At 74.1% G+C, this 42,476-nt stretch carries 43 protein-coding genes and 1 riboswitch; of the genes, 6 read left to right on the top strand and 37 right to left on the bottom strand.

The window, feature by feature from the left end; all coding sequences use genetic code 11:
- The 6 genes from J7523_RS16575 to J7523_RS16550 form a co-directional block, all read right to left on the bottom strand.
- Positions 1-1,168 (bottom strand): methyl-accepting chemotaxis protein (locus J7523_RS16575; protein ID WP_291889067.1); only part of this gene is annotated, 1,168 nt, incomplete at its 3' end.
- Positions 1,169-1,613: 445 nt separating this feature from the next.
- Complete coding sequence (locus tag J7523_RS16570) at positions 1,614-1,952, bottom strand: VOC family protein (RefSeq protein WP_291889064.1); 339 nt, start codon at positions 1,950-1,952, stop codon at positions 1,614-1,616.
- Between the two features lie 41 nt (positions 1,953-1,993).
- On the bottom strand, positions 1,994-2,422 hold the full coding sequence (locus J7523_RS16565; RefSeq protein WP_291889061.1) for a DUF1801 domain-containing protein: 429 nt from the start codon (positions 2,420-2,422) through the stop codon (positions 1,994-1,996).
- A gap of 32 nt (positions 2,423-2,454) precedes the next feature.
- On the bottom strand, positions 2,455-4,845 hold the full coding sequence (locus J7523_RS16560) for an excinuclease ABC subunit UvrA (protein ID WP_291889058.1): 2,391 nt from the start codon (positions 4,843-4,845) through the stop codon (positions 2,455-2,457).
- Positions 4,846-5,006: 161 nt separating this feature from the next.
- A complete protein-coding gene (locus J7523_RS16555; protein ID WP_291889055.1) occupies positions 5,007-5,414 on the bottom strand; it encodes a VOC family protein in 408 nt (135 codons plus the stop codon).
- A gap of 5 nt (positions 5,415-5,419) precedes the next feature.
- A complete protein-coding gene (locus J7523_RS16550; RefSeq protein ID WP_291889052.1) occupies positions 5,420-5,869 on the bottom strand; it encodes a helix-turn-helix transcriptional regulator in 450 nt (149 codons plus the stop codon).
- A gap of 150 nt (positions 5,870-6,019) precedes the next feature.
- Here J7523_RS16550 and J7523_RS16545 point away from each other — a divergent pair, with 150 nt between their 5' ends.
- The 4 genes from J7523_RS16545 (at position 6,020) to J7523_RS16530 (ending at position 8,383) form a co-directional block, all read left to right on the top strand.
- Complete coding sequence (locus tag J7523_RS16545; protein WP_291889049.1) at positions 6,020-6,670, top strand: VOC family protein; 651 nt, start codon at positions 6,020-6,022, stop codon at positions 6,668-6,670.
- Positions 6,671-6,692: 22 nt separating this feature from the next.
- Positions 6,693-7,232 carry a DinB family protein gene (locus tag J7523_RS16540; protein WP_291889046.1) on the top strand — a complete coding sequence of 180 codons (540 nt, stop codon included), beginning with the start codon at positions 6,693-6,695 and terminating at the stop codon, positions 7,230-7,232.
- Positions 7,233-7,283: 51 nt separating this feature from the next.
- Positions 7,284-7,757, top strand: coding sequence for a heme-degrading domain-containing protein (locus J7523_RS16535; protein ID WP_291889044.1), 474 nt, complete (start codon positions 7,284-7,286; stop codon positions 7,755-7,757).
- Between the two features lie 95 nt (positions 7,758-7,852).
- Positions 7,853-8,383, top strand: a complete 531-nt coding sequence (locus tag J7523_RS16530) for a hypothetical protein (RefSeq protein ID WP_291889041.1) — start codon at positions 7,853-7,855, stop codon at positions 8,381-8,383.
- Positions 8,384-8,444: 61 nt separating this feature from the next.
- Here J7523_RS16530 and J7523_RS16525 read toward each other — a convergent pair whose 3' ends face one another.
- Entirely contained in the window at positions 8,445-9,395 is a 951-nt protein-coding gene (locus tag J7523_RS16525; RefSeq protein ID WP_291889073.1) for an aldo/keto reductase, read from the bottom strand.
- A 199-nt stretch (positions 9,396-9,594) separates the two neighbouring features.
- On the opposite strand from J7523_RS16525, the gene J7523_RS16520 reads away from it, so the two are divergent.
- The gene (locus J7523_RS16520; RefSeq protein WP_291889038.1) at positions 9,595-9,939 is read left to right on the top strand and encodes an RNA polymerase-binding protein RbpA; all 345 of its coding nucleotides are present in this window, start codon (positions 9,595-9,597) and stop codon (positions 9,937-9,939) included.
- A 20-nt stretch (positions 9,940-9,959) separates the two neighbouring features.
- Here the strand turns inward: J7523_RS16520 and J7523_RS16515 are convergent, their stop codons facing one another.
- From J7523_RS16515 to J7523_RS16470, 10 genes are all read right to left on the bottom strand, one after another.
- Entirely contained in the window at positions 9,960-10,730 is a 771-nt protein-coding gene (locus tag J7523_RS16515; RefSeq protein ID WP_291889035.1) for a polyprenol monophosphomannose synthase, read from the bottom strand.
- A complete protein-coding gene (lnt, locus tag J7523_RS16510; protein WP_291889033.1) occupies positions 10,727-12,292 on the bottom strand; it encodes an apolipoprotein N-acyltransferase in 1,566 nt (521 codons plus the stop codon). The genes J7523_RS16515 and lnt overlap by 4 nt, the downstream gene beginning before the upstream one ends.
- A 447-nt stretch (positions 12,293-12,739) precedes the next feature.
- The gene (locus J7523_RS16505) at positions 12,740-14,374 is read right to left on the bottom strand and encodes an amidohydrolase (RefSeq protein ID WP_291889030.1); all 1,635 of its coding nucleotides are present in this window, start codon (positions 14,372-14,374) and stop codon (positions 12,740-12,742) included.
- A 116-nt stretch (positions 14,375-14,490) separates the two neighbouring features.
- Positions 14,491-17,367: a DEAD/DEAH box helicase gene (locus J7523_RS16500; RefSeq protein ID WP_291889027.1), complete on the bottom strand. Its 2,877-nt coding sequence runs from the start codon at positions 17,365-17,367 to the stop codon at positions 14,491-14,493.
- Between the two features lie 154 nt (positions 17,368-17,521).
- On the bottom strand, positions 17,522-18,436 hold the full coding sequence (locus tag J7523_RS16495) for a diacylglycerol kinase family protein (protein WP_291889024.1): 915 nt from the start codon (positions 18,434-18,436) through the stop codon (positions 17,522-17,524).
- Entirely contained in the window at positions 18,433-19,236 is an 804-nt protein-coding gene (tatC, locus tag J7523_RS16490; RefSeq protein WP_291889070.1) for a twin-arginine translocase subunit TatC, read from the bottom strand. The genes J7523_RS16495 and tatC overlap by 4 nt, the downstream gene beginning before the upstream one ends.
- Positions 19,237-19,281: 45 nt before the next feature.
- Positions 19,282-19,506 (bottom strand): twin-arginine translocase TatA/TatE family subunit, encoded by a 225-nt coding sequence (tatA, locus tag J7523_RS16485; protein ID WP_291889022.1) that lies wholly within the window; start codon positions 19,504-19,506, stop codon positions 19,282-19,284.
- A gap of 91 nt (positions 19,507-19,597) precedes the next feature.
- Complete coding sequence (locus tag J7523_RS16480) at positions 19,598-19,921, bottom strand: hypothetical protein (protein ID WP_291889019.1); 324 nt, start codon at positions 19,919-19,921, stop codon at positions 19,598-19,600.
- A gap of 2 nt (positions 19,922-19,923) precedes the next feature.
- A complete protein-coding gene (locus J7523_RS16475) occupies positions 19,924-20,904 on the bottom strand; it encodes a WYL domain-containing protein (RefSeq protein WP_291889017.1) in 981 nt (326 codons plus the stop codon).
- Positions 20,897-21,922, bottom strand: coding sequence for a WYL domain-containing protein (locus J7523_RS16470; protein WP_291889014.1), 1,026 nt, complete (start codon positions 21,920-21,922; stop codon positions 20,897-20,899). Before J7523_RS16470 ends, J7523_RS16475 begins: the two co-directional genes overlap by 8 nt.
- Positions 21,923-21,957: 35 nt before the next feature.
- Here J7523_RS16470 and J7523_RS16465 point away from each other — a divergent pair, with 35 nt between their 5' ends.
- On the top strand, positions 21,958-23,097 hold the full coding sequence (locus J7523_RS16465) for a DUF3866 family protein (protein WP_291889011.1): 1,140 nt from the start codon (positions 21,958-21,960) through the stop codon (positions 23,095-23,097).
- A 28-nt stretch (positions 23,098-23,125) separates the two neighbouring features.
- On the opposite strand, the gene J7523_RS16460 is transcribed toward J7523_RS16465, so the two are convergent.
- The 20 genes from J7523_RS16460 to carB form a co-directional block, all read right to left on the bottom strand.
- The gene (locus J7523_RS16460) at positions 23,126-23,554 is read right to left on the bottom strand and encodes a PH domain-containing protein (protein ID WP_291889009.1); all 429 of its coding nucleotides are present in this window, start codon (positions 23,552-23,554) and stop codon (positions 23,126-23,128) included.
- Between the two features lie 17 nt (positions 23,555-23,571).
- Complete coding sequence (hisG, locus tag J7523_RS16455; protein WP_291889006.1) at positions 23,572-24,420, bottom strand: ATP phosphoribosyltransferase; 849 nt, start codon at positions 24,418-24,420, stop codon at positions 23,572-23,574.
- Between the two features lie 45 nt (positions 24,421-24,465).
- Positions 24,466-24,729, bottom strand: coding sequence for a phosphoribosyl-ATP diphosphatase (locus tag J7523_RS16450; RefSeq protein ID WP_291889003.1), 264 nt, complete (start codon positions 24,727-24,729; stop codon positions 24,466-24,468).
- A 55-nt stretch (positions 24,730-24,784) separates the two neighbouring features.
- Positions 24,785-25,489 carry a nicotinamide riboside transporter PnuC gene (pnuC, locus tag J7523_RS16445; RefSeq protein WP_291889000.1) on the bottom strand — a complete coding sequence of 235 codons (705 nt, stop codon included), beginning with the start codon at positions 25,487-25,489 and terminating at the stop codon, positions 24,785-24,787.
- Between the two features lies 1 nt (position 25,490).
- Positions 25,491-25,958 (bottom strand): 6,7-dimethyl-8-ribityllumazine synthase, encoded by a 468-nt coding sequence (gene ribH, locus J7523_RS16440; RefSeq protein ID WP_291888997.1) that lies wholly within the window; start codon positions 25,956-25,958, stop codon positions 25,491-25,493.
- A complete protein-coding gene (gene ribA, locus J7523_RS16435; protein ID WP_291888996.1) occupies positions 25,955-27,307 on the bottom strand; it encodes a GTP cyclohydrolase II in 1,353 nt (450 codons plus the stop codon). Before ribA ends, ribH begins: the two co-directional genes overlap by 4 nt.
- Positions 27,304-27,909 carry a riboflavin synthase gene (locus J7523_RS16430; RefSeq protein WP_291888993.1) on the bottom strand — a complete coding sequence of 202 codons (606 nt, stop codon included), beginning with the start codon at positions 27,907-27,909 and terminating at the stop codon, positions 27,304-27,306. Before J7523_RS16430 ends, ribA begins: the two co-directional genes overlap by 4 nt.
- Entirely contained in the window at positions 27,909-29,039 is a 1,131-nt protein-coding gene (ribD, locus tag J7523_RS16425) for a bifunctional diaminohydroxyphosphoribosylaminopyrimidine deaminase/5-amino-6-(5-phosphoribosylamino)uracil reductase RibD (RefSeq protein ID WP_291888990.1), read from the bottom strand. The genes J7523_RS16430 and ribD overlap by 1 nt, the downstream gene beginning before the upstream one ends.
- Before the next feature lie 84 nt (positions 29,040-29,123).
- Positions 29,124-29,259: riboswitch (FMN riboswitch) on the bottom strand.
- A gap of 89 nt (positions 29,260-29,348) precedes the next feature.
- The gene (gene rpe, locus J7523_RS16420; RefSeq protein WP_291888987.1) at positions 29,349-30,017 is read right to left on the bottom strand and encodes a ribulose-phosphate 3-epimerase; all 669 of its coding nucleotides are present in this window, start codon (positions 30,015-30,017) and stop codon (positions 29,349-29,351) included.
- A gap of 58 nt (positions 30,018-30,075) precedes the next feature.
- Complete coding sequence (locus tag J7523_RS16415) at positions 30,076-31,578, bottom strand: transcription antitermination factor NusB (protein ID WP_291888985.1); 1,503 nt, start codon at positions 31,576-31,578, stop codon at positions 30,076-30,078.
- Positions 31,571-32,512 (bottom strand): methionyl-tRNA formyltransferase, encoded by a 942-nt coding sequence (gene fmt, locus J7523_RS16410; protein WP_291888982.1) that lies wholly within the window; start codon positions 32,510-32,512, stop codon positions 31,571-31,573. Before fmt ends, J7523_RS16415 begins: the two co-directional genes overlap by 8 nt.
- Before the next feature lie 75 nt (positions 32,513-32,587).
- A complete protein-coding gene (locus J7523_RS16405) occupies positions 32,588-33,205 on the bottom strand; it encodes an HAD family phosphatase (RefSeq protein ID WP_291888979.1) in 618 nt (205 codons plus the stop codon).
- Positions 33,202-35,298: a primosomal protein N' gene (locus J7523_RS16400; protein WP_291888976.1), complete on the bottom strand. Its 2,097-nt coding sequence runs from the start codon at positions 35,296-35,298 to the stop codon at positions 33,202-33,204. Before J7523_RS16400 ends, J7523_RS16405 begins: the two co-directional genes overlap by 4 nt.
- 52 nt (positions 35,299-35,350) lie before the next feature.
- Positions 35,351-36,553 carry a methionine adenosyltransferase gene (metK, locus tag J7523_RS16395; RefSeq protein ID WP_291888974.1) on the bottom strand — a complete coding sequence of 401 codons (1,203 nt, stop codon included), beginning with the start codon at positions 36,551-36,553 and terminating at the stop codon, positions 35,351-35,353.
- A 43-nt stretch (positions 36,554-36,596) separates the two neighbouring features.
- A complete protein-coding gene (coaBC, locus tag J7523_RS16390) occupies positions 36,597-37,787 on the bottom strand; it encodes a bifunctional phosphopantothenoylcysteine decarboxylase/phosphopantothenate--cysteine ligase CoaBC (protein WP_291888971.1) in 1,191 nt (396 codons plus the stop codon).
- A gap of 10 nt (positions 37,788-37,797) precedes the next feature.
- Complete coding sequence (gene rpoZ, locus J7523_RS16385; RefSeq protein WP_291888968.1) at positions 37,798-38,061, bottom strand: DNA-directed RNA polymerase subunit omega; 264 nt, start codon at positions 38,059-38,061, stop codon at positions 37,798-37,800.
- A 55-nt stretch (positions 38,062-38,116) separates the two neighbouring features.
- Positions 38,117-38,686, bottom strand: a complete 570-nt coding sequence (gene gmk, locus J7523_RS16380; RefSeq protein ID WP_291888965.1) for a guanylate kinase — start codon at positions 38,684-38,686, stop codon at positions 38,117-38,119.
- A gap of 48 nt (positions 38,687-38,734) precedes the next feature.
- Positions 38,735-39,046 carry an integration host factor, actinobacterial type gene (mihF, locus tag J7523_RS16375; protein WP_291888962.1) on the bottom strand — a complete coding sequence of 104 codons (312 nt, stop codon included), beginning with the start codon at positions 39,044-39,046 and terminating at the stop codon, positions 38,735-38,737.
- A gap of 261 nt (positions 39,047-39,307) precedes the next feature.
- On the bottom strand, positions 39,308-40,162 hold the full coding sequence (gene pyrF / locus J7523_RS16370) for an orotidine-5'-phosphate decarboxylase (protein WP_291888959.1): 855 nt from the start codon (positions 40,160-40,162) through the stop codon (positions 39,308-39,310).
- Positions 40,159-42,476, bottom strand: a 2,318-nt coding sequence (carB, locus tag J7523_RS16365) for a carbamoyl-phosphate synthase large subunit (RefSeq protein ID WP_291888956.1), incomplete at its 5' end; no start/stop codon positions are given. The genes pyrF and carB, both read right to left, overlap by 4 nt.

Genomic DNA, 42,476 nt, shown 5'->3' with positions numbered 1-42,476 from the left:
CGTTGAGCGCGAGCAGGTTCGTCTGCTCCGCGATCGACGTGATGAGCTTGACGACGTTGCCGATCTCCTGGCTCGACGAGCCCAGGCGCGCGACGGAGTCGTTCGCGCTCGACGCGGCATCGGTCGCGTTCTGGGCGACCTTCGCTGCCTCGGTCGCGTTCTGGGCGATCTCCCGGATGGAGGCGCTCATCTGCTCCGCGCCGGCCGCGACGGACTGCACGCTTCGAGACACCTGCTCCGCCGCCGCGGCGACGACCCCGGCCTGCACGGAGGTCTCCTCGGAACCCGAGGCCACCTGGCTCGACGCGGCGGAGAGCGACTCGGACGAGACAGCGACCGCGGCAGCGGCCCGCACCACGCCCGACAGGGTGGCCCCCACGGCCTCCTGCGCCGTGTTCAGCGACGCCGCCATCTGGCCGAGCTCGTCCGACGACCGCACCTCGGCGCGAACGGTCAGGTCGCCGCGCGCCAGGGCATCGACGGCGACCTGGAGTGCCGCGACCGACCGTCGCAGCGACCTCGCGAGCCACAGACCCAGCACGACGAGCACCACGACGCCGACGCCGAGCGCGATGGCGATCAGGACGAGCTCACGGATCGCCGAGGCGTCGGCAGCGCGCGTCAGCGTGGTCAGGTCGGCCGCGACGCGCTCGTCGATCGCGTCGAGGTCCGCCAGCATCTTTCCGCCGACCGTCGCGAGACGTTCCCGCTGGGCCTGGTAGCCCTCGCGGTCGCCGGCGCGTGCGGCGACGACGAGCTTCTGCTCGACACCGGCGCGGTACTCGTCGAGCGACGCCTGGAAGTCGTCGAAGCCGGACGGCAGCGCCTCACCGCTCCCGGAGTAGTGGTCCGCGAGGTCGGCCATGGCGGCGTCGAGGGCCGCGCTCGCGTCGCCGTACGCGGTGATCTTCGACTCGACGTCTCCACCGACGTAGATGCCGATCACGGAGACCGCGTTGCGCATGGCCCACACCGAGTCCTTGAGGCCCGCCAGCGAGGACGACACCGACGTCTGCTCCTGTGCCATCTCCGCGGTCGTCGCGCGCAGTCGTGCGGCGCTCGACATCGCGAGAAGCCCGATCGCGATGGACACCACGATCCCCGCCGCGACGATGCCCAGCACCTTGGCACGAACGGAGAGCCGAGTGGTGAGCCGGGACTTCGACAAGGTCGCTCCTGTGGTTGCGTCTCGGGGTGTCACCTGGCGCGGGCAGAGTGCCGCTGACGCCCCGATCGGCCGCGGAGCCGAGTGTCTGACGGTCACATGCGTGGCGTGGATCACACCGGCGGCCGCGGGGGTGCTGGCACCGTCGAGAGCGCACTGGCGCCGCGGCGTCTCAGGACGCCTCGACAACGCGCTGACCTGCACGCTTACCCGCACGACAGCCGAGTCCACCGTGTCCTCGGGGCCGACTCCGCGTCCTTCGAGTCGCCTGCCGAGATGCCCGATTCACCCGGGACTTCCGACCCTTGCGCACCTCGCGACGATCGACGGGTCGCGCTGGCACGGCGGCGGACACTCCGACGGTTGGCACCCGCACCGGGCGCGCGCGGCGAGAACGCCGCGCGGCCCGGGACGGACGACGTCCCGGGCCGCGCGTCCACGGACGCCGTCAGTCGTCGTGCAGGAGCCCCAGCACGTTGCCGTCGGCGTCCGCGAACGTCGCGACCGAGCGGGTGCCCCCGACGGGGTGCGCCGGCTCCTTGACCGTCCCGCCCGCAGCGGTGATCTCGGCGAGCTTCGCCTCGATGTCGGCGACCTCCCAGTAGGCCACCGGCGCGGCCATGCCCTGCGCGGCGCCGCCGGGGACGAGCCCGATGTGCTGACCGTCGACGTCGTAGCCGACGTAGTACGCGGAGTCGGTCTGCGGCTCGATGCCGAGCAAGGCCGTGTAGACGGCCTTCGCGGCGGCGAGGTCGGACACGGGGTGCAGGACTGTCGTGATGGCCATGGTCTTCTCCCTCGGGTGGGTGTGGGACGGCGCCGACGGCCTCAGCCCGCGGCGCGCCGGACGAGCTCGGCGATGCGGGCCTCGTCGTCCGCGGTGAGCTCGGTGAGTGCGAACGCGGTCGGCCACATGGACCCGTCGTCGAGGGCGGCCGAGTCGTTGAAGCCGAGCGTCGAGTAGCGCGCCTTGAACTTTCCGGCGGGCTGGAAGAACACGACAGCCTTGCCCTTGCGGGCGTACGCCGGCATGCCGTACCAGAGCGTCGGGTCGAGGTCGGGCGCGGCCGCGGTGATGACCGCGTGCACCCTCTCGGCCATCGCGCGGTCGGCGTCGTTCATCTCGGCGATCTTCTCGAGCAGCTCGGGCTCGCCGTTGGCGTTCTTCGACGCGCGGCGCACCTCCTTGGAGCGCTCCTTCATGGCGGCCTTCTCCTCGTCGGTGAAGGCTCCGGATCCACGCTCGGTGGCGGTCATGGTGCGTCCTCTCGTCGTGCGGGATGGGCGGTTCAGCGGCCGACGTACGCCGCGAGGTGCTGTCCGGTCAGCGTGGAGCGGTCGGCGACGAGGTCCGCCGGGGTCCCCTCGAAGACGACCCGGCCGCCGTCGTGGCCCGCGCCCGGACCGAGGTCGATGATCCAGTCCGCGTGCGCCATCACGGCCTGGTGGTGCTCGATGACGATGACGGACTTGCCGGAGTCGACGAGCCGGTCGAGCAGGCCGAGCAGCTGCTCGACGTCGGCGAGGTGCAGGCCGGTGGTCGGCTCGTCGAGCACGTACACGCCGCCCGTGGTCGACATGTGCGTGGCGAGCTTGAGGCGCTGGCGTTCGCCGCCCGACAGCGTGGTGAGCGGCTGTCCGAGGCTGAGGTAGCCGAGCCCGACGTCCGCGAGCCGGTCGAGGACCGCGTGCGCCGCCGGTGTCCGGGCCTCCCCCGAGCCGAAGAACGTCTCCGCCTCGGTCACGGACATCGCGAGCACCTCGGCGATGTTCTTGCCACCCAGCCGGTACTCGAGCACGGACGCCTGGAAGCGCTTGCCGTCGCACTCCTCGCACGTCGACTCGACGGTCGCCATGATGCCGAGGTCGGTGTAGATGACGCCCGCACCGTTGCACGTCGGGCACGCACCCTCGGAGTTCGAGCTGAACAAGGCCGGCTTCACGCCGTTGGCCTTCGCGAAGGCCTTGCGGATCGGCTCGAGCAGCCCGGTGTAGGTCGCCGGGTTGCTGCGCCGCGAGCCGCGGATCGCCCCCTGGTCGATCGACACCACGTCGGCACCGGCCGGGATCGAACCGTGCACGAGCGAGCTCTTGCCGGACCCCGCGACGCCCGTGATGACGACGAGCGTGCCGAGCGGGATGTCGACGTCGACGTCGCGCAGGTTGTTGGCGTTCGCGCCGCGGATCTGCAGCGCCCCCTTCGGGCTGCGGACGGACTCCTTGAGCGTGGCCCGGTCGTCGAGGTGCCGGCCCGTGAGCGTCCCGCTGGCCCGCAGCCCCTCGAGCGAGCCCTCGTAGCAGACGGTCCCGCCGCTGGATCCGGCACCGGGTCCGAGGTCGACGACGTGGTCGGCGATCGCGATCGCCTCCGGCTTGTGCTCGACGACGAGCACGGTGTTGCCCTTGTCGCGCAGCTGCAGCAGCAGCTCGTTCATCCGCTGGATGTCGTGCGGGTGCAGACCGATCGTGGGCTCGTCGAACACGTACGTGACGTCCGTGAGCGACGACCCGAGGTGCCGGATCATCTTGGTCCGCTGCGCCTCTCCCCCGGACAGCGTCCCCGACGGCCGGTCGAGCGACAGGTAGCCGAGGCCGATCACCGTGAACGAGTCCAGCAGGTGCTGCAGGCCCTGGAGCAGCGGCGCGACCGACGGCGCGTCGAGCCCGCGCACCCACGCGGCGAGATCGCTGATCTGCATGCGGCACGCGTCCGCGATGCTCGTGCCGTCGATCTTCGAGGACCGGGCCTCGGGGCTGAGTCGTGTCCCCTCGCACTCGGGGCACGTGGTGAACGTGATGGCCCGCTCGACGAACGCGCGGATGTGCGGCTGCAGCGCGTCGACGTCCTTCGACAGGATCGACTTCTGGATCTTGGGGATCAGTCCCTCGTACGTGAGATTGATGCCCTCGACCTTGATCTTGGTCGGCTCCTTGTAGAGCAGGTCGTACGACTCCTTCTTCGTGTACTTCCCGATCGGCTTGTCGGGGTCGAAGAAGCCGCTCTGCCGGTAGATGCGGCCGTACCAGCCGTCCATCGAGTAGCCGGGAACCGTGATCGCACCCTCGTTGAGCGACTTGCTCTCGTCGTACAGCGCGGTCAGGTCGAAGTCGTTGACCGAGCCCATGCCCTCGCAGCGCGGGCACATGCCGCCGAGCTGGCTGAACGACGCCTTCTCGGTCTTCGTCCTCCCTTCGCCGCGCTCGATCGTGATCGCGCCGCTCCCCCGCACCGACGGGACGTTGAACGAGTAGGCGTTCGGTGAGCCGATGTGCGGCTGCCCGAGCCGGCTGAACAGGATCCGCAGCATCGCGTTGGCGTCCGTCGCGGTGCCGACCGTCGAGCGCGGGTTGGAGCCCATGCGCTCCTGGTCGACGATGATCGCGGTCGTCAGCCCGTCGAGGACGTCGACGTCCGGCCGCGCGAGCGTCGGCATGAACCCCTGCACGAACGCGCTGTACGTCTCGTTGATCATCCGCTGCGACTCGGCGGCTATCGTCGCGAACACGAGCGAGCTCTTGCCCGACCCCGAGACGCCCGTGAACACCGTGAGCCGACGCTTCGGCAGCTCGACGCTGATGTCCTTGAGGTTGTTGACCCGCGCACCCTGCACGCGGATCAGGTCGTGACTGTCGGCGGCGTGCGGCGCCTGCGGCGCGTCCGTCGTCGGGGCCGTGCTCATCGTGCCTCCAGGTGGGGTGCGGGCGGCCGGGGATGGTCGGCCCCGGGGCGGTCGGCGTCGACCGTCCCGGGCACCATCAGACCAGCATCGAGCAGCACGTCACAGGCGCGCGCGCCGGACGACGCCCGGTCCGTCGCGCCGCGCCGCGACCGGCCGGGCCGTCAGCGCTGCTGGATCCTGACCATGTTCCCGGCGGGGTCCCGGAACGCGCAGTCCCGGACGCCGTACGGCTGGTCGGTGGGTTCCTGCACGACCTCGGCGCCGGCCTCCTGGACGCGCTCGAACGTCGAGTCGACGTCGGGCGACGCGAGCAGGATCGAGCCGTAGCTGCCCTTCGCCATCATCTCGGCGATCGTCCGGCGCTCGTCGTCCGTGATCCCTGGCGCCGCCTGCGGCGGGAACAGGACGATCGACGTCTCCGGCTGGTCGGGCGGGCCCACCGTGATCCAGTGCATGCCGTTGTAGCCCACGTCGTTGCGGACCTCGAAGCCGAGGACGTCGCGGTAGAACGCCCGCGCCTCGTCGGGGTCCGCCAGCGGGAGGAAGCTCGAGTGAATCGTGATGTCCATGCGATTCACGCTAGCTGGGGCTCGGACGGCCGTGCTTCTCGATTCCTGACCGGTCTGGTGACCTGCTTCGCGACGCACGACGGCATCCCCTCGGTCGCCTCCGCCGCCTGCGTCCGGTACGTGCTCGGCGGCATGCCGACCAGCTCGGTGAACCGGGTGCTGAACGTGCCGAGCGACGAGCAGCCGACCTCGAAGCACACCTCGGTGACGCTGAGGTCGCCGCGGCGCAGCAACGCCATCGCCCGTTCGATCCGGCGGGTCATCAGGTAGGAGTACGGCGACTCGCCGAACGCGGCCTTGAACTCGCGGCTGAGGTGCCCCGACGACATGTTTGCGCCGCGCGCCAAGGCCTCGACGTCGAGGGGCTGGGCGTACTCGCGGTCGATCCGGTCGCGAACGCGACGCAGGCGCGCAAGGTCACGCAGGTGCTGCTCGTTCGCGGGTGTGCCGGCCACCGCACGATCGTGCCACGCGGCACGACGTGTGCGCAGCGTACGCACGGTTGCGGGGCCCCCCGACCGGTGCGACGGTGCTGCACGACGAGGTGCCGCACGCGCCGGTGCGACCGGCGCGCCGGCCGCAGCCCGACGAGGACGGTGCCGACGATGAGCGGACAGATCACGGCCGCGCAGTTCCACGACTCCGACGGCGTCGACGACTGGCGCGTCCTGTTCGGCGGCGCGCACGCACACTTCCGGACGGGCTCGTTCGCGACGGGGGTCGCGCTCGTCGACGCCATCGGCGAGCTGGCCGACGCCATGAACCACCACCCGGACGTCGACCTGCGCTACGGCGGCGTGACCGTCCGGCTGATCTCGCACGACGTCGGCGGGCTGAGCGACCGCGACGTGCGGCTCGCCCGGCAGATCTCGCAGGCCGCCCGCGAGCTGGACATCCCGACGGACCCGAGCGTGCCGCAGGCCGTGCAGGTCGCGGTCGACGCCCTGGTCTCCCGGGACGTCCTGCCCTTCTGGAAGGCCGTGCTCGGGTACCAGGAGGACGAGTCCGGGGACCTCGTCGACCCGTCGGGTCGCGGCCCGTCGTTCTGGTTCCAGCAGATGGACGCACCCCGTCCGCAGCGCAACCGGATCCACGTCGACGTGTCCGTGCCGCACGACCAGGCACAGGCCCGCGTCGCCGCAGCGCTCGCGGCCGGCGGCCACCTGGTCAGCGACGTGCACGCACCCGCGTGGTGGACGCTCGCGGACGCCGAGGGCAACGAGGTCGACGTCGCGACGTGGCAGGGTCGCGACTGAGCGCAGGCGGTACGGTCCTCGCGTGACCGACGTCGACGAGCAGGGCCGCACCGAACCACCGCTGACCGCCGACGAGCTCGGCACGCTCGTCGGGTTCCTCGACTACCAGCGACAGACGTTCCAGTGGAAGACCGACGGGCTCGACGGCCCGGGCCTCGCGGCGACGACCGCGGCGTCGACCATGACCTTGGGCGGCATGCTCAAGCACCTCGCGTACGTCGAGGACCACTGGTTCTCCCGCTCGCTGCTCGGGCGTGAGCCGGGCGCGCCGTGGGACGCGGTGGACTGGCAGGCCGACGAGGACTGGGACTGGCACTCGGCCGCGTCCGACTCCCCCGCCGATCTGCGCGCGCTGTGGCGCGAGTCCGTGGAGCGGTCACGCGCCTGCGTCGAGGAGGCGCTCGCGGACGGTGGCCTCGACCAGCTCGCCCGACGCCGGTGGCGCGACGGCCGGGCGCCCAGTCTGCGCTGGATCCTGTGCCACATGATCGAGGAGTACGCGCGGCACAACGGGCACGCGGACCTGCTGCGGGAGTCGATCGACGGCGCGACCGGCGAGTAGCCGCGCGCGCCGTGCTGCGCGACGGTCGGGCGCCTGCGCGAGGATGACGGCATGAGCACCGACGACGTCACCGCCCTGGTCACCCGCGTCGAGCAGGAGGAGCGCGAGCTCGTCTTCCGGACGTTCACGCACGACGACGCCTGGCAGCTCGGCTGCCTGCTCGTGGAGCTCGCGACCGAGCGTGCGCTGCCCGTGACGATCGACATCCAGCGCGGCGGGCAGCAGCTGTTCCATGCGGCCCGTGAGGGCACCACGCCCGACAACGACACGTGGGTCGCGCGCAAGGTGCGGGTCGTGAACCGGTTCGGCGCCTCGTCGTACCTGATCGGCCTGCGGGCGCGCGCGAAGGGCACCACGTTCGCCGAGCAGCAGGGACTGCCGCTGCAGGAGTACGCCGCGCACGGCGGCGCGTTCCCCGTCCGGGTCGAGGGCGTCGGCATCGTCGGGACCGTGACGGTGTCGGGGCTCCCCCAGGCCGACGACCACGCGCTCGTCGTGGAGGCGCTGCGCGCCTTCCTGGCCTGACACCGAGCCGCCCACAGCACCGCCGTTCGCTCGCCTCCCCACCGGTCTCGAGCGGTGGGTGACGAGCTCGGTCCATCCACCGCGAGCCTGTCCGCATGAGCGACCACGGGGACCACTGGTTCGAGCACGCGTACGACGACGCCACGGCCGACCCAGGCGGCGACTCGCCCGAGGACTGGGCGGACGAGCCCTGGATCGTCGACGTGCACGGGCCCGACGACGACCTGCCGCGGCTGCCCGTCGACGTGCTGCACGGCCACGGCGACGTCCTGGCGGTCCTGCTGCACCTCGTCGGTCCCGAGCGTGCAGGGCCCCCCGCGCTCTGGTTCCTGCTGCTCGACGACGAGGACCGCTGCCTCCCGCTCGTGCTCCCGGTCAACGACGTGCCTCTGCGGGCCGACGCCGGCGTCGCGGCGCAGGTCATGACGGGGCTGGCGTCGGTGCTCGAGCGGGAGGCGCCGGGCGGGTCGTTGGTCGTCGCGTGCGTGCGTGCCGGCGGCGGCGACCGTGGGGCGTTCGAGACGTCCTGGGCGGCAGCCCTGAGAGACGCCGCCCACGACCGCGGGGTGCGTGTCCGAGCCGTCGCCGCGCTCGGCGCGAACCGGGCCCGGATCCTCGAGTGGTGACGTCCGACCGGCCGGCCGCGCCGCCAGGAACGCCACCAGGCGCACGGCTGGCGCGCCGACGTCAGCCCAGCGGGCCCGGTGCGGCCTCGTCGATCGCGGCCAACTGTTCGAGGGTCGGCTCCCACGCGATCGACGCGACGTTCGCGCGCAGCTGCTCGGGCGTCCGGGCACCCGCGATGACGCTGCCGACCGCCGGCTGCGCGGCGAGCCCGCCGAGCGCGAGGGTGGGCAGGTCGATCTCCCACTGCTCCGCCAGCGCGGCGAGCGCGTCGATCCGGTCGAAGTCCGCACGAGCGAGCCGATCGGGCATCCGCGCGAGCCGCGACCCCTCGGGTGCCGGCTCGCCCTGCCGGTACTTGCCCGTGAGCAAGCCGGACGCGAGCGGGACGTACGGCAGGATCCCGACCCCGACGGTCTCGGCCGCGGGCACGAGCTCGGCCTCGGCCGACCGGTCGAGGAGGTTGTAGCGGTTCTGCGCCGACACGAACGGGGTCAGCGCGCCCGTGCGGGCCGTCCAGTCGGCCTCGACGACCTGCCACGCGGCGAAGTTGGACGACCCGAGGTAGCGCACCTTGCCCTCGACGACGAGCTCGTGGAGCGCCGCGAGCGTCTCCTCGACCGGCGTCGTCGGGTCGGGCACGTGCAGCTGGTACAGGTCGATCCAGTCGGTGCCGAGGCGCCGCAAGGACCCCTCGACGGCGCGACGCACGTACCGGCGTGACCCGCGCGCGCCCCAGTCGGGACCGTTGAGCCCGTGGGTGTCCGCGCCGAACTTCGTCGCCACGACCACGTCGTCACGGTGCCCGGCCAGCGCCGCGCCGAGCAGCTCCTCGCTCTGCCCCGGGACGCCGCCGTACACGTCAGCCGTGTCGAAGAACGTCACGCCCGCGTCGAGGGCTGCCGCGACCAGCGCGGGGACACCGTCGGGATGAAGCGTCGCCCCGAACGTGTTGCAGCCGAGGCCCGCGGTGGACACGGCGAGGCCGCTGTCCCCGAGCCGGCGAAAGGTCATGTCAGGTGTCGTGGTGCTCGTCACGTGTGCACCCTACGACCGCGAGGTGAGACGAGCCTCACCCGGGTTTCGCCCGCGCTGCGCGTACCGCGTTCACGAACCCTTCACGTGCGCCTGGAACACTGGGAGGGCGAACACCGTTGACAACGGTGGACGATCCCACACTCGAAGGCCGTCACCACGGCACGGAGGTTCCCTGATGGCAAACCGGTCCCTGCGCGGCATGCGCATCGGGTCCCACAGCATGGAGACGGACGAGGGCGTCGACTTCGCCCCGCGCCTCCAGGCCCACTACGACTGCCCCAACGGGCACACCATCATCCTGCCGTTCTCGGTCGAGGCCGACGTGCCGGTGGTGTGGGAGTGCCGCTGCGGCGCCGAGGCGCTCCTGCGTGACGCGTCGAAGCCCGAGGCGAAGGCCGGCAAGGCCCCTCGGACGCACTGGGACATGCTGCTCGAGCGCCGCACGATCGGCGAGCTCCAGGAGCTCCTCGACGAGCGCCTCGACCTGCTCCGCGCGGGGAAGCTGCGCCGCAGCGCCTGACCCTCAGCACGGCATCCCGGTCAACGAGACCGACGGAACGCTCCCGCCACCTGGCGGGAGCGTTCGTGCATCCCCCACCGGGTCACGTTGACGAGGGCCTCGACGATGATGTCGCGGCTCATCTTCGACTGCCCGAGCTCGCGCTCGACGAACGTGATCGGCACCTCGACGACGCGCGCGCCCGCCCGGACCGCGCGCCAGGCCATGTCGATCTGGAAGCAGTACCCCTGCGAGGCGACGTCACCGAAGGAGAGTCGGCGCAGCAGGTCGGCGCGGTACGCGCGAAAGCCGCCGGTCGCGTCGCCGAGCGGGATGCCCAGCATGATCCGCGTGTAGAGATTGGCACCGCGGGACAGCACCTCGCGGTGCAACGGCCAGTTGACCACCTTGCCGCCCCTGACCCAGCGGGAGCCGAGCACCAGGTCGGCACGGTCGAGCGCCCCGAGCAGCAGCGGCAGGTCCTGCGCACGGTGTGACCCGTCGGCGTCCATCTCGACGACGACGTCGTACCCGCGCTCGAGCGCCCATCCGAACCCCGCGACGTACGCGGTGCCGAGTCCCTGCTTCCCCGTGCGGTGGAGCACGCCGATCGACCGTGGTGAGCCCGACGAGCTCTCGCTCTCGGCGATCTTCTCCGCGAGCTCCCCGGTGCCGTCCGGCGAGCCGTCGTCCACCACGAGCACGTCGGCGGTGGGAACGTGCTCACGGAGCCGCTCCAGGGCGATCGGCAGGTTCTCGCGCTCGTCGTACGTGGGCACGACGACGAGGACGCGGGTGAGGCTGTCACTCATGCGGGCGGATCCGTTCGGTCGGTGCGGCGCAGGCGGTAGGCACCGGCAGCGCCGGCGACGACCGTGCACACCGCGAGAGCGTCGACGATCCAGGCGGGCCACGACCCGGACCGGTCTGCGGGCGTCAGCGACTGCCGCAGTGGCAACGTCGCGACCATCTGGTCCGCGGTGAACAGGTCGGTCTGCCGGCTGACGGCCCCGTTGGGCTGGATCACGGCGCTCACGCCGACGGTGGAGATCTGCACCGTCGCTCTGCCGTGCTCCACCGCCCGCAGCCGCGCCATCGCGAGCTGCTGCGTGGACTCGTCTGTCATGCCGAACGACGCGTTGTTCGTCTGCACGACAAGCACCTCTCCCCCGGCCCGCACCGCGTCCCGGACGAGGGCATCGTAGGCGACCTCGAAGCAGATGACGTCGCCCAGTCCCACAGTGCGGCCGAGGCGCTCCGAGGTCAGCGGCACGTAGCCCGGACCGACACCCGGGATCATGTCGCGGGTGACGAGGTCGACCGCGGACGAGAACGGCCGCACGAGCGAGCGCAGCGGGATGTACTCCGCGAACGGTGCCGGGTGCTGCTTGGTGTAGCTCGCGACGACGCCCTGGCCCGGCTCCCACAGCACGGCCGTGTTGTACCGGCCGCCACTGGGGGGGTACTGCACGGTGCCGACGAGCATGGGCGCGTCGACCGCCTGCGCCGCCGCGTCGATGAGGTCGGCGGCCGACTGGTCCGCCTGCGGGTCGATGTCGGTGCCGTTCTCGGGCCACAGGACGACGTCGAGCTCGCCGGGCTCCACCTGGTCGAGCAGGGCGTACGTGCCGGCGAGGTGGTTGTCGAGCACGGCCTCGCGCTGACCGAACGCGTCGAGCCCGCTGCCCGGCACGTTGCCCTGGACCGCACCGACCTCGAGCGTCCCGTGCTCCGCCCTGGTGTCGAGGGGCAGCGCGAACGCGACACCCGCGACGACGACGACCGCGGCGGCCGCCCCGACGAATCGCCGTACCTCGAGCCGTCGCGCCACGAGGTACGCGCGCGCCAGCACGACGCCGACGAGGGCCACGACGCCGCTCAGCAGCGGCGTGCCGCCGAGCCACATGAACGCTGCGAGCGGCGAGTCGGACTGCGAGAACGCCAGCCGCCCCCACGGGAAGCCGCCGAACGGCCACGCGGAGCGCAGCTCCTCCACGGCGACCCACAGCAACGTGAACACGAGCGCCTGCCAGCCGCCGCTGCGCCAGACGGCCTCGCCACGGCGCGCCCACGACCAGGCAGCGCCGAACAGTGCCACGCACAGCGCCTCGAGCGTGCTCAGCGCGAGCCACGGCACGAGCCCGACCGCCTCGTCGGCCCACGTGATGAGCGGGGCGAAACAGGCCAGGCCCCACGCGAGCCCGACGAGCGCGTTCCACCGGGCGCTGTCCCGACGCAGCGCCAGGTAGAGCAGCGCCATGCCGAGGAACGCGGTGCCCCACCACCCGGGCGACGGGAAGGCCAGACGGGTCAGGTAGCCGCCCGCGACGGCGAGCACGAGGGTCCACCAGCGGGCGGGTTCACGGGCGGACACCGCGCAAGGGTACGACGTCAGCCTGTCCGCCGACGTCAGCCTGTTCGCCGAGGTGAGGGGAACGGCCGGACCGACCGGCCCGCGTGTCCTTCGTACCGGTCGCGTGCTGCGCACGGACCGTTTTCTGTTGAACACGCGGGCCCGGTCGGAGCCCGACGTCCTCCGTCGTCCCGGAGAGCGAGCTCCCTGGGGATGGTCGGCCGACAGCAGCGTCGGACGACCGTGGCGGTGGATTTACCTTCGTGAACCTACCGAGATACGCGAACGTGTCAAGGCGCCGTCGGTGCAGGTCGCAGCCGTCCGTGCAGGTCGTGGCGGTGCCGATCATCCGATCCGTGCGGGTTGGTTCGGCGTGTCGCCGCGCGTGTCGCGACATGGCGTCGAACCGGTTGCGGAGCGGTGTCGTCGCCGCTCCAGAATTTCACCCGGAGCGGATGACCCTCGCTCTCACACGAGGGCGTCGAACACCACGACACCGTCGCGCACGGTACGCAGGCACACCGGGTCCGGAGCGTCCTCCGACAGGTCGGGCAGCAGCGGAGTGCCCGCGCGCGCGTCCGTGCTCCAGGTCGAGAGCCGGCCGTCGGGCGCCTGCACCGCGAGGTGCTCGGCCCGCCACACGGCGAGGTGGGCGGGCGCGCCGACGCGCAGCTCCCCCGCGCCCGTGTGGTCGAGCCCGGCAAGCCGCCAGCCGCCGCGCGTCGACGCCCGGAACGCCGCGCGGGCCGAGATCCGCTGCTCGACGGCCGTGTGGCGGATCGCCGCCCGCACCCCGGCCCACGGGTCGGCGGGCGTCACGGGCGCGTCCGAGCCGAACGCGAGCGGCACGCCGGCCGCCGCGAGGTCGGCCAGCGGGTTGAGCGCAGCGGCGCGCCCCGCGCCGAGCCGCGTCGCGTACATCGACTGCTCGCCACCCCAGGCGGCGTCGAACGCCGGCTGGACGCTGAGGCGGACGCCGAGCAGCACGAGCGCGGCGAGCGTGGGCGCATCGACCATCTCCGCGTGCTCGAGCCGGTGGCCGGCCCGGGCGATCGCCTCGACGCCCTCGACGTCGGCCGCGGCCCGCAGCCCGAGCAGCACCTCGTCCATGGCCCGGTCGCCGATCACGTGGAAGCCGCCGTGCACGCCCGCGCGCGTCACCGCGGTGATGTGGTTGCAGATCTCCTCAGCGGTCAGGTACAGCACTCCGTCGCTCGACGGGTCGTCCGCGTACGGGGCGCGCAGCGCTGCCGTGTGGGACCCCAGCGAGCCGTCGACGTTGAGGTCGCCGCCGATCCCGGTGAGCCCGGGGATCGCCGCGAGGACCGCGCGGGCGTCGTCCACCGTGACGCAGCGCTCGCCGCGGTACCCGACGAGGTGCGGCAGCCCGTCGGTGGCCGACGCGGTCATCGCGAGGAGCTCGGCGAGCCCCTCGCGGGTGTCGATGAACGGCGCGCTCTGCTCGTGCACCGACACGATCCCACGGGAGGCGACGTGCTGGAGCGCGCGCCGGTAGAGGGCCGTCCGACGGCCCGGCGACATGGTGCGGGCAGCCTCGCGCGCCGCATGGTGCGCGTCCCGCTCGACACGCCCGTCGTCGCTCCACCCAGGCAGCACGTCGAGGCCGGCTGACCGGGCAAGGGCGCTCGACACGACCGCCGAGTGCACGTCGACCCGGGCCAGGTACACGGGTGCGCCGCCGGCTGCCGCGTCGAGCTCCGCGCGCGTCGGTGCCCGCCCCTCGGGCCACTCGAGCTCGTCCCAGCCGAACCCCAGCAGCGGCACGTCGGACGCAGGTCGGCCGGCCGCGGCGCGGTGCACGGCGTCGAGCGCGTCGGCCAGGGACCGGACCCCGCCGGCCGCCGACAGGTCGACGCTCTCGAGCGCCAGGCCGGTCTCGAGCACGTGCACGTGCGCGTCGACGAAGCCGGGAGCCACCAGCGCGCCGTCGAGGTCCACCACCTCGTCCGCCCGGGACACCATGCCGTCGGCGGTGTCGTCCGCGCCGAGCCAGGCGACGACGCCGTCCTCGACGAGGAGGGCCTCAGCGAACGGGTCGGCCGGGGAGTGGATCACGCCGTGCCGGTAGAGGGTCGAGGTCACATCCGCTCACGATAGGGCAGGTCAGACGGATGAGCCCGGCCACCGCCCGACGGACTCGGAGCCCGAGCGGGGCACGTCGCCCGGCCTTCCCGCCGTGCACCGCTGCACGGGCCGGATCAGACCGACGAGTAGGCCACCACCCCGCGGCGCAGGGCGTCGACGGACCGCCGGGCCGTGGTCCGCAGACGCTCGTCCGGCGCCGCCTGACCGAGCTGGTCGAGCACGTCGATGACCTGCTTGCACCACCGCACGAAGTCGCCCGCGGACAGCTCGCCGCCCCGCAGCACCGCGTCCAGGCTCCTCCCCGACGCCCACCGGTGGACGGCCTCGACGAGCCCGAGGTCGAGCGGGACGATCGTCTCCAGCCGGTGCTCGGACTCGAGGTCCTCGAGCTCGGACCACGCCCGCACGGTGCCCTCGAGCGCGCGCCCCAGCCGCCCCGCGGGGCCGCCAGGCACCCGCGGTTCCGCCTGGTCCTCGTGGCGCGACCGGTAGACGAGGGTCGAGGTCACGGCCGCGAGGCCTGCCGCGTCGAGCTCGTCCCACGTGCCGCGGCGCAGGCACTCGGCGAGCAGCAGGTCGTTCTCCGCGTACAGGCGGCGCAGCCACCGGCCGTCCGACGTGACCGTGAGCGGCCCGTCGTCCGCCGACAGGTAGCCGAGCCGCACGAGCACGTCGCAGATGCGGTCGAACACGGCGGCGATCGAGCCGGTGCGCCCCGCGATCCGCGCGACCAGCGCGTCGTGCTCCGACTTGAGCCGTGCCCAGCGCTCCGCCCAGCGGGCGTGCTCCTCGCGGTCCGGGCACGAGTGGCACGGGTGCGCGCGCAGCCGGCGCCGCAGCGCGGCGAGGGCGGCGTCCTCGGTCGCGGCGGTCCGGTCGTGCCGCGCCTGGCGGCCGCCGGCCCTCACGCGTTCGCCGCCGCCGTCCGGGACCGCACCCCGCAGCGCGGCCGCCAGGTCGCGGCGGGCGGCCGGGACGCGCACGTTGAACGACTTCGGCACCCGCAGCCATCCGACGGTCCGGGCACCGGTGCCGACGTCCTGCACGGTCAGGCGTCGTACCTGACGGTCGACGGTCAGCACGGTCGGCCGCGGCCCGTCGAACCCCGGCTGGCCGCCCGGGTCGATGACCACCGCGTGGCCCGTCCGGCGGCCCACCGGGATCTCCAGGACGTCCCCGACGCGCAGCCCCTCGAGGGTGCGCGCGACCTCCGCGCGCCGGGCCGTCGCCGCCGCCCGGCTGGCGTCCTTCTCGAGCTGCGCGATCTGCCGGCGCAGCGACGCGTACTCCGCGAAGTCGCCCAGGTGGCACGTCATGGCCTTCGCGTAGCCGTCCAGCGCCTCCGTGTGCGCCTGCGCCTGACGCGCGAGCCCGACGACGCCACGGTCCGCCTGGAACTGCGCGAACGACGTCTCCAGGACCTCACGGGCACGCTCCGCGCCCACCTGCGCGACCAGGTTGACGGCCATGTTGTACGTCGGCCGGAAGCTCGACCGCAGCGGGTACAGCCGCTTGGACGCGAGACCCGCGAGCTGGACCGGGTCGAGACCTGGGTGCGCGACGACGACGGCGTGGCCCTCGGTGTCGATCCCCCGGCGCCCGGCGCGACCGGTGAGCTGCGTGTACTCCCCCGGCGTCACGTCGACGTGGCTCGACCCGTCCCACTTGACGAGCTTCTCCAGCACCACCGACCGCGCGGGCATGTTGATGCCGAGCGCGAGCGTCTCCGTGGCGAACACGACCTTGACCAGGCCGCGCGAGAACAGGTCCTCGACGGTCTCCTTGAACAGCGGCAGCATGCCGGCGTGGTGCGCAGCGATCCCCCGCGTGAGCGCCTCCGCGAGGTCCCAGTACCCCAGCACGTCGAGGTCCTCCGGCGGGATGGCCGCCGAGCGCTCCTCGACGACCCGCCGGATCTCGGCCTGCTCCGCCGGGTTCGTCAGGCGCACGCCCGCCGCGAGGCACTGCTGCACGGCGCCGTCGCACCCGGCCCGGGAGAAGATGAAGACGATCGCGGGCAGCAGACCGTCCTTGTCGAGCGCGTCGACGACTGCGAACCGCGGCGTCGGCCGGCCCCCGCTCGGCCGTCCGCCTCCCGGACGGCCACCTCCGGGACGGTGCCCGCCCCGCCCGCGGTAGCCGCGGTCGCCGGGGCCGTGCCCGTCCTGACGCTCGCGCCGCCGCAGCAGGTGCGTGAGGTCCGGGTTGATCGGTGGGTCGACGCCGGGGTCCGTCGGGTCGACGTGCCCGGCGTAGAGGTCGAGCAGGTCGTCCCGGACCATCACGTGCTGGCCGAGCGGGACCGGGCGGTGCTCGCTCACCACGACCGTCGTGTCGCCGCGCACGGTCGCGAGCCAGTCGCCGAACTCCTCCGCGTTCGAGACCGTGGCGGACAGCGACACCAGCTGCACGTCGTCGGGCAGGTGGATGATCACCTCCTCCCACACCGGTCCGCGGAACCGGTCGGCCAGGTAGTGCACCTCGTCCATCACCACGAACCCGAGACCGGCGAGCGTCGGCGAGCCCGCGTAGAGCATGTTGCGGAGCACCTCGGTCGTCATGACGACCACGGGTGCCTCGCCGTTGATCGTCGTGTCCCCCGTCAGGAGGCCGACCGACTGAGGGCCGTAGCGACGCACCAGGTCGGCGTACTTCTGGTTCGAGAGCGCCTTGATGGGCGTCGTGTAGAACGCCTTGCGGCCGCCGACGAGCGCCAGGTGCACCGCGAACTCCCCCACGACCGTCTTGCCCGCACCGGTCGGCGCCGCGACCAGCACGCCGCTGCCCCGCTCGAGCGCCTGGCAGGCGTCCACCTGGAACGGGTCGAGCGGGAACGACAGCAGCTCGCGGAAGCGGCCGAGCTCGCTGCGCTCGACCTCGGCGCGACGACGGGACGCCGCGTAGCGCTCGGCCGGCGAGGGTTCGGGGGACGGTTCGGGCGACTGCTGCGGCGACGGCGCGGGCGCGGACCTGCGGGGACGGGAGACCACACCGACACCCTAGGCACGTGCTCGTCGGACGCGCGGGCGCCGCGCTCCGTCAGGCCCCGCGCCGCGGCGGCTCTCGTCGGGTCTGCGCCACAGCGGCTCCGCCTCGCAACGAGCTCCGGCCCGAGGACGGGTGCCGTTCAGGCGGGTGCCCCGCTCAGGCCAGGACGGACACCGCGCCCGGGTCCACCTGCACCCGCAGCGGCAGCGTGCCGACGCGCTCCCCGTCGGCGAATGCCGCGGGCGGCGCCGCTCCGAGCGAGCCGACCGGCTCGATGAGCACCGACCGGGTCCGCACGACGCGGACGGACGGGTGCCGCACGTGGCGGCCGCGGTAGATCCCCGGGAAGATCTTGACGACGCCCGGCTTGGTGAACGGCCCGGCGAGGACCACGTCGAGCAGCCCGTCGTCCGGCTGCGCGTCGGGTGCGATCTTGAGCCCGCCGCCGATCCACGGCACGTTCGCGACCGCGACCAGCGTGCCGGCGGACTCCCAGACCTCGTCGTCGAGGGTCACGCGGTAGCCGAACGGGCGGAACGACGCGAGCTCGGGCACGAGGGCCCGGACGTAGCGACCCGAGCCCTTCGGCCAGGTCAGCTCGTTCGCGCGCGCGTTGATCGCGGCGTCGATCCCGCACGACAGCACGCCGACGAACCACTCGTGCGCGGCGTGCTGGGGCGACCCGACCCGCACCGCGTCGATGCGGCGCGGCCCGTCGTGGAGCGCACGCTCGACGACGTCGACGGATGCGGCGATGTCGCCCCGCGGCAGCCCGAGCGTGCGCGCGATGTCGTTGCCCGTCCCTGCGGCCACGATGCCGAGCGGCAGGGCGGTGCCGGCGACCACGTTGACGCCGAGGTGCGCCATCCCGTCACCGCCGACCACGACGACCGCGTCGAGCCCCTGTACGGCCGCGGCACGCGCCCGGTCGGTCGCCTGCGCGAGCGTCGGGGCGGACAGGTCCTGGACCTTGAAGCCTTTCGCCTCGAGCATCCCGTGAACCTGCCGTCCCGCGGACGCGCCGCGGCCCTTGCCCGCCGTCGGGTTGACGACGACTCCCACGTGCCTCATGCGGTGGCGCTCCCGGTGCTCGGATCCTCGCCGGGAAGGGTGCCGTCGAGCCGGGGCAGGCCGGCGGCGACCCGCCGACGGTCGACACGCCGGTCGTGCGCGGTGCAGATGACGAGCGCCGCGAAGTACAGCAGGCAGATGGGGACGGCCACGGCGATCATCGTGATCGCGTCGGGCGTCGGGGTCATGACCGCGGCGAACACGAACGCGATCAGCACGGCCCACCGCCAGCCCTTGCGCCAGGTGGCGGCCCGCCCGATGCCCGCGAAGTTGAGGGCGACCATGACGACGGGCAGCAGGAACGCCAGCCCGAACGCGAGGATCAGCCGCATGACGAAGCTCAGGTACGTCTGGGCGTCGATGAGGTTCGCCGACCCCTGTGGCGTGAACCCCGTGAGGAGCTCGACGGCGTTCGGCAGCGCCCACCACGCGAGCGCGGTGCCGGCGAGGAAGAGGGGCACGGCGGCGGCGAGGAAGCCGATCGCGTAGTGCCGCTCCTTGCGGGTCAGGCCCGGCGTGATGAACGCCCAGAGCTGGTAGATCCACCAGGGGCTCGACAGGATCACGCCGAGGAAGAACGACACCTTGAGCTTCATGTCGAACGACGTCGCGATCCCCGCGAAGTTGAGGGCGACGAGCTCGTCGTTGCCGCGCAGCTCCGCGACGTGCTGCAGCGGCATCTGCAGCGCCTCGAACACCGGGTCGTACAGCCACCACCCGACGGCGGCACCGACGACGAGCCCGAGCGCCGCGAAGAACACCCGGCGGCGCAGCTCGGCGAGGTGCGCCCGCAGGGGCATCCGGCCGCCGGGATCGTCCCCGCGGCGAGCAGCTTCCACGTGCGGTCAGACCTTCGGCGGCGTGGTGCCCTCGGTCGGCTCGTCGGTCGGCCGGTCCGCGGCAGGCTTCTTGTCGTCCGGTTCGCGCAGGTCCTTGACCTCGTCGCGGAAGATCTTCATGGACTGGCCGACGCTCTTCGCCAGACCGGGCAGACGGTTGGCACCGAAGAGCAGCACGACGAGCACCACGATGACGATGATGTGCCAGAACTGCAGGCCGTTCCTGAACATGGGTGCTCTCCTCAGTGGTGCGGGGCCTGTCGATACTAACCGTCCGGGAGTCGCGCTCCGGCCCGCTCTCGCGACCGGCCTCGTCCGGACCTCAGCGCCAGTACGCGCCCCACGACGCCCACGTGCGGCGGTGCCGCTCCACCCGCTCGGCCCGCCGCGCATGCCTGGCCGCGCGGACGGCGTCGTACCGGAGCCGGACCACTGCCGGGTCCGCGAGCAGCGTCGTCCCCGTGTCCCGAGGCTCCGCGGCCAGGCGCAGCTCCTCGACACGGTCGGCGAGCTGCTGCGCCGCAGCCGCGGCCCGGCCGAGCTCGGCGGCGAACGCCGTCGCCGACCGCCACAGGCGCCGACCGAGGAAGAACGCGCCCACGAGGGTCCCGACGACCAGCAGGGTCCACACGCCGAACCAGAGCATCGTCAGCCCCCCACCGCTGCGTCCGCGAGCGGCCCGTACGCGGCGAGCGCGGACCTGGCCGCCGCCGCGGCCTCGTCGCCCACGCGCACCGGCGTCGCACCGAGCATCTCGCCGGCCACCTGCAGCACCAGGTGCCGCAGCCACGCGGGCCGCACCACGCGCAGGTCCAGCTCGAACGACCCGTCGGGCTGGTTCCGCACCGCCTCGACCGGCACGCTCTCGGCCACCCAGCGCGCGGTGCTCGCGAGGTGCAGCGTCACGAGCTCCCCCTCGGGGCCGGGCGCGAACTCGCCGCTGCGGGCGCCGATGCCGTGGTCCTGCGCCGCCTCGTCGAGCAGGGTCGCCTCGAGGATCCGGTCCACCCGGAACAGCCTCTCGTCGTCGACCAGGAGGCACCAGCCGAGCAGGTACGAGCGCTCGTCGTCCGTCACGAGCCGCGCCGGGTCCACGTCGCGCTCGGTCGACACGTCGGCCGCGTTGACGTAGCGGATGTGCAGCCGGCGCCGCCGGCGCAGCGCCGTGGCGACGGTCGCGGCGACCTCCGGGGACGCATCCATGCCGAGCTGCACGTCGACGGCCGCCGCGGCGTCACCAGTCGCCGCGGTGAGCTTCGCGAGCGCGGACTCGAGCACCGCCGACCGCTCGGCGTCCAGGGCCGGGCCGAACGACGCCGACAGGGCACGCAGGGCCGCGACGAGCGCGACCGCCTCGCGCGTGCCGAGCCGCAGCGGCCGGGTCATCCCCCGCGACTCCGTGAGGCGCACGACGCCCTGCTCGTACGAGGCCGCGTCGAAGTCGATGAGGTCGTGCGGGAAGTAACCGGGCGTGCCCGTCACCCACAGCGTGTCGATGTCCTCGAGCACCTGGTCGGCGGACACCCCGAACTGCTGCGCGATGTCCTCGACGGGCACGCCCTCGTGCCGGTCGAGGTACGTGATCATGCCCAGCATCCGCAGCAGGCGGTCGCTCGCCCGCTCAGCCATGGGCCCTCACCCTCTCGTCGAGCGTCGCCGCGGTCCGCAGGAGCCGGAGCACCGAGCGGCGCAGCTCGGTGGGCGCCAGGACGAGGACCGCGTCGCCGTACCCGACGAGCTCCTCCGCGAGCTCCCACGCCGACCGGAACGGCACGTGGACGACGTCACGGTGCTCGAGGAGCGGGCCCACCACGGGGTCCGCTGCCCAGTCCGGCGCGTCGTCGGGCGCCGCGACGGACCGCGCCCGCATCGCCCCCGCGCGCTCAGGACGCACCGCGAGCGTCGCGACCTGCTGCGCGCCCGCGGCCCACGAGGCCATCGCCTCGGCCAGCTCGTCCTCGGCGGGCGGCGGGAAGGCTCCGGGCTCACCGAGCGCCCGGACGGCGCCCTCGATGCGGCTCAGCCGGTACGACCGGCTCGCCTGCCGGTCACGGTCCCGGCCGACCAGCACCCAGCCGCCCCGCCGGGCGAGGAGCCGCCACGGCTCCACGACGCGCTCGCGGACCTCCCCCGTGTTCGCGGCCCGGTACGTGAACTTCACGACCCGCCGCTCGTGCACCGCGTCCATGAGCGGCCCCAGCGCGCCACCGCCCGGACGCACGCGCGGCGCGAGCCCCGTGACAAGGTCCGTCGACCCGGGGGCGTCGCCCACGGCACGCAGCTTCGTCAGGGCCCGCGACGAGTCCGCCCGCAGCGCCTGGTCCTGCCACACCTGGGCGGCCATCGCGAGCACGCCGAGCTCCCCCGCCGTGAGGTCGAGCGGCGGCAGCGCGTACGCGTCGAGGTCCACCCGGTACCCGAAGTCGTCGCCGTGCCCCGCGTCCGTGACGGTCACCACTGGGATGCCGAGGTCGCGCAGCGTGTCCTTGTCGCGCTCGAACATCCGCTCGAACGCGTCGTCGGACGGGGCGTCCTGGTACCCGGCGACACTCGAGCGCACCTGCTCCTTCGTCATACGGCCCGGGGTGTTCACCAGGGCGATGACGAGGTTGAGCAGGCGCTCGGCGGGGGCGATCGAGGCGGGCATCGGTGACCACCGTAGCGGCCGGTAGCGTGTGCGCCGTGATCACGTGGCGTGCGGGTGTCGTCGTCGGGCTCGGGACGTCATGGCCGGGCGCCGCCGAGGTCACCGTGCGGCTCGACGAGCACGCCGGGGCGGCTCTGCCCGCCGAGGTCCGGGCGCTCGCCTACCCGTCGCTCGTCGGACCCGTCGCCGTCGGCGACCGGCTGCTGCTCAACGTGTCGGCGCTCGCCCGCGGGCTCGGCACGGGCGGGTACGCCCTGGTCGTCGGCCCCGCCGACCACGTCCCCGACGACCCGGCCGCCGGCCCCGGGCACCTCGTCAAGGCCCGCTACACGCCGCTGCAGGCGATGGTGCTGGGCGTCGACGACCAGGAGTCCCCGTACCACGACGCGCTGCGCGACGCCGACGACCTGGGCGGGATGCCCGTCGTCGTCGCGGACCTCCACTCCGCGCTGCCCGCGATCGTCGCGGGTGCCCGGTACGCCTCGGCCCGTGCGGGCCGCGCCGCCCCGCGCGTGGCGTACGTCATGACCGACGGGGGCGCGCTGCCCGCCTGGTTCTCCCGGACGATCGCAGGGCTGCGGGACGCCGGGTGGATCGAGGCCTGCGTCACCACCGGTCAGGCGTTCGGCGGCGACCTCGAGGCCGTGACCGTCCACACCGGGCTGCTCGCCGCACGCGTCGTCGTCGGCGCCGACCTCGCCGTCGTCGCGCAGGGTCCCGGCAACCTCGGCACCGGGACACGCTGGGGGTTCTCCGGCGTGGCAGCGGGCGAAGCCGTCAACGCGACTGCGGCCCTGGGCGGCCGGGCCGTCGCGTCCCTGCGGGTCTCGGGCGCCGACGCACGCGAGCGGCACCTGGGCGTCTCCCACCACTCGCTGACCGCCTACGGGCGGGTCGCGCTCGCCGCCGCCGACGTGCCCGTGCCGGTGTTCGAGCCCGACCCCGAGGGCGGCCTCGACGCGCTCGGACGACGGGTCCGGCACCAGGTCGCCGCGCTCGCGGCCCCGCACGGTCCGCACCGGCTCGTCGACGTCGACGCGGGGGCCGACCTGCTCTCCGCCCTCGCGGGCACGCCCGTGCGGCTGTCGACGATGGGCCGTGGCCTGGAGCAGGACCCGGCCGCGTTCCTCGCCGCCGGGGTCGCGGGGGTGCACGCGGCCGACCTGCTCGGCTGAGAGCCGCCCGCGTCGGCGCGTGGTCGGGTCAGTCGTCCTGCGCCGGTGTCGTGTGCAGCGCGACGAGCGTCGCGAGCCTGCGGGCCTCCGCCTCGGCCAGCTCCCCGTCGGCCCGCTGGATCCCCATGACGGCCAGCGTGTCGCCGTCGGCCAGGTCGAGCTGGACCCACGGGCGGCCCGACCCGAAGCGGACCGACACGATCTCCGGCCATGTCAGGCGTGTCGTGATCATGAGGTTGCGGACCGTCAGGCCGTCCTCGTCCGGCACCGCCCGCACGGTCGCCTGGCGCCAGCAGAACCACGCGATGAGCAGCCCGACGAGCGCGAAGCCCGCCCGGTCGAGGGGCTCGGCGTTCGGCAGCGCGAGGATCAGGGCCGCCGTGAGGACGAGCACCACGGCCACGAGCCCGAGCGTCACCAGCCGGGCGAACCGCGGCCGGAAGGGGGCGTGCGACACGTCCACGGCACGTCCGGTCAGAGCCGGCACGCGTGGATCGACGTGACGAGGATCGCGCGGGCGCCCACCTCGTACAGGGCGTCCATGACCCGGTTGGTCTGGTCGCGGCGGACCATCGCCCGCACGGCCGCCCACTCGCGGTTGTGCAGCGGCGAGACGGTCGGCGACTCCAGTCCGGGCGTGATCGCGACCGCCTGGTCGACGAGCGAGAGCGGCACGTCGTAGTCCATGAGCACGTACTCGCGGGCCGTCAGGACACCCTGCAGGCGACGCGTGAGCACGTCGAGACCCGCGGGCGCGTCGACGTCGGAGCGGCGCACCAGGACGGCCTCCGAGCGCAGGATCGGCTCGCCGAACACCTCGAGGCCCGCGGCGCGCAGCGTGGTGCCCGTCTCGACGACGTCGGCGATCACGTCGGCGACACCGAGCTGGATGGCCGACTCGACCGCCCCGTCGAGCCGCACGACCCCCGCGGGCTGGACGCCGCGCTCACGCAGGAACGCCGCGACGAGCACCGGGTACGACGTCGCGATGCGCTTGCCGGCGACCTGCTGCACGTCGTCGAGCTCGCCCGCGGTGGACGCGAACCGGAACGTGGACCGGGCGAAGCCGAGCGGCAGGTGCTCCGTCGCCGCGGACTCGGAGTCGAGCATGAGGTCACGCCCGGTGATGCCGACGTCGACCGTGCCCGCACCGACGTACACCGCGATGTCGCGCGGCCGCAGGAAGAAGAACTCGACGTCGTTGTCCGGGTCGGGCAGCACGAGCTCTCGGCCGTCGCGGCGCTGGCGGTAGCCGGCCTCCCGGAGCATCTCGACGGCGGGCTCGGACAACGAGCCCTTGTTGGGGACGGCGATCCTCAGCACGGTGTTCCTGTTCGGGAGAAGTGGGTGGACGTCAGAGCGCGACGGTCACAGGTGCTCGTAGACGTCGTCGAGCGTGATCCCGAGCGCGACCATGAGCACCTCGAGGTGGTAGAGCAGCTGCGAGATCTCCTCGGCGGTGCGCTCGACGCCCTCGTACTCGGCGGCCATCCAGACCTCGGCGGCCTCCTCGACGATCTTCTTGCCGATCGCGTGGACGCCCGCGTCCAGCTCCGTGACGGTGCGGGAGCCGGCGGGCCGGGTCGTCGCCTTCTCGGCGAGCTCGGCGAACAGGTGCTCGAAGGTCTTCACGTCGGTCAAGGGTAGACGGCTCCCGGGACGACCCGGACGCGCGTCCGTCCCACGGTCAGACGGCGACCTGCTCGTCGGCCGCCGCCGCGACGGCGGGGCGTTCGTCGCGCGCCCGCCACCACACGACGAAGCCGTACACCACGACGCCCGCGTACACGAGGTAGAGCACCGCCGACGGGTAGTAGCCGGCCTGCAGCAGCAGCGGCACCCCGACGGCGTCGACCGCGATCCAGATGAGCCAGAACTCGATCCACCCGCGCGCCATGCCGTACGTCGCGAGCATCGACCCGGTGAAGATCCACGCGTCCGCCCACGGCCCCCACGAGCCGAGCTCCCGGAAGAGCATGGCGAAGCCGACCGTGCCGACGACGCCGACCACGACGATCGTGATCCACCCCGACCAGCCGGCCCAGCGCGGGACCAGGGGCGGCGCGTCGACGGGTGCTCCCGCGCGCTCGTTGGCCCGCTGCAGCTGCCGCCACCGCACCCACCCGTAGACGGACACGATGACGAAGAACACCTGCCGGCCCGCCTGGCCGTACAGGTCGCGCGCCTGCGGCGTGTGGAACACGCCCCCGAGGAACACGGTGAACAGCAGCACGTTGCCGACGATGCCGACCGGCCACGCCCACACCCGGCGGCGCATGCCGCCGACGGCGGACGCGAGACCGAACAGGTTGCCGACGATCTCGCGCCACAGGATCGCGTGCCCGGCGATCACCACCTGCGCGTCGAACAGCCAGCCGAGCGGCCCGGTCACGTCACAGCCCCCGCAGGGCCACGACGGTCGCGACCGCGGCCTCGGCGGCCTCGGCGCCCTTGTCCTCGTGCGAGCCCTCCAGCCCGGCACGGTCGAGCGCCTGGGCTTCGTCGTCGCAGGTCAGCACGCCGAAACCGACGGGCACGCCCGTGCTGACGGCGACGTCGGTGAGTCCCGAGGTGGCCGCCGAGCAGACGTACTCGAAGTGCGGCGTGCCGCCGCGGATGACGACACCGAGCGCGACGACCGCGTCGGCCCCGGCAGCCGCTGCGGCGCGCGCGGCGACCGGCAGCTCGAACGTGCCGGGCACGCGCACGACCGTGACGTCCTCGACGTGCGCGGCCTCGAGCGCGCGCCGGGCACCGGCGAGGAGCCCGTCCATCACGACCGTGTGCCAGCTCGCGGCGACGACGACGACCTTCAGGCCGGTGCCGTCGACGTCCAGGGTGGGTGCTCCCGCACCGCTCATGCCAGGTCCTCCAGGTTCTCGAACAGGTGGTCGGTGGTGTCGACACCGGGCGTCGCGGGGGCCGCGAGGACCGGCGCCACCGGGATGGCGGCGCGCTCCGTGCCGACGGGCAGGTGCAGCAGGTGGCCCATCGACGTGGCCTTCGTGCGCAGGTACTCCTCGTTCTGAGGGGTGCGCCCGACCTCCAGGCCGCGCACCTCGGCGACGTCGATGCCGTGCGCCCGCAGCCCGGCCACCTTCGCGGGGTTGTTCGTCAGCAGGCTGACGCGCTGGACACCGAGGTCCGCGAGGATCGCCGCGGCCGCGCCGTACTCGCGACGGTCCGCAGGCCACCCGAGGTCGAGGTTCGCCTCGACGGTGTCCCGGCCGGCGTCCTGGAGCGCGTAGGCGGCGACCTTGGCGAGCAGGCCGATCCCCCGGCCCTCGTGGCCCCGCAGGTACACGACGGCGCCGCCCTGCTCGGCGGCGAGCTCGAGCGCTGCGTCGAGCTGCGGGCCGCAGTCGCAGCGGGCCGACCCGAACGCGTCGCCCGTGAGGCACTCGGAGTGCACCCGCACCACGGGGGTCTCCGCGAGGCCCGCGGTCGACACGAGAGCGACGTGCTCGTCGCCCGTGCGCAGGTCGCGGTACCCGTGGATCCGGAAGTCGCCGTGCTTCGTCGGCAGGTAGGCCGTGTGCGTCGCGTGCACGCGGTCGTGCAGCACCGGCGGGGCGGCGGGCTCGGGGACCGCGTCGTCGTGCTCGCGGCGCCACGCCACGAGGTCGGCGATCGTGAGCAGCACGAGCCCCTCGGCCTCGGCCAGCGCGGCGGCCGCGGGCAGGCGCGTCATCGAGCCGTCGTCGTCCACGAGCTCGGCGATCGCACCGACCGGCTCCAGGCCCGCGAGGCGGCACAGGTCGACGGCCGCCTCGGTGTGGCCCGCCCGGTGCAGCACGCCGCCCGGCACGGCCCGCAGCGGCAGCACGTGCCCCGGCCGGATGAGGTCCTCCCGGCCCGACGCGGGATCCGCGAGCACCCGGAGCGTGCGTGCACGGTCGGACGCCGAGATGCCTGTCGTGACGCCCGTCGCCGCGTCCACGGTGACCGTGTAGGCGGTCCGCCGGGGGTCCTGGCTGTGCGGGACCATGAGCGGCAGGTCGAGCGCGTCCGCCCGCGCGGCGGGCATGGGGGCGCACAGGTACCCGGACGAGTGCCGGATCGTCCACGCGACCCACTCGGGCGTCGCCGACTGCGCCGCGAGGATCACGTCGGCCTCGTTCTCGCGGTCGGGCGAGTCCGCGACCAGCACCGGACGGCCCGCACGCAGCGCCTCGAGCGCCTCCTCGACCGTGCCGAGTCGCGGCGTCACCGCAGCACCCCGGCCGTCGTGAGCAGCCGCTCCGTGTACTTGGCCAGCACGTCGACCTCGAGGTTGACGCGCGCACCGACCGCGAGCGTGCCGAGGGTCGTCGCCTCGAGCGTCGTCGGGATGAGCGAGACGCCGAACGAGTCGTCGCCCACGTGCGTCACGGTGAGCGACACCCCCGAGACCGTGACCGACCCCTTCTCCGCGACGTACCGCGCGAGCGACGGGTCGAGCTCGATCTCGACGTCGTCCCACCGGGGGCCGGGCGTCCGCGACCGGACCACGCCGACCCCGTCGACGTGCCCCTGCACCACGTGACCGCCGTACCTGCCGCCGACCTGCAGCGCCCGCTCGAGATTGACGGTGCTCGCGACGTCGAGATCGCCCAACGCGGTCCGGCGCAGCGTCTCGGGCATGACGTCCGCGAGGAACGTGCCGTCACCCGGGAGCTCGGTGACCGTCAGGCACACCCCCGACACCGCGATCGAGTCGCCGAGACGGGCGTCGGACACCACCACCGGCCCCCGCACGCGCAGCCGTGCGTCCTGCCCGGCCACCTCCAGCATCTCGACGGTGCCGATCTCCTCGACGATCCCGGTGAACATCAGTGCTCCTCATGCGTGGTGGCTGGGCGGGCACCCGGCTGAGCGGGCCCGGACGATGCGGAAGCGGTGGGCGTGGCGACGACCAGGACGTCCGGGCCCAGGTGGTGCACGCCCGTGGTGGTCAGGCGCAGCGCGCCGTCGATCGAGCCGATGCCCAGGTCGCCGACGGCGACAGGTCCGGCACCGAGCAGGACCGGCGCGACGTAGGCGTGCACCTCGTCGACGAGCCCGGCGCGCAGGAACGCGGTCGCGAGCGTGGGACCGCCCTCGACCAGCAGGTGCCGGACCTCGCGCTCGGCGAGTGCGTCGACGACGACGCGCGGGTCGTGCGTCCGCACGTGCACGAGCTCGCCACCCGGGCCGCGCAGGCGTGCGCCGCCGGGCACGTCGCGGTGCCCGACGACGACCCGCAGCGGCTGGTGGCCGTGGAGCTCGCCCGCGGCGTTGCGGGCCGTCAGCGACGGGTCGTCGGCGAGTGCGGTGCCGGTGCCGACGACGATCGCGTCGACCTCGGCACGCAGGTCGTGCGCGTGCCGGCGCGCCACGTCCGACGTGATCCAGCGGCTGCTGCCGTCCGCCGCGGCGACCCGGCCGTCCAGGCTCGTCGCGAGCTTGAGCGTGACGAACGGCCGCCCACGCTCGACCGACGGCAGCCACGCCCCGAGCAGGGCTCGACCCTCGTCGGGGAGCACGCCGGTACGGACGTCGACGCCCGCCGAGCGCAGCCGGTCCGCCCCCCCGGCGGCCTGCGGGTTCGGGTCCTCGACCGAGATCACCACGCGCGCGACGCCGGCGGCGAGCAGAGCCTCGGTGCACGGCCCGGTGCGGCCGGTGTGGTTGCAGGGCTCGAGCGTGACGACGGCCGTGAGGCCGTGGAGGTCCGTCCCACGCCGAGCGGCGTCCGCGAGGGCCGCAACCTCGGCGTGCGGTGTGCCGGCGCCCTGGTGCCAGCCCTCGCCGACCGTCGCGCCGGACGCGTCGAGCAGCACGCAGCCGACCCGCGGGTTGGGGCCGTGGACGGGTCCGCGCCGGGCGAGGGCCACCGCGCGGGTCATCGCCTCGAGCTCGACGGGCGTGACGTCGGACAGTGCGGAGGTCACCGCGGTGCGCTGGGCCGTCGTGCCGGTCATCGTCACCTCCCGGTGCCGCTCAGGGCTCCGGGGGTCGACGCAGGAAGGGTCCGCGCCAACGTCGCACGCCGAAAGCGTGCGACGCCACGTACTTCCTCCCATCCGGACTTTCACCGTCGGTCCTGGAGTTCCACCAGGTCAACCGCGCGTCCCGTGAGGGACGAGCGGGTCGCGGACTGTCACCGCCGGCTCGGACTTTCACCGACCCCGGAGCACGTGTGTGTGTTCTGTAGTGCGCCAACGATCATGCCACACGGCACATTCCCGACCCGGAGGGCGTCCGTCCGTCGGGCAGCGGCAGGCGTGCGCTCAGGGCTGGGCGAGCACCTCGTCGGCCAGGCCGCGCAGCGCGACGATCTCGGCGGCGACGTCGGGTGCGCCGTACACGGCCGAGCCGGCCACGAACACGTTGGCGCCCGCCTCGGCGATGCGCCCGATCGTCGACCGCGAGACGCCGCCGTCGACCTGGATCCACGTGGCCGCACCCGACTCCACGATCGCCTGACGCGTGCGTCGGATCTTCGGCAGCGTGCCCTCGATGAACGACTGGCCCCCGAACCCCGGCTCGACGGTCATCACGAGGATCATGTCGATCTCGTCGAGCAGGTCGAGCAGCGGCTCGACAGGGGACGCCGGGCGCAGCGCCACGCCGACCCGCACGCCGGCCCCCCGCAGCTCACGCGCGAGCCGCACGGGCGCCTGTGCGGCCTCGAGGTGGAACGTCACCGACGCCGCACCCGCCTCGGCGTACGTCGGCGCCCAGCGGTCCGCGTCCTCGATCATCAGGTGGACGTCGAGCGGCACGGGCGCCACCTCGGCGATGCGCCTCACCACGGGCGGGCCCAACGTCAGGTTCGGCACGAAGTGGTTGTCCATGACGTCGACGTGCACGTAGTCGGCGGCGGCGATCCTGCCGAGGTCCCGCTCCAGGTTGACGAAGTCGGCGGACAGGATGCTGGGGTTGATCAGCGCGGACACCAGGCCAGCGTATCGGCGCGACGTGCGCGTGCAGCCTCGCGGTCCGGGCCCGGTCCGGTCAGGCCGTGCGGCGCAGCAGCGTGAGGTGCATCGCGTCGGTCCCGTGCACGTGCGGCCACAGCTGCACGTCGGTCCGCCCGCCGGGCAGCTCCACCGGGCCTGGCGCGAGGTGCCGGACGACGGCGGCAGCGTCCAGCGGCTCGGCCGTCAGGCCCGCCTTCGCCGCGGCGCGCAGGGCGTCCTTCACGACGAGCTGCGTCTCCACGAGGTGCGGCGAGCACGTCACGTACGCGACGACGCCCCCCACCCGGACGGCCCGCAGAGCGGAGCCGAGCAGCTCGCGCTGCAACGCCCCGAGCGGCGCGAGGTCGGCGGGCGTGCGCCGCCACCGCGACTCTGGCCGGCGCCGCAACGCCCCGAGCCCGGTGCAGGGAGCGTCGACCATCACGCGGTCGAACGTGCCGGGCTCGTCCGTGCCGACGCTGCGCCCGTCGCCCGTGCGGACCTCCTCGACCGCGGCCTTCGGCACCGCACGCAGCGCCTGCTCGACGAGGCGCGCACGGTGGGGCTGCACCTCGTTCGCCACCAGCCTCGCGCCGCGCTCGGCGGCGAGCGACGCGAGGAGCGCCGCCTTGCCGCCGGGCCCGGCGCACAGGTCCAGCCAGCGGGCGTCGGGGCCGTCGAGCGGGGCCGCCCCGAGGGCGAGCGCGACCACCTGGCTGCCCTCGTCCTGCACCCCGGCGCGCGCGTCGCGGACCGCGTCGAGCGAGGCCGGGTCGCCGCCGGCGAGCACGACGGCCGTGGGCGAGACGGTGCCGGCCGTGGCGCCGTCCGCGGCGAGCAGCTCGTCGGCGTCGACCAGACCGGGGCGCGCGACGAGCGTGACGCGCGGGGCGGAGTTGTCGGCCTCGAGCAGCGCCTCGATCTCGTCCGCCGACCGACCGGCAACCACGAGCGCCTCCCGGAGCGCCCGCACGACCCACACGGGGTGGCTGTGCCGGACCGCCAGCCGGGCCACCGGGTCGTCGCCCGCCGCCTCCGCGATCGTGCGGTCCCACGTCTCGGCGTCCTGCCGGCCCACTGCCCGGAGCACCGCGTTCACGAACTGCGCAGCACCCGCGCCGACGGTCTCGCGCGCCAGCCCCACGGTCTCGGATACCGCGGCGTGCGCGGGCACCCGCATCCCGAGCAGCTGGTGCGTGCCGAGCCGGAGCAGGTCGAGCACGGGCGGGTCGATGCGGTCGGTCGTCCGGGCCGCCGCCTGCTCGATCACCGCGTCGTACCGGCCCCGCAGGCGCAGCGTCCCGTACGCGAGCTCCGTCACGAACGCCGCGTCGCGCCCGCGGATCCCCCGCTCCCGCAGCAGCGGCGGCAGCACGAGGTTCGCGTACGAGTCGCTGTCGGCGACCGCGCGGAGCACGTCGAACGCGGCTCGACGCGCCGGGTCGCCGGTCCGTCGCCGCTCGGACGGTGCGGTCGCCGAGCGCTGCGTCCGGCCCTGCGACCGGGCGGCCCCGCGCTGGCGTCCGCGCGCGTCGCGGCGGTCGGGTCCCTCACTCATGGCCCGCCCCCAGCACGACCGCGTCGTCGAGACGGGCGCCGCGCGCCCAGTCGGCCGCGGCCATCGGGCGCTTGCCGGGCGGCGTCACGTCGCCGAGGCGGACCGCGTGCCCGCCCGTGCCGACGAGCACCTCGTGCTTCGCGACCCGCACCTGACCCGGCGCGAGGTCGTCGACCTCCGGGACCGGGACCACGGGACCCAGGCCGAGCCGCGACCCGTCCGGCAGCGACGTCCACGCCCCGGGTGCGGGCGTGCAGCCCCGGATGCGCCGGTCGACCGCGTGCGCCGGGTGGGTCCAGCGGACGCGCGCGTCCTCGACCTCGAGCTTCGGTGCCAGGCTCACACCGTCGGCCGGCTGGGGCGCGGGGCTGAGGATCCCGTCCTCGATGCCGTCGAGCGTCCGCACCAGCAGCTGCGCACCCGCGACCGACAGCCGCTCGAGCAGCGCCCCGGAGGTGTCGCGCGGGCGCACGGTCTCGGTGAGCGTCCCGTAGACGGGACCGGTGTCGAGACCCTCCTCGATGCGGAACGTCGACGCCCCCGTGACCTCGTCGCCCGCGATGACGGCACGCTGCACGGGCGCGGCACCACGCCACGCGGGCAGGACGGAGAAGTGCAGGTTGACCCAGCCGTGCGTCGGCACGTCGAGCACCGACGCGGGCAGGAGCGCCCCGTACGCGACCACCGGGGCCGCGTCGACGGCGAGCTCGGCGAGCCTGGCCCGGAAGTCCTCGTCGCGCGGGCTGCCCGGTGTCAGCACCTCGATGCCCGCCTCGGTCGCGGCCGCCTTGACCGGGCTCGGCGCGAGCGTGCGCCCGCGTCCCGATCGCGCGTCGGGACGGGTCAGCACCGCCACGACCTCGTGACGGGAGGCGAGGAGCGCCTCGAGCGACGGCACCGCGGCCGCAGGGGTACCGGCGAAGAGCAGTCGCATGGCGTCGATCCTAGGTGGCCCGGTCCTGTCGCTCTGTCGGGATGCTCTGCCGGCCTGCTGTGCAGGGGGCGCTGCTCAGGAGGCCGGCAGGTCGAGACCCCGCACGGCGAGGTCGGCGCGGAGCCGGTCCGCGGACGTGAACAGCACGGCGTCGAAGCCGACACGCGCGGCGGCCTCGACGTTGGGCCGCGAGTCGTCCACGAAGACCGTCCGGGCGGGCGTCAGGCCGAACCGCCGGGCCGTCAGCTCGAAGATCCGCGGGTCCGGCTTCGCCAGGCCGGTCTCGCCGGACACGACGACGCCCTCCATCAGCCCCACTGCCGGGGCGACGAGCTCGGCGTGGTGGAACGTCTCGGCCGACCAGTTCGTCAGGCCGACGACCCGCACGCCGGCGGCCAGGAGGTCGCGCACCAGGGCCTCCATGCCCGGGACCGGCCCGGACAGCGCCTCGACGAAGTGCTCGACGTACAGGTCGACGGCACCGACGTGCTGCGGGAACCGTTCGGCGACGTCGGCCCGCGCGTCCGCCCAGCTCCTGCCCGCGTCCTGCCGGTGGTTGAACGCCGCGAAGTCGACGTCGGCGAAGAACTCGTCGACCGCGGCCCGGTCCATCCGCCCGACGAACGGTCCGTACGGGTCCCATCCGAGGACCACGTTCCCGAGGTCGAGCACGACCGCCTCGGGCGCCGTCACGTGAGGTCCGTCGGATCGAGCTGGACGCGCACCGTGCCACCCTCACGCCGCGCGCTGCGGACCGCGAGCGACGCCGCGAGCGACCGGGCGAGCGCCTGCCCCTGCGCCCGGGGGACGCGCAGCAGCGCGCGGACGTCGGGCTCGAGGGCACCCGGCACCGACCGCTCGGCCGCGCGGCCGCCCGTCACGGGCACCGGACCCAGCACCTCGACGCCGTCGACACGCTCGACCACGGCGAGCACCGCGTCACGTGGCCCGGTGACCGAGGCGATCCGGACCGCCGGGGGCAGCTGGAGCTCCGCCCGCTCGTCGAGCTCGCGCGACGCCAGACCCTCCGGGTCCCAGCGCACGAGCGCCTGCGCAGCCCGCTCCGGCGCGTCGCCGACGAGCAGCACCTGTCCCCCGTCGGACGCCGACCGCACGAGCGCGGCGGCCGCGAGCCACCGCCTGACGGCGTCCTCCGCCGCACCCAGCCCCTGACCCGCGCTGGTCGCGGCGTCCAGGAGCACCGCTGCGGCGTAACCCTCGGGGGCGACCGGCTCGGCGCCGGGCGTCGCGACGACGAGCGCGGGGACGTCCCGCACGGTCGCGAGCACCCCCCCGGCAGCACGAGCCCCCGACACGCGCACCGGGAAGCCGGGGAACGCGCGCCCGAGCTCCTCGGCGGTCCGCTGCGACCCCACCTGCACCGACCGCAGCGCACCCGCACCGCACTCGTCGCACCGCCAGCCCGTCGCGAGCCGCCCGCACCACCCGCACGTGGGCGTGCCGTCCGCGACCGTGATGCCGAGCGGGCCGTGGCACGTGCCGCACCGCGCCGACGCACGGCAGCGCCCGCACGCCACGACCGGCAGGTAGCCGGCCCGCGGCACCTGCACGAGCACCGGCCCCACGGCGAGGCGGTCACGGATGGTCCGCCACGCCGGTGTGGGCAGCCGCGCCGCCGCGGCCGGTCCCTCGCGGGCGAGCTCGGTCGAGTCGAGCGCCCGCACACGCGCCGTCCGGGCCCGGGTCGTCGCCCGGTCGGCGGCGACCTCACGCGCCCAGCCGGTCGCGACGAGCCCCTGCGCCTGGACCGTGCGTCCGTGGGCGCCGACGAGGAACGCGCAGCCCTCGAGCTCGGACCGCAGTGCGAGCACCTCGCGGACGTGCGGGTACGGCGCGCGCGGCTCGGCGTGCAGGCTGTCGCCGTCGTCCCAGCACACGACCAGGCCGAGGTCGCGCACCGGTGCGAACGCGGACGCGCGCGTGCCGACGACGACCTGCGCCTCGCCGCGCAGCGCTGCAAGGAATGCCCGGTACCGGGCCGCAGGGCCGTCGTCGGCGGTCAGCCGGACGGCACCGTGCGGCCGCTCCGCCGTCCACCGCGGCACGCCGGCGTCGTCGAGCGCGTCGAGGACGCGGTCGACGTCGCGCGCGTCGGGGACCACGACGAGCGCACCTCGCCCGCCGAGCACGGCGGCGGCGACGGCCTGCGCGATCGCGTCCGGCCACCGCTCACCGCGCGCCCCCGGAAGTGCCGTCCAGACGGCGCGTGGCGCACCGCCGGCCGTCACGTGCTGGAGGAAGGCATGCCCACCGCGATACGCGTCCCACGCCGTCGCCGACGCGTGCGGGACCAGGGGCCCCGCAGGCTCCCCCACCGATTCGCCCTCGACACGGGCGTGCCGGGGTGGGACGGCGAGCCGCAGGACGTCGACGAGCGTGCCCGCCCACCGGTCCGCGACTGCACGGGCCAGCCGCGCCACCGCCGGGGTCAGCACGGGCAGGTCCGAGACGACCCGACGCAGCGGTTGGAGCTCGCCCTCGTGGTCGGCAGTGTCGACCCGCTCCAGCACGTACCCGTCGACGTCCTGCCGGCCGAACCGGACCTTGACCCGGGCACCCGCGACCGCCCCCACCGCCATGCTCGCCGGCACGGCGTACTCGAACGGCCGGTCGAGGTGCGCCGGCGGCAGGTCGATCGCGACCCGCGCCACCGGGCGGTCCTCCGCGAGGGGCTGACCGCCGGTGGCCGCACGGACGCGCCGCCGGGCCCGCGGCGCGGGCAGGCCGTCGAGCACGAGCTGCTCGCCGCCGTCCGTCACCTCCACGCGCCCATCACACCATCCGCGCGCCGCGCGGGACGACGGCCTCCCGGGGCGATCAGCCGACCGCGGACCGCAGGTCGTCGACCCGGTCCGTCCGCTCCCAGGTGAACTCGGGCAGCTCGCGCCCGAAGTGCCCGTACGCCGCCGTCCGCCGGTAGATCGGGCGCAGCAGGTCGAGGTCGCGGATGATCGCGGCCGGACGCAGGTCGAAGACCTCGCGGATCGCGGCCGTCAGCCGCGCCTCGGGGACGGTCGCCGTACCGAACGTCTCGACGTACAGGCCGACCGGGTGCGCCTTGCCGATCGCGTAGGCGACCTGCACCTCGCAACGGCGGGCGAGCCCGGCAGCGACGACGTTCTTCGCGACCCACCGCATCGCGTACGCGGCCGACCGGTCCACCTTCGAGGGATCCTTGCCCGAGAACGCGCCACCGCCGTGCCGGGAGATCCCGCCGTACGTGTCGACGATGATCTTGCGGCCCGTGAGCCCGGCGTCGCCCTGCGGGCCGCCCACCACGAACGTGCCCGTGGGGTTCACGAGGAGGCGGTGGCCGCTCGCGTCGAGCTCGAGCCCGGCCAGCACCGGCGCGACGACGTGCTCCGCGATCGCCGGGCGCAGCGTCGACTCGAGCTGCACGTCCGGGTCGTGCTGCGTCGACAGGACGACCGTGTCGATCGTGACCGCACGGTCGCCGTCGTACCCGACCGTCACCTGCGTCTTGCCGTCGGGCCGCAGCCCCGGGACGACGCCCTCCTTGCGCACCTGGGCGAGCCGCTCGGCGAGCCGGTGCGCGACCCAGATCGGCAGCGGCAGGAAGCTCGGGGTGTCGTCCGAGGCGTAGCCGAACATGAGCCCCTGGTCGCCGGCACCCTGCAGGTCGAGCGGGTCCATGTCGGAGGTGTCCTCGCGGACCTCGATGGCCTTGTCGACGCCCGCGGCGATGTCGGGCGACTGCTGACCGATCGACACCGAGACGCCGCACGACTCGCCGTCGAAGCCGATGTGCGACGACGTGTAGCCGATACCCCGCACGACCTCACGCACGACCTGGGGGATCTCGACGTACGCGGACGTGGTCACCTCGCCCGCCACGTGCACGAGCCCGGTGGTCACCATCGTCTCGACCGCGACGCGGGCCTGCGGGTCCTGCTCCAGGATCGCGTCGAGGATCGCGTCGGAGATCTGGTCACAGACCTTGTCCGGATGCCCCTCGGTCACGGACTCGGACGTGAACAGGCGCAGGCTCGGATCGATCATGGCGCACAGCGTAACGGCCGACCAGGGGCTGCTGATGACGCGTTCAGGAAGCCGCCAGCACCGCGTCCCAGACGGCGTGCGCGACCTCGTCCTTCGACCCCGCGCTGCGGGCGACGACGTTGCCGATCCCGTCGAGCACCACGACCTCGTTCGTGTCCGTACCGAAGCCCAGCCCGCCGCCCACCGCGTTCACGACGAGCAGGTCCGCGCCCTTGCGGGCGGCCTTGGCGCGGCCGTGGTCCAGCACCGACCCCTCGTCGTCGCCGGTCTCGGCGGCGAACCCGACGACGAGCTGCCCCGGACGGGGCCTGTCGCGCGCGAGCTCGGCGAGGATGTCCGTGGTCTGCACGAGCTCGAGCGGGGGCGCGGACCCGTCCGCCCGCTTCTTGATCTTCGACGAGACGACCGTGGCCGGCCGGTAGTCGGCGACGGCTGCGGCCATCACCACGACGTCGGCGACCTTCGCCGCGGTCCGCACGGCGTCCCGGAGCTCGGCCGCGGTCTCGACCTGCACGACGTCGGCACCGGCCGGCGGCGGCACCGACATGTTCGCGGCCACCAGCGTGACCTGGGCGCCGCGGGCGAGCGCGGTGCGGGCCAGCGCGACACCCTGGCGACCGGACGACCGGTTGCCGAGGAACCGCACGGGGTCCAGCGGCTCGCGCGTCCCGCCGGCAGAGACGACGACGTGGCGCCCCACGAGGTCGCGAGGACCGACCAGCGCCAGTGCGGCGGCGGCGATGGCCTCAGGTTCCGGCAGTCGTCCGGGGCCGGTGTCGGCACCCGTGAGCCGCCCCGCGTCGGGGTCGAGCACGTGCACGCCGCGCGCCCGCAGCGTCGCGACGTTCGCCGTCGTGGCGGGGTGCAGCCACATCTCGGTGTGCATCGCCGGCGCCATGAGCACCGGGCAGCGCGCGACCAGGAGGGTCGCGGTCAGCAGGTCGTCGGCCCGACCGCCCGCGGCGCGCGCGAGCAGGTCGGCGGTCGCCGGAGCCACGATCACGAGCTCGGCCTGCTGGCCGACCGCGACGTGCGCGACCTGGTCGACGTCCTCGAAGACGTCCGTGGTCACCGGCTGCCCGGACAGGGCCTCCCACGTCGCACGCCCGACGAACTCGAGCGCCGCGCGCGTCGGCACGACACGCACGTCATGGCCGCCCTCCCGGAGCAGGCGCAGCAGGAGGACGGCCTTGTAGGCGGCGATGCCGCCCGCGACACCGAGGACGATCCGCATGGGCGGACGCTCAGGCCTCCGTGGCCTCGGCGGTCAGCAGGCCCGCGTCGATCTCGCGCATCGCGATCGACAGCGGCTTCTCCTGCGGACGCGTCTCCACGAGGGGGCCGACGTACTCGAGCAGGCCCTCGTTGAGCTGCGAGTAGTAGGCGTTGATCTGGCGGGCACGCTTCGCCGAGTACAGCACGAGCGCGTACTTGGAGTCGGCGCGCTCGAGCAGCTGGTCGATCGGCGGGTCGGTGATGCCCGTGGGGGCGGCAACGGTTCCGGACACGATGGTCTCCCGTACGTCAGGGGGTGGGTCTGCGGTCGATCCTACCTGGTCGGGCCTACCGGGTCGGGAGGCCCATCACCTCGACCAGGGCGTCCGTCGCCCGGTGCACGTCGTCGTTGACGATCACGTGGTCGAACTCCGACTCGGCCGCGAGCTCGACGCGCGCGGTCTCGAGGCGCCGCTCACGCTCCTCGGCGTCCTCGGTCCCCCGCCCGACGAGCCGGCGCACCAGCTCGTCGAACGAGGGCGGCGCGAGGAAGACGAAGCGCGCGTCGGGCATCGACTCGCGCACCTGCCGGGCACCCTGGAGATCGATCTCGAGCAGCGCGGGCTCGCCGGCGGCGAGCCGCTCCTCGACCGGCTTGCGCGGCGTGCCGTACCGGTTGCGACCGTGCACCACCGCCCACTCGAGCAGGTCACCGCGGGCGGCCATCCGCTCGAACTCGTCGACCGACAGGAAGTGGTAGTGCACCCCGTCGATCTCCCCCGGCCGCGGTGACCGCGTCGTCGCGGACACCGACAGCCAGATCTGTGGGTAACGGGCGCGGATGTCGGCGGACACCGTGCCCTTGCCGACGGCGGTAGGTCCGGCGAGAACGGTCAGCCGGGCGGGCGTCGTCGTCATGTGTGGTGCTGTACTCCTCGTGGCGCGCGGTCGTCTGCGACCGGCGCGTCACCCGAAGCGCTCGACCAGGGCCTGCACCTGGTGCGGACCGAGGCCACGCACCCGCCGGGTGTCGGAGATGCCGATCTCCGACATGATCGCACGCGCCTTGACCTTGCCGACGCCAGGCAGGGACTCGAGGAGCGCGACGACCTTGAGCTTGCCGATCGTCTCGTCCTTGCGTCCTTGCTCGATGACCTCGGAGAGCGTGCCCTGCGAGTACTTGAGGCGGTTCTTCACCTCGGCACGGGCCTGCCTCGCGGCGGCGGCCTTCTGGAGCGCTGCGGCTCGTTGTTCGGGAGTCAGCGGAGGGAGAGCCACGCGCGTCACCTTCTCGTCACTGGGCCGGCGATCCACGTCAGATGCGCGGGACCGTGACAACGAAACTAGCGAGCAGCACCCGCCTCGGCAACGCGGACGCGCGGGAAGCCGTCCTTGCGACCTGCGCAGACGTGCGCAGGGCGGGCCGGGCCGCACCGACCACGGGTCCCGCTTGCCGTCCGCCACGGCCGGCGCGGCGGCCGACGGGGCACGACGACGACCCGGCGGGCGGGGCCCACCGGGTCGTCGTCCGTGCGGGCGTCAGGACGGGCGCAGCGCCGCGGTGGCCTCGTCGGCGGCCTTCGTGGCCGCGGAGCGGAGCGCCTCGACGCCCGGACCGGCCGCCAGGACGCCCCGGGACGACGAGGCGAGCACCTGGTGCCGGGCGGGGCCGAAGACGGCCGCGAGCTCGCGCGCACCGGCCCCCTGGGCGCCGACGCCCGGCGCCAGCAGCGGGCCGTTGACGCGCGTGAGGTCGGTGCCCGTGCGCTGCGCGGCGTCGCCCACCGTGGCGCCGACGACGAGGCCGACGGACCCGAGCGGCCGCGCACCGGCGTTGATCGCGGCGGCCCGGGCGGCGACAGCCGCGGCGACGCTCACGCCGTCGTCGGTCCGGGCATGCTGCACCTCGTGGCCCTCCTTGTTGGAGGTCAGGCACAGGACGAACAGCCCGCGCCCGGTGGCGAGCGCCAGGTCGACGGCCGGGTCGAGGGACCCGAACCCGAGGTACGGCGAGACCGTCAGCGCGTCGCCGGCGAGCGGCGAGCCGTCCCGGAGGTACGCGTCGGCGTAGCCCTCCATCGTCGAGCCGATGTCGCCCCGCTTGGCGTCGACGACGACGAGCGTCCCGGTCTCCCGGCCCGCCGCGACGACCTCCTCGAGCACCGCGACGCCCGCCGAGCCGTGCCGTTCGAACAGCGCGGACTGCGGCTTGACGGCCGCGACCCGGCCGCCGACGGCGTCGAGGACGGTGAGCGCGAACCGCCGCAGGCCGGCGGCGTCGTCGGCGAGGTCCCACGCCGCCAGGAGCCCCGGGTGAGGGTCGATGCCGACGCACAGCGGTCCGTGCGCGTCCATGGCGTCCGCGAGGCGGGCGCCGAACGTCGGCCGCGTCACGCGACGACCGCCGCGCGCGACTCCCGGCGGGCGGATGCGGCGGCGTCGTGCTCCTGCAGGCTGGTCACCGCGAACGGGCCCGCCTGGGCCGCCTCGATGGCCTGCACGGCCGCGCCGAGCTGCTGGACCGTCGTCACCATCGCCTTGTCGGCGGCGACCGTCGCGGCACGGATCTCGTAGCCGTCGGCGCGGGCGCCCTGGCCGGACGGGGTGTTGACGACCATGTCGACGTCGCCCGACGTGATGAGGTCGACGATCGTCGGCTCCCCCGCCGGTCCGCGGCCCGACGAGTGCTTGCGCACGACCGTCGAGCGGATGCCGCTGCGGTGCAGGACGGCCGCGGTGCCCTCGGTCGCGAGGATCTCGAAGCCGAGCTCCGCGAGCCGCTTCACCGGGAACACGATCGAGCGCTTGTCCCGGTCAGCGACCGAGATGAACGCCCGGCCGCTGGTCGGCAGGCCGCCGAACGCCGCGTCCTGCGACTTCGCGAACGCGGTCGGGAAGTCGACGTCGAAGCCCATGACCTCGCCCGTGGAACGCATCTCCGGGCCGAGCACGGTGTCGACGACGACGCCCTCCTTCGTGCGGAACCGCTTGAACGGCAGCACGGCCTCCTTGACGGCGACCGGCTGGTCGAGGTCGATGACGGACGCGTCCTGCGCAGGCAGGATGCCGTCAGCCCGCAGGTCCGCGATCGACTTGCCTGCCATCACGAGCGCCGCGGCCTTGGCGAGCGAGACGCCCGTCGCCTTCGAGACGAACGGCACGGTGCGCGACGCACGCGGGTTGGCCTCGAGGACGTAGAGCACGTCGGAGACGAGCGCGAACTGGATGTTCAGCAGGCCGTGCACGCCGACGCCGCGGGCGATCGCCTCGGTGGACAGGCGGATGCGCTCGAGCTCGGCCGTCGACAGCGTCACGGGCGGCAGAGCGCACGCGGAGTCTCCGGAGTGGATGCCGGCCTCCTCGATGTGCTCCATGACGCCGCCGAGGAACAGCTCGGTGCCGTCGAACAGCGCGTCGACGTCGATCTCGATCGCGTCGTCGAGGAAGCGGTCGATGAGCAGCGGCGGCAGCGTGCCGGCACGACCGCCGTCCGCCGCGTTCTCGAGCGCCCGCTCGACGTAGCCGGTGAGCTGGTTCTGGTCGTAGACGATCTCCATGCCGCGGCCGCCCAGCACGTACGACGGGCGCACGAGCACGGGGAAGCCGATGCGCTGCGCCGTCTCCCGGGCCCCCGCGAGCGTCGTCGCGGTGCCGAAGGCCGGAGCGGGCAGGCCGGCGGCCGCGAGGACCTTGCCGAACTCGCCCCGATCCTCGGCCGCGTCGATGGCCTGCGGCGACGTGCCGAGGATCGGCAGGCCGGCGTCCTGCAGGCGCTGCGCGAGCGACAGCGGCGTCTGGCCGCCGAGCGTGACGATCAGGCCCGCCACGGGCCCGGCGGCGAGCTCGGCCTCGTAGACCTCGAGCACGTCCTCGAACGTGAGCGGCTCGAAGTACAGGCGGTCGGACGTGTCGTAGTCGGTGGACACCGTCTCGGGGTTGCAGTTGACCATGACGGTCTCGTACTCGCCCTTGAGCGCCAGCGCGGCGTGCACGCACGAGTAGTCGAACTCGATGCCCTGGCCGATGCGGTTCGGGCCCGAGCCGAGGATGAGGATCGCGGGGCGCGTGCGCGGCCGGACCTCGGTCTCGTCGTCGTACGAGGAGTAGTGGTACGGCGTCTGCGCGGCGAACTCGGCGGCGCACGTGTCGACCGTCTTGAACACCGGGCGCAGGCCGACGGCGTGCCGCGTGGTGCGGACCGCGTCCTCCGTCGTCCGGCGCAGCTGCGCGACCTGCGCGTCCGAGAGGCCGTGGCGCTTGGCGTGCAGCAGGACCTCGCGCGTGAGCGCCGGAGCGTCGGCGGTCGCCTGGGCGACCTCGTTGACGAGCTGCACCTGGTCGAGGAACCACGGGTCGATGCCCGTGCGCTCGTACACCGTCTCGATGCTCACGCCGGCGCGCAGCACCTGCTGGACGTCGATGAGCCGTCCCTCGGTGGGCCGGGCGATCGTCTCGACGAGCGCGTCGAGCGCGTCGCCAGACGCCGGCGCGCCGTCCCAGTGGAAGACCGAGCCCTTCTTGTCGATCGACCGCATGGCCTTGCCGAGCGCCTCGGTGAAGTTGCGGCCGAGGGCCATCGCCTCGCCGACCGACTTCATGGTCGTCGTGAGCGTGTCGTCGGCGGCCGGGAACTTCTCGAACGCGAACCGCGGCACCTTGACGACGACGTAGTCGAGCGTCGGCTCGAAGCTCGCGGGCGTGGAGCCGG

Origin of the sequence: Cellulomonas sp., assembly GCF_017744555.1 — a bacterium.
Lineage (GTDB): Bacteria > Actinomycetota > Actinomycetes > Actinomycetales > Cellulomonadaceae > Cellulomonas.
Note: the sequence above shows the minus strand (reverse complement) of the source record. Positions and strands in the feature narration are given on the sequence as shown.

Excerpts from the sequence above, each read along its gene's own strand:
- J7523_RS16570 (WP_291889064.1), bottom strand. The coding sequence starts at position 1,952 with ATGGCCATCACGACAGTCCTGCACCCCGTGTCCGACCTCGCCGCCGCG.
- J7523_RS16565 (WP_291889061.1), bottom strand. The coding sequence starts at position 2,422 with ATGACCGCCACCGAGCGTGGATCCGGAGCCTTCACCGACGAGGAGAAG.
- J7523_RS16560 (WP_291889058.1), bottom strand. The coding sequence starts at position 4,845 with ATGAGCACGGCCCCGACGACGGACGCGCCGCAGGCGCCGCACGCCGCC.
- J7523_RS16555 (WP_291889055.1), bottom strand. The coding sequence starts at position 5,414 with ATGGACATCACGATTCACTCGAGCTTCCTCCCGCTGGCGGACCCCGAC.
- J7523_RS16545 (WP_291889049.1), top strand. The coding sequence starts at position 6,020 with ATGAGCGGACAGATCACGGCCGCGCAGTTCCACGACTCCGACGGCGTC.
- J7523_RS16535 (WP_291889044.1), top strand. The coding sequence starts at position 7,284 with ATGAGCACCGACGACGTCACCGCCCTGGTCACCCGCGTCGAGCAGGAG.
- J7523_RS16530 (WP_291889041.1), top strand. The coding sequence starts at position 7,853 with ATGAGCGACCACGGGGACCACTGGTTCGAGCACGCGTACGACGACGCC.
- J7523_RS16525 (WP_291889073.1), bottom strand. The coding sequence starts at position 9,395 with ATGACCTTTCGCCGGCTCGGGGACAGCGGCCTCGCCGTGTCCACCGCG.
- J7523_RS16520 (WP_291889038.1), top strand. The coding sequence starts at position 9,595 with ATGGCAAACCGGTCCCTGCGCGGCATGCGCATCGGGTCCCACAGCATG.
- J7523_RS16515 (WP_291889035.1), bottom strand. The coding sequence starts at position 10,730 with ATGAGTGACAGCCTCACCCGCGTCCTCGTCGTCGTGCCCACGTACGAC.
- J7523_RS16495 (WP_291889024.1), bottom strand. The coding sequence starts at position 18,436 with ATGAGGCACGTGGGAGTCGTCGTCAACCCGACGGCGGGCAAGGGCCGC.
- tatC (WP_291889070.1), bottom strand. The coding sequence starts at position 19,236 with ATGCCCCTGCGGGCGCACCTCGCCGAGCTGCGCCGCCGGGTGTTCTTC.
- tatA (WP_291889022.1), bottom strand. The coding sequence starts at position 19,506 with ATGTTCAGGAACGGCCTGCAGTTCTGGCACATCATCGTCATCGTGGTG.
- J7523_RS16480 (WP_291889019.1), bottom strand. The coding sequence starts at position 19,921 with ATGCTCTGGTTCGGCGTGTGGACCCTGCTGGTCGTCGGGACCCTCGTG.
- J7523_RS16475 (WP_291889017.1), bottom strand. The coding sequence starts at position 20,904 with ATGGCTGAGCGGGCGAGCGACCGCCTGCTGCGGATGCTGGGCATGATC.
- J7523_RS16470 (WP_291889014.1), bottom strand. The coding sequence starts at position 21,922 with ATGCCCGCCTCGATCGCCCCCGCCGAGCGCCTGCTCAACCTCGTCATC.
- ribH (WP_291888997.1), bottom strand. The coding sequence starts at position 25,958 with ATGAGCGGTGCGGGAGCACCCACCCTGGACGTCGACGGCACCGGCCTG.
- J7523_RS16430 (WP_291888993.1), bottom strand. The coding sequence starts at position 27,909 with ATGTTCACCGGGATCGTCGAGGAGATCGGCACCGTCGAGATGCTGGAG.
- ribD (WP_291888990.1), bottom strand. The coding sequence starts at position 29,039 with ATGACCGGCACGACGGCCCAGCGCACCGCGGTGACCTCCGCACTGTCC.
- J7523_RS16415 (WP_291888985.1), bottom strand. The coding sequence starts at position 31,578 with ATGAGTGAGGGACCCGACCGCCGCGACGCGCGCGGACGCCAGCGCGGG.
- fmt (WP_291888982.1), bottom strand. The coding sequence starts at position 32,512 with ATGCGACTGCTCTTCGCCGGTACCCCTGCGGCCGCGGTGCCGTCGCTC.
- metK (WP_291888974.1), bottom strand. The coding sequence starts at position 36,553 with ATGATCGATCCGAGCCTGCGCCTGTTCACGTCCGAGTCCGTGACCGAG.
- coaBC (WP_291888971.1), bottom strand. The coding sequence starts at position 37,787 with ATGCGGATCGTCCTCGGTGTCGCGGGCGGCATCGCCGCCTACAAGGCC.
- gmk (WP_291888965.1), bottom strand. The coding sequence starts at position 38,686 with ATGACGACGACGCCCGCCCGGCTGACCGTTCTCGCCGGACCTACCGCC.